This is a genomic window from Streptomyces sp. NPDC045956 (genome assembly GCF_056430705.1).
Genome location: NZ_JBWKKZ010000005.1, coordinates 297,033 through 353,387 on the forward strand (window position 1 = coordinate 297,033; position 56,355 = coordinate 353,387).

Genomic DNA, 56,355 nt, shown 5'->3' on the forward strand with positions numbered 1-56,355 from the left:
GTGTCACATATCGCCCACAACCACTAATCCCCCGTGCACATCTCGGGTAGGTGCCCACTGTGGCTGGCCGGCTACGGGGGCCCCCCCCCCCCCCCCCCCCCCCCCCCCCGCGACGGGCGGGACGTGTGCAGGCCGTCTCCCGCGGCTCACGCCTCTTCGCGCAGCCCCCAGGGGGACCCGTACTCGGTGAGCAGGTCCAGGAACGGGCGGGCCGGCAGGGCCTCGGGACCGAGGACGCCCCGGCCGGACCAGACGCCGGTGGCGAGCAGTTCGAGGGCTACCACCGGGTTGATCGCCGTCTGCCAGACCACGGCCTGCGCACCGTACTCGCGCATCGACCACTGGTTGTCGACCACGTGGTACAGGTACACCTCACGCCGCCGGCCGTCCTTGGACCCGGTCACCCAGGTGCCGGCGCAGGTCTTGCCGGTCATCCGGTCGCCGAGGGTCGCCGGGTCCGGAAGGCACGCGGCCACCACGTCGCGCGGGGAGACCCGCACCGGCCCGTCCTCCCCCGGCACGGTGACCTTGGCGGTCGAGTCCAGGCCCAGCTCGTGGAGCGTCTTGAGCCGGGCGATGAAGTCGTCGCCCAGGCCGTACTTGAACGTGACGCGCCGGGCGTCCACCCAGCGCGGGATCAGCAGCACCTCCTCGTGCTCCACGTTGACGCACTCGACCGGCCCGATCCCCTCGGGGAAGTCGAACACCTCCGGCTCGCTGAACGGCGCGGTGGTGAACCAGCCCCGCTCCTTCTCGTAGACCACGGGCGGGTTCAGGCACTCCTCGATCGTGGTCCAGATGCTGAAGGAGGGGGCGAACTCGTAGCCCTCGACCGTGAGGTCGGCGCCGTCCCGGACGCCGATCTCGTCGATCTCGTCGAAGAGCTCGTCGGCGGCGTAGCGGGCGAAGACGTCGGACAGGCCCGGTTCCACGCCCATGCCCACCAGGGCCAGGCGTCCCGACGCGGCCCAGCGCTCGCCCAGTTCGAACTGCGCGTCGCCGAGCTTCACCCCGCACTCCTCGTACGGCCGCGAGGTGTGCGGAGCGGACAGCGACATCGCCATGTCGACATAGTCCGCTCCCGCGGCCAGGGCGGCCCGGAACAGCGGCATCACGAACCGCGGGTCGGTCGCGTTCAGCAGGACGTCGCACCGGTGCTCGGTGAGGGCCCGGCGGACCGCCTCCTCGTCGGAGGCGTCCAGCCGCAGCGTGCTGAACCGACCCTCCTGCCCCGGCAGTGCCTCGAGAGCCGCCTGAGCGCGGGAGAGGTCGTAGTCGGCCACGACCATGTGCGTCAGGAATTCCCTGCGGGCGACGATCCGGGTGACGGCGCCGCCGACACCGCCCGCGCCGACGAGAAGCACTCGCATGACTGACACCTTTCGTACGGGAGGCGGGCGCCTCCACAGTGGTGTCGATGCAACAGCGGCGCCTGCTTTAAGGTCAACCTTGTTGGCATAAGGCTCGCGGTGGTTCGCCGCGATGGCGGAAGGGGAGCGGCCGATGCCCAAGAAGGTGGTGCCGGAGGAGGCGCGGCGCAGGCGCAGGCCGACGCGGCAGGGCGCGGTGCTCTCCGAGGCGCTCATCGTGGAGACCGCGCTGCGGGTGCTGCGCGAACACGGCACCGGCGGGCTCACCGCCCGGCGCCTGGGCGCGGCGCTCGGGGCCGACCCGAGCGCCGTCTACCGGTACTTCGGCGGCATGGACGACCTGGCGCGGGCGATCGGCAACGAGCTGATGGGACGGGCGCTGGACGGATGGGCCGCGGCCGGCGACTGGCGCGGTGACCTGCGCTCCCTGGGCCTGGCCCTGCACTCCTCCTACCTCGCCCATCCCCAGGCCGCCGTGCTCACCGCGAGCCGGGTCAGCGGGCGGCCCCGTGAGATCGCCGTGGACGAGGCGATTCTGGGCCTGCTGCGGGGCGCCGGGCTCACGGACCGGGCCGCCGTCCGCTTCTACCACGCCTTCATCGACCTGGCCCTGGCCTTCGCCGCGCTGGACGCCGGCTCACTGGCGCTGCCCGAGGAGGCCCGCCGGGCCGACGAGGACATGTGGGGTTCCCTCTACGCCCGGCTGCCCGCCGCCACCCACCCGAACATCGCCGCGACGGCCGGCCGGCTCGCGGCCCGGATGCCGCACAGCGCGTACCCGGTGGTCCTGGACACGTTGCTGGACGCCGTCGCCGCCGAACTGGCGGTGGCGTCCGCGGCCGGTTGAGCCCCCGCCGTCGCCGCGCGCCCGCGCGGCCACCTCGCCGGACCAGTCGCCGACCGGTCGCCCTCGACGCGTCCGACGAGGGGGCGTCCGTCAGGTCACCGGGCCCCTTGTCGGCGGCGCGGGGTCGTAGGCGGCCCGCAGGGTGAGGTCCCGCAGACGCAGTGCGGCGGTGAGCAGGTCGCGGTGGCTGTTGTAGAGGGCGTTGACGCCGAAGCGCAGCAGGTCGGGTGCGCGCATGTCGGCGATCACGCCGTGTTCGGCGAGGGCGACGACCACTGCACTGGCGTGGGGGTGGCGAAGGCTGACCTGGCTGCCGCGACGGCCCGCCTCGGCCGGAGTGACGGAGGTGAAGCCCAGCGGGAGGAGGAGTTCGTCGGCGCAACGCAGGAAGTAGTCCGTCAGGGAGAGGCTCTTGGCGCGGACCTGCGTCAGGTCGACGCCGTCGAAGGCGGTGAGGGCCGCTTCGAGGGCGAGCAGGGAAAGGATCGGCGGGGTGCCGATGCGGGCGCGGGCGACGCCCGAGGCGGGCGCGTACTCGTCGGCCAGGCCGAACGGATCGGCATGACCGGTCCAGCCGGGCAACGGAGTCCGCAGCGAGGCGTGGTGGCGGTGCGCCACGTAGAGGAAGGCCGGTGCGCCGGGGCCCCCGGAGAGGAACTTGTAGCCGCAGCCGACGGCCAGGTCGATCTCGAGGGCGTCGACGTCGAGGGGCAGGGCGCCGGCCGCGTGGCACAGGTCCCACAGCGCGAGGGCGCCGACGTCGTGGACGGCCCCGGTCAGCGTCCGCATGTCGTGCAGCTCGCCGGTGCGGAAGTCGACGGGCGAGTAGCTGACGACGGCGACCCGGTGACCCTCGGCGGCGAGGAAGCGCGGAAGAGCGGCCGGTGGGACCCGGCGCACCTCCAGGCCCCGGCGGCGGGCGACCGCGTCGGCCAGGTAGCGGTCGGTGGGGAAGTGCCGTGGGTCGGTGACCAGCAGCGGGCGGCCCGGGCGGAGCTCGGCTGCGGCGTCGAGCGCGGTGAACAGCTGCACGCTGGTGGAATCGCCCACCACGGTCTGCCCCGGCGCGGCCCCGATGAGCGCGCCGACGGTGTCGCCCACCCGCAGGGGTGCTTCCCACCAGCCGTCGGCGTTCCAGGAGCCGATGAGGCCGGTGCCCCACTGGCGCCTGACCACGTCGTCGAGGGCGGCCGGGACGGCGGCGGGCAGCGGGCCCAGGGAGTTCCCGTCCAGGTAGACGACGTCCGGCGGGATGAGGAAGCGGGCGCGGAGGGGGGCCAGGGGGTCGTCGGCGTCGAGTCGCGCGGCCCGCTCGTACAGGGCGGCGTCCACGGAGGGTGCGGTGGTCATCGGCATGCGGCCTCCTCGCCCGGCCGGCTGGGGTGTCCCGGGTCGAAAGCGGCCGCCATCTCCCGGAGGGTGTCGGCGACCGCGCGGGCGCCGGGTGCTCCCGGCTCGATGAGGGTGTAGTGGCCGGTGCCGGGCAGGACGACCGTCCGCAGGTCCCGGTGGACGGCGGCGTAGTCGCTGAACTGGCTGAGCGGCACCTCCTCGTCGGCCGCGCCGTGCAGCAGCACGGTGGGTACACCGGTGGTGCCGGCGTCGCGCAGCAGGGTGAGGGGGTCGACCTCGGGCAGCCACTTCTCGAAGTGCTCCTCGCCACCGAGGAGTTGGAGGGCGGCGTCGTCGCTGAGACGGTCGCGGCGGGTGGCGGTGAGGTCGGTGAGCGGTGCGAGGGCGAGCACGCTCGTCGGCAGGGTGCGTGTGTACCAGCGGGAACCGGGCGGCAGCAGCCCCCGGGCGGCGCACCACAGCGCCAGGTGGCCGCCGGAACAGTGGCCCGCCAGGACATGGGGCCGTCCTTTGGGCAGGGTGTCCACGATGCGGGCGACGTCGTCGAAGGTCTCGGGGCAGCCGCCGGCACCGCCGGACCGCCGGAAGCCGGGGAGCAGCACGTCGAAGCCCTGCTGGGACAGGTATGCCGCGAACGGGGTCAGGTGCATCCGGTCGTAGCGCCAGTAGCCGCCGTGCAGCAGGATCACGAGCGGAGCGTCGGGGTCGTCGGACGGCCAGGCGTCGTAGGACTGGTGGGGGTGGTCACCGTAGCGGCCGTGCGCCGGGGCCAGCACCGGCTTGAGGCTCAGGACCCGCTGTTCCTCCTCGGCCGCGAAGGCGGAGATGGCCCTAGACGTCACCGCGCACCTCCCACAGTTCGGGGAAGACCGGGCGGGCCGCGCGCTGCTCCAGCCAGGCGAGCCCGGCGGAACCGGCGCTGCCCGGTCTGGCGCCCATGGCGCGGCGGACGACCAGGACGTGCTCGAAGCGCCAACGGGTGACGAGTTCGGCGATGTCGGTGAGCAGTTCGCCGAGCGTGAGGTGGGGATGGTGCCCGGGCCCGGCGTAGACGCGCCGCCACACCTCCACGACCCCCGGGTCGCTCGAGTACGGGCTGGTCACATCGCGCTCGCGGACGTGGCGCGGGACGGGCAGGTCCTGTCGGTGGAGGTAGGCCAGCACCTCGTCGTACAGAGACGGTTCCCGGTAGGTCTCGGCGAGCGCCTCGTGGACGGCCGGGTCTCCCCGGTGGGCGCGCAGCAGCCCGGGCGACTTGTCGCCGAGGAGAAACTCCATGTGCCGGTACATCGCCGACTGAAAGCCCGACGCCTTGCCGAACGCGGCCCGGAAGCCGTTGAACTGGGCGGGGGTCAGCGCGGCGATGGGCGCCCAGGCACCGCCCAGGGCGGTCAGCGCGCGGCGGCTGCGCGTCAGGGCGTCCAGGGCGGCGGGCAGGTCGTCCTTGGCGAAGGCCACCCGTGCCGTGCGCCACTCGTGCACGATCAGGGTGAACCACAGTTCCATCACCTGGGTGGTGACGAGGAAGCCCATCTCGTCCGGGGCCTCGGTGAGCGGCTGCTGGAGGGAGTTGAGGACGGAGGCGTGCACGTAGCCGTCGTAGGGACTCGCCCCCGGGAACGGCCGGGTCAGGGCGTCGTCCGTCGCCGGTGCGCCGAGTGTGGTCGTGCTGTCGTTCATCGCTTCTCCTAGGGGGCGCGTGCGGTCACACACCGAGGTGCGCGCCGCCGGAGGCGTCGATCCACTGGCCGGTGACCCAGCGGGCGTCGTCGCCGGCGACGAAGGAGACGACGTCGGCGATGTCCACCGGATCGCCGAGCCGGCCGAACGTGGAGGCCTCGGAGTACCTGCGGCGGATCTCCGGGACGGCGAGAGTGGGGTTGATCTCCGTCTCGGTGTAGCCGGGGGCGACGGCGTTGACCGTGATGCCCCGGGGGCCCAGCTCCTGGGCCAGGGCGAGGGTGAGGTAGTCGAGGGCGGCCTTGGTCATGGTGTACGAGACGATCGGCGGGAAGGCGACGCGGGTCGCGACGGAGGAGATGTTCACGATCCTGCCGCCGTCGCGCAGGCGGTCCAGTCCGCGTTGGATGATGAAGAACGGCGCCTTGGTGTTGACGGCGAAGACCCGGTCGTAGTCGGCTTCGGTGACGTCGGCGATGCGGCGCGGGACGGTGATGCCCGCGTTGTTGACGAGGATGTCCACTCCCGCCGGCGCGTCCTGCTCGGCCAGGGCCCGGTCGAAGGCGGACCACAGGGTGTCGGCGTCGTCGGGGACGCCGAGTTCGGCGTGCACGGGGAAGGCGCGGCCTCCCTCGGCCTCGATCTCCTTGACGGTCCGCTCGGCTGCCGTCAGATCGTGGCCGTAGTGGACCGCCACCAGGGCGCCCTCGCGGGCCAGGCGGCGGCTGATGGCTCTGCCGATCCCGCGGCTGCCCCCGGTGACCAGAGCGGTCTTTCCGTCGTGGCGGGCGGCGGTGGTCATCGTGGGGCTCCTTCGGTGAGTGGCCATGGAGGTGGGGGGTGAGGCGGGTGGAGTGGTGATCAGGCGTCGAAGTCGAGGGTGACCTCGGGGGTACGGGGGCGGGCCCGGCAGATGAGCGTGTACCCGGCGGCACGGTCGTGGTCGTCCAGGGCGTACTGGCGGTCCGCCGTCACCTCACCGGCGACGACTCGGGCGCGGCAGGTTCCGCACACGCCTTCGCGGCACGCGTAGGGCACATCGGGGTCGGCACGCAGCAGCGCATCGAGGAGGACCCTGTCGCCCGGCAGGACGGTGGCGTCGCGGCGGCGCCCGCCGAGCAGCGCGGTGGCCCGGGCCGTTCCCGCTTCCGGCGCCCGTCCGGGTGCCCGCGGGGACCGGGGTGCGCGTACCGCTCCCCCGGCTTCCTCCGTGGGGCGCGGCGCCGGGCCGGCCGTGGTGAAGAGCTCTCGACGGACGAGTGAGGGGTCGGCGCCCCGGTCTGCCAGGACCCCCCTCACGGTGTCGACGAGGCCGGGCGGTCCGCACAGGGCGTAGGTGGTGTCGGGGCCGGGTCGGGCGTCCAGGGCCGTCAGCAGGCGGCCCAGCCCGGCCGCGTCGAGCCGCCGCGCGAGCGGGCCGTCGCTCCCCCTCCCCCGGTCCTCACGGGTCAGCACGTGGAGGACGGTGAACCGGTCGACGAACTCGTCTTTGAGCGCGGCCAGTTCGTCGGCCAGCAAGGCGTCGGCGGAGGTGGGCACCGAGTGGAGGAGGGTGATGCGGCAGGCCGGGTCGTGGCGCAGCGCGTGGGCGGCCATGGGGGCCAGCGGCGTGATGCCGGAGCCCCCCGCGATCAGGACGTGGTGGGCACCGGACAGGTCCGGCAGGGCGAAGGTCCCGGTGGGCGGGGAGAGTTCGAGGTGGTCGCCGGGAGCGAGCCGGGTGGCGGCATGGACGCCGAAGCCGTCCGGGCGGCCGCGCCTGATCACCAGCCGGAGCAGGTCGGAGGCGTGCGGGGGCGGGCAGATCGAGTAGCTGCGGCGCGGTTCGGTGCCAGCCTCGGGACGCCGGACGGTGACGTGCTGACCGGGGCGGTGGGTGAAGACGGGACGCAGGGCGTCGGGGACGTCGAGGGTGACGGCCACGGTGTCGGCAGTGAGGTGACGGACCTCGGTGACGCGCAGCCGGTGTCGGCGGACGCGGTGGGAGGGGTCGGCCGGCGGGACGGGCGACGTGATGGTGGCGGTGTTCACGGTGTGCCTCACAACGCGGTCATGTGCGGGAAGGGCTCACGGCACGCCGTGCACCACAGCACCGACTGGCAGCGGGAGGGGCCGAAGGGGCTGTGCGGCCGGGTGGCTCGGGAGCCGCACCGCGGGCAGGGCACACAGCCCAGTTCGACGGGGACCGCATCGTCGGGAGCCGGGGACAAGGGCGGTGCGATGCCGTGCGCGGCGAGCTTGCGCCGGCCCTCGCGGGTGATGCGGTCCGTCGTCCAGGGCGGGGCCAGGACCTGCCGTACGCGACCCTCGGGGTGACCGCAGGCGATCAGGACCTCCCGTACCGCGGCCGTGATCTCGGGCAGCGCGGGGCAGCCCAGGTAGGTGGGCGTGATCTCCACCTCCAGCACACCGTCGGCGCCCGGGGCGACGGCGCCCACCACACCGAGGTCGCCGAGACCGATCACCGGCAGTTCCGGGTCCGGGAGCGCCCGCACCCTCTCGTACACCTCACGGGCGGAGAGCCGGGCCTCAGCCGGCGCGGGCCCGCTCACCAGGTGCCTCCGGGGAACTGTCGCCGCACCGACTGGAGTTCGGCGACCAACGGACCGAACTCCTCCGTGTGCAGGCCGGCACGGCCGCCCCTGGCCGACCAGGTGGGAGTGGGCACGGTGAGTCCCGCCTCCGTGACGACGGCGGTGACCTGCCGCAGCCACGTCTCGTACAGAGGTGCCGGGGAGGGCGCCGTACCGGAGGCGGCCAGGCGGCGCAGCACCGCGTCCTCCTCGAAGAGTTCGCCGGTGTACGGCCACACCCGCTCCAGGCCGTGCCGCATCCGGCGGGCGCTCTCCTCGGTGCCGCGCCCCAGCGTCACCGTCCAGCGGTCCGCGTGCATCCGGTGGAAGGCGACCTCCTTGGCGGCGCGCGACCCGAACGCGGCGACTTCTGTGTCGGCACTGTGGGCGAGCGCCTCATAGCAGAGGACGGCGTAGTGGGTGTAGGCGAGCTGCCGGGCCACGGTCATCGCGAAGTCCCCGTTGGGGAGTTCGGTGAGCAGGGCGTTGGTGAACTCGCGCTCCGAGCGGGCGTAGGCGAAGTCGTCCTCGGCGCGGCCGGTCCCGTCGAGCCCTCCGGCACGGGTGAACAGGGCGCGGGCGTGGCCGATCAGGTCGAGAGCGATGTTGGACAGGGCCAGGTCCTCATCGACGGTGGGCGCGCGGGTGATCCACTGGCACAGGCGCTGTCCGAGGACGAGGGCGTCGTCGCCGAGACGCAGCAGGTGCAGGGACAGGTCGGCGTCGGAGCGGGGTGGCCGGCCCGGTGGGAGGCCCGGGCGCACTTCCCTGACGTCACTGGTGGTGCTCACCTTCGGGGCCTTCCTCGGTCAGCGGTGCGAAGTGTTCGGGGTAGCGGTACGGCTTGTGGCGGGCGCTCGCGAAGTACGGGTCGTGTTCGTCGGGGGAGGCCGCGTGCACGGCGTCGGAACGGACCACCCACAGGGAGAGCGGCTCGCCCCGGCGCGTGTACAGGTCGCGGGCCGCGGCCAACGCCGCGTCCGGGCCGGCCGCGCGCACCGATCCCACGTGCTGGTGGGCCAGGCCCCGGCGTCCCCTCAGGAACACCTCCCAGGACGCCGGAGCGCCCTCCCGTGTTCCGCTCATCCGGCCTCCCCTTCCGTCTCACCCGTCCGGGCGGCGTACGCGGCGGCGGCCTCGCGGACCCAGGCGCCGTCCTCGTGGGCGGCCCGGCGGTGCGCGATGCGCTGCCGCGACCAGTGGGTGTCGTCGCCCAGTGCCTCGCGGTAGGTGTCCCAGTCGACGGGCGTGAAGTCGTAGTGGCCGCGCTCCTCGTTCCAGCGGAGAGCCGGGTCGGGCAGGGTGAGGCCGAGACGTTCGGCCTGCGGGACGCACGTGTCGACGAAGCGCTGTCGCAATTCGTCGTTGGTGTGGCGTTTGATGCCCCAGGCCCGCGCGCGGCGGGAGACGGCGGCGCCCAGCGCGGCGGTCCGCGCGTCGGCGCCGTCCGCCTCGGTGTCGGGCGGACCGAACATCAGGGCCACGGCCGGCAGCCACCACCGGTTCACCGCGTCCTGCGCCATCTCCTTCTGTTCGGGGGTCCCCTCGCAGAGGGCGCGCATCAGGTCGTAGCCCTGCCGTACGTGGAAGGCCTCCTCCTGGCAGACGCGGCGCATGGCCCGGGCGTAGGGACCGTACGAGGTGCGGCACAGGGGCGCCTGGTTGATGACGGCGGCACCGTCCGTCAGCCAGGCGATGGCGCCGGTGTCGGCCCAGGTGAGCGCGGGGTGGTTGAAAGTGGCGGAGGCACGCTGCCGGCCGCGGTGCAGGGCGTCCAGCAGGTCGGCGCGGTCCACGCCGAGGGTCTCGGCGGCGGAGTACAGGTAGAGGCCGTGGCCGGCCTCGTCCTGGACCTTCGCGATGAGCACCGACTTGCGCCGCAGGGACGGGGCGCGGGTGAGCCAGGCGCCCTCCGGTTGCATGCCGATGATCTCGGAATGGGCGTGCTGGGCGATCTGGCGGACGAGCATGCGGCGGTACCCGTCGGGCATCCAGTCACGCGGTTCGACCGTCCCGCCGTCGGCGACGAGCGCCTCGAAGCGCGCGAGGGCCTCCCGGTCGTCCGCGGTACCGGTGAGGGTCGGCGCGGTCATCGGGCGCCGCCCGAGTGTCCGGCGTGGGCGGCCGTGGTGGCCCGGCGTGTCCGGCCCCGCCCCGGGGTCCGGCCCCGTACCGGCTGCCTGGGCACTCGCATCACTCCTTCGCCTCGTGACCGCCCGCGTCGGGCCGGAGAGGGCCGGGCGGAACGGGTCGTTTCGTTGCGGTAAGAGGCCGGGCGGGCGGCCCGGCTATCCCCGTGGCGCGAGGTTCGGGCGCGTGACAAAGCTCACGGGCCGGCTTGGGGAGTGGAACGGTGTCGTGGCCGCCTCTTGAGGGGGTGTCATTCGAGAACCGCGCGGCGGCCGGCACGCCGAGGCGAAAGGGGAAACCATGAGCACCATCAGGGAGTTGCTGGTCGAACTCACCGGCACGACCGAGTACGCCGACCAGATCGGGGACGATGTCGACCTGGCCGCCAGCGGCATCGATTCCGGGGACCTCGTGCGCCTCGTGCTGCTGGTCGAGCAGCGGCTCGGCGTGGAGATCACCGCCGAGGACATGGAGGGGCTGCACACGATCGCCGACTACGAGCGCTTCGTGGCCGAGCACGCGGCCGCCGGGACCTGTGACGCGGCAGGTGTCGGCAGTGCCGCCGGTGCGAGCGACGGTGTGTGATGTGGCTGACACAGCTGTTGGAGCGCAACCGGCAGTGCCGGCCCGGCCGGACCGCGCTGGTCGACGAGGAGCGCAGCGTCACCTGGGCCGAGTTCCACGACCGCACCCTGGAACTGGCGCGCGGGCTGGCCGAACTGGGCATCGAGCGGGGCGACCGGGTCGCCGTCCTCTCCAAGGACCGGATCGAGGTCCTGGAGAGTTACTTCGCGCTCGCTCGCCTCGGGGCACTGTTCGTGCCGCTCAACCACAGTCTGGCCGAGCCCGAGGTCGCCGGGATCGTCGAGCGCGTCGGGGCGGTGGCCGTCATCGGTGAGTCGGACCTGCTGGACCGGCATCCCGAACTGCCGTCGTCGGTGCGGATCAGGCTGGCCCTCGACAAGCCCTCCTTCACGGCGCTGGGCACCCTGGCCGCCGACCGGGACCTGCCGGAGGTCGCCGACACCGACCCGATCGCCGTGCTGCACACCTCGGCGACCACCGGGCAGGCCAAGGGCGTCACCGTCGACAGCGGGTCGTTCCGGGCGATCGCCCTCGGCTGGCTCGTGATGGCCCGGCCGACCGACGACATCGTCATGGTCAACTGCTGCCCGCTGTACCACGGCAGCATGGTCGTGTCCCTGACCTACCTGGCGGCCGGCGCGACGGTCGTGCTGATGCCCGGCTTCACCCCGCAGCGGGCGCTGACCGCGGTGGAGCGGCACGGCGCCACCCACCTGTGGCTGGTGCCGCAGATGCTGCGCTTCATGCTCCAGGCCAAGGCCTCCCGGCGCGCCGGCCTGTCCAGCCTGCGGGAGGTCCTGTACGGCGCCGCGCCGATGCCGCCCGACGTGTACGCCGAGGCGGTGGAACGGCTGGGCTGCGGCTTCCGACAGGTGTACGGCATGACCGAGGTGGGCGGCCCGTTCGTCACCCTCGGCCCCGACGAACACCCCGCCCCCGGGGACGTCGCCGTCCGCATCCCGTGCGGACGCGTCGTGCCCGGTATGTCGGCCCGCGCGGTGGACGGGGGCGGCCGGGAACTTCCGCCCGGTGAGATCGGCGAGATCGTGGTGCGCGGACCGGGCGTCATGCAGGGCTACTGGAACGACTCGCAGGCCACTCGGGAGATCACGGCCGACGGCTGGATCAGGACGGGCGACCTCGGCTTCATGGACGACGAGGGGCGCATCAGCCTGGTGGACCGTACGAAGGACGTCATCATCCGCGCGGGCCAGAACGTCTACCCCTCGGAGATCGAGCGCGCCCTGATGTCCCACCCCGCGGTCCGGGACGCGGCGGTCGTCGGCATGCCCGACGAGGACTACGGCGAGGTGCCGCTGGCCTACGTCGTCCAGGAACCGGACGCGGACCTGGGAACGGCGGCGCTCCTCGCGCACGTAGCGGGTCTCCTCGCGCCCTACAAGCGTCCGCGGCGGGTGGAGTTCATCGAGCAGGTGCCGCGCAACCCCGCCGGCAAGATCATCAAGAAGCTGCTGCGGGTGTGAGCGGCGGCGGTCACCCGGCAGCGGACAGTGAGCTGAGCGGGATGCGTCCGCTGCTGGCCGCCGCCGGGCTCGGTCTGGGTGTCGCGGCCGTCTCGGAGCCCTGTCCGGAGCCGGCGGGGCCTGCCGAGGCGGCCGCGGCGGCGTCGATGCCGGCACGCCGCCGACTGGAGTTCCTGGCGGGCCGTCGGGCCGCCCGGCGGGCGCTGCGCGCGGTGGGTCTGGACTGCGGCGAGATACCCCGCTCGGGGCGGTTGCCGGTGTTCCCGCCCGGCCGGGCGGCGTCGATCTCGCACAGCGCAGGCGTCGCCGTCGCCGTGGCCCGCGCGCCCGGGGCCGCCCTGCCGCTCGGCTGCGACCTGGAACTGCGGCCCCTCCCCCGCGCGGCGGCACGATTGGTGCTGAGGGCCGACGAGGAGGTGCTCCTCGGCCAGGAGGAGCAGGAGGAGGAACTGCCGGGCTTCCCCGCCCGGCCGGCGGGCACGGCGGCCTGGTCGGTCACCGCGCTGTTCTCCGCGAAGGAGGCAGCGTGGAAGGCCTTGGCCGTGCCCGGAGACGGGCGCCAGGTCGAATCCGTGCACGGGCACCGGGCGGGGCCGGTCGACGATCAACAGACCTGGCTTCTGAACGGCCGCCGGGCCGAGCCGGCCGACGGGCATCGGGCCCGGCGTCCGCTCGAGCGCCAGGCAGGGCCCGGCCGTGAGCACCCGGCCGCCGCACCGGACAACGGCCGGCACCGGGACGGGCCCGGGGGCCGGCGTCGAACGGTCCCCGGGGGACAGCCTCCGCCCTGGTCGGCGGGGAGCCTGCGGGATCTGCGCCTGTGCCCGTCGGGAGACGCCCTGCTCGTGTGCCTGCGCGCCGACCCCGCCCACGCCGTGCGGGTCCGGGTGGTCCGCGTCGGAGGCGGGGTGTTCAGCTACGTCCTCGGCCGAGCGGGCGCCCACGACTGAGCACGGGCTGCCGCCCCGGCGCATCGCACCGGGGCGGCAGCCCGCCGTTCCTGGTCAGCGGCCCGCAGGGCCGCCGTCACGGTAGGAGCGCCGCGCGGCGTCGGCGGCCTTGTCGGTCTGGGCGTCGTACTTGCCCCCCGTGCGCTGGTCGACCGTTCGCTCGGCCCCCGCGACGCCCTTGTCGGCCTGGTCGGGGTGGCCCTTGGCCATCTGCTTGGCCTTGGTCATCATCTCGCCGAGCTTGCCCATGGGGTACCTCCCGGGATCGTGCGTGTGGTCGTTCCCGGCCGCAGGTACCCCTCAGGCGGTGGGCGAATCACCCCGCCCGGCGCGCCCCTGCAGCGGACCTCACAGCCGGTCCCCGACGCGCGCCGCCATGTTGCCGGCCGGATGCCGGTTGTCGTGGATGAGCTGGTGCGCGAGGCCGATCTCGTCGAAGTCGAAGGTCCGGGACAGGCAGGGATCGATGATGCCCTGGTCGATGAGCCGGGTGACCTCGCGTGCCTCCCGGGCGGTGGCGACGTGCGATCCTTGCAGGCGCTTCTGCCGCATCCACAGGAAGCGCAGGTCGACGTCGCCGTTGTAGCCGGTGGTGCCGCCGCACAGGACGACCATGCCGCCGTTGTCGCACAGGTACAGCGAGGTCGGGACGGTGTCGGCGCCGGAGTGCTCCAGCACGATGCGCGGGCCGCGGCGCTCGCCGAGCACGTCCCACAGGCGCCGGCCGAAGGCGCGGGCGCCCGAGAGCCAGCGGCCCATCGCCTCCTCGTCCGAGGTGTCCGGCAGCCGCCCCCAGTGATCGAAGTCCCGCCGGTCGATCCAGCCCTCGGCGCCCAGTTTGAGGCAGAACTCGCCGCGTTCCTCGTTGGAGACGACCGCGACGGGGATGCCGCCGACGTGTCGGACGAGCTGGATGGCGATGCAGCCCAGGCCGCCGGCGCCGCCCCAGATCAGCACCGGGTCGCCGGGGCGCACCGTGTGCGGGGGCCAGCCGAAGAGCTGACGGTAGGCGGTGGCGGCGGTCGCCATGTAGCAGGCCGCCTCCGCCCAGGAGAGCCGGGTGGGCTTCGGGTGGCACATGTAGTCGTCGACTACCGCGAACTGGGCGAAGGAGCCGTAGTTCTCCTCGTAGCCCCACACCCGCTGGCCTGCGGACCAGGTGGGGTCCGCTCCGAGGCGGACGTCCTCGGCCCTCTCGTCCCAGCGGTTGGCGAGGACCACGACCTCGTCGCCGAGCCGCACCCCGCGCACGTCCTCGCCGACCGCCCACACGATCCCGGAGAGGTCGGAGCCGCCGATGTGGAAGTCCTCGGTGGCGCCCGCCTTCTGCCGGGCGGCGATCACGTCGAGCGGCGAACCGAGGGCCGCCCAGACGTTGTTGTAGTTGATCCCGGCAGCCATCACCTTCACCAGGACCTGTCCGCGGCCCACGGGCGGCACGTCGACCACCTCGGTCCGGAACGCGTCGACGGGCTGTCCGTAACGCTCGCGACGGATGAGCGAGGCGTACATCTTCCGCGGGGCGGTGCCCATGTCGGGCGCGTCGCCGAGTTCGTAGAGGTCTTGGGTCGCTCTCACGCTGGCTCTCCTCAACGCGGGTTCACTGGGCAGGGGCTACGGGGCGGGGGTTACGGCGGCTCCGTCGCCGAGGCCGCGCAGGGCCTTGGCCACCGCCTCGCCGATGCGGGCGATCGGCTCGGGCTCGGTCATGTCGTAGTGGCCGCACGGCACGTGGTGGTCGTGGAGGGTGCCGTCCACGTAGGGCCGCCAGCTGTCGGCCTTGCCGGGCAGCACCGCGAGGTCGGCCGGACGGCCGGTGGGTTCCTCCTCGACCGCGCTGAAGAACAGCACGTCGCCGCGGAAGACTCCGGGGGCGAACTGCGGGGCGATGCGCAGGTTGTTGCGCATGACGGCGGCTATGGCGGCGGCCTCCGCGCGGGTGACGGGCGCACTCGACGGGTCGGTGGTGACCCGGGCGTCGATCCGGTCCAGGACGGTGTCCACGGGCACGGGTTTCGCGTCGAAGGGGAGACCGGCCACTCTCGACAGCAGCGCCGCCACCTGGCGTTCGGCCGCGTCGGGGTCGTGGGCGGTGCCGTGCGGCTGGGGGGCGTCGAGCATGGCGAGGAGTTCGACGCGCTCGCCGTCGCGTTGGAGGGCACAGGCCATGGCGTGGGCGACGAATCCGCCGTAGGACCAGCCCAGCAGCCGGTACGGTCCGTGCGGTTGCAGCCGGCGCACCAGGTCGAGGTAGTGGGCGACCATGGCGGCGGCGTCGGGCGCGGGCGGGCGGGTGCCGTCGAGCCCGGCCGCCTGGATGCCGTGGACGGGCTGGTCTCCGCCGAGGTGCGGCAGCAGACCGGTGTAGCGCCAGGAGACGCCCGCGCCGGGGTGGACGCAGAACAGCGGTGTCGCGGTGCCCTCCGCGCGCAGCGGCAGCAGTGGTCCGAGCGCGGTGGGGGCGGCGCGCGGGGTTCCCTCGTCCCGCTCGTCGGCGGCGGCCAGGACGCCGGCCACGGTGGGCGCGGCCAGCAGTGTCGCCGCCGGGACGTCGAGGACGCCGCTCCGGCGCAGTCGGCCGGCGAGGAGCACGGCGCGCATGGAGTCGCCGCCGAGGTCGAAGAAGTTGTCGTGCAGGCCGATGCCGCCGATGCCGAGGGTCTCCTCCCAGAGCCGGGTCACCTCCCGTTCCCGTTCGGTGCGGGGCGGTGCGTGCTCCGTGGTCAGCCGGGGTCGGGGGGCGAGGCCGGGGCCCGCCTCCCGCGTGGTCCCGGTGTCAGCGGGGTCCGTGCGGGCGCCGGGGGCGTCGATCCAGTGGCGCCGGCGGTCGAACGCGTACGGCGGCAGCGGGGCCCGCCGCGGTGTGCCCGGCACCGGGGGCAGGGCGTGGTCGACGCCTGCGCTCCACAGCCGTCCCAGTGCCTCGGCGAGGACGAAGTCGTCGCACGCCTCGGCCTTGGCGTGCCGCATGGTGGTCACCGTCACCGGCGCCTCGTCGGCGAGCCGGGCGGCTGCCAGCTTGGTGAGGGTGTCGCCCGGCCCGATCTCCACGAGGACGGGACGGAGCCGGTCCCACAGGGCGGTGATGCCGTCGGCGAACCGCACGGTGTTCCGGGTGTGGTCGATCCAGTGCCGTACGGAGGTGGCCTGGGCGTCGGTGACCCAGGTGCCGGTGACGTTGGTGACGTAGGGGATGCGCGGCGGGCGCAGGGTGACACCGCTGAGATGGGCCTCGTAGGCGGGCAGGACCGGGTCCAGGACATGGGAGTGGGCGGCCACGGGGATGCGCAGGCGGCGGAAGGGGACGCCGAGTCGGGTCAGTTCGGCCTCCAGGCGGGCGACGGCGTCGACGTGCCCGGCGACGGTGCAGGCGCCGGGACCGTTCACGGCGGCCAGGGACAGGTCGTCGTCGAGCAGCGCCCCGATCTCCTCGGCCGGGGCCGCCACGCCGACCGTGGCGCCGCCGGCCGAGCTGATGAGCCGGATGCGTTCGGTGACCAGCGGCAGCATGTCGGCGAGGTCGATGACTCCGGCCAGGCAGGCGGCCGTGTACTCGCCGAGGGAGTGGCCGAGCAGCGCGTCGGGGCGGACGCCCGCCTCGACAAGCGTGCGCGCCAGGGCGTACTCGGTGACGACGAGCCCGAGGAACGCGGCGGTGTCGTCGGGCCGGCGCTCCTCGAAGAGGGCCGTGCGCAGGTCGGTGCCGAGGTCGGGCCGCAGAATGCGGGCGCACTCGTCGACGGTGTCGCGGTAGACGGTGTGGTCGCGGTACAGCTGCGTGCCCATGCCGGGGTACTGGGTGCCGCCGCCGGGCAGCAGGAACGCCACGCGGGCGGGGTCGTCGGGGACCGGCGGGGTGGCGGGTGCGGCGGAGCGCAGCGCGTCGATGGCCTCGTCACGTGTGGCCGCCGTGACGGTGAGGCGGTGGCGGAGCGCGGACCGGTCGGTGCGCAGCGCGTGGGCGACGTCGTCCAGGCGAAGGCCTGGGCGGCGTTCGAGGTGCCGGGCGAGGGCGTCGGCCTGGCCGCGCAGGGCGCCGGCGGTGCGCGCGGACAGCGGCAGCACCAGACGGCGGACGTCCTCGGGCGGGCGGGGTGCGGCGGGTGCGGTGAGCGGGGCCTCCTCCAGGACGACGTGGGCGTTGGTGCCGCCGATGCCGAAGGCGCTGACGCCGGCCCGGCGGGGGTGCCCGCCTTCGGGCCAGTCCTCCAGGGCGGTGGGGACGCGGAAGGGGCTCGCGTCGAAGTCGATGAGCGGGTTGGGCCGGTCGAAGTGCAGGCTCGGCGGGATCCGGCGGCGTTCGAGGGCGAGGACGGCCTTGATGAGACCGGCGATGCCGGCGGCTGCCCCGAGGTGGCCGATGTTGGTCTTGACCGAGCCGAGGGTGCAGAAACCGGTCCGCGGTGTGCTGTGCCGGAACGCCTCGGTGAGCGCGGACACCTCGATGGGGTCCCCGAGTCGGGTGGCGGTGCCGTGCGCCTCGATCAGGCCGATGGTTCCGGCGTCGACCTCCGCCGCGGCCTGCGCCGCCAGGATCACCTCGGTCTGTCCGGCGGCGCTGGGCGCGCTGAAGCCGACCTTGCGGCGGCCGTCGTTGTTGACGGCGCTGCCGCGGATGACGGCACGGATGCGGTCGCCGTCGGCGAGGGCGTCGTCCAGTCGCTTGAGTACCACGGCTCCCACGCCGTCGCCCGAGGAGGTACCAGCGGCGTCCGCGGCGAAGGCTCGGCAGTGTCCGTCGGGTGAGAACGGCCCGTCGGGCACGTGCCGGTAGCCCAGTGAGGCGGAGGGGTTGAGGGAGACGGCGGCGGCCAGCGCGGTGTCGCAGCGGTGGTCCAGCAGGTCCTGGCAAGCGGTGTGCACGGCCACCAGAGCGGTGGAGCAGGCCGTCTGGAGGGACACGCTGGGGCCGGTGAGTCCGAGTTCGTAGGAGATCCGGGTGGCGAGGGTGCCGAGCGAGTTGGCGGTGGCCGCGTGGACGAGCTCGACGGAGCCGGGCTGCCCGGCGAAGCGCGGGTGCAGGTGCGCCGGGTAGTAGCGGCTGTCGCCGCCGCCCGCGTAGACGCCGAACGCCTCGCGGGTACGGTCCTCGGCGAGGCAGCCGGCGTCCTCCAGGGCGTGGTACGCCGTCTCCAGGAGCAACCGTTGCTGCGGGTCGACGACGGCGGCCTCCGCGGGGCTGTAGCCGAAGAAGCCGGAGTCGAAACGGTCGATGCCCTCGACGGTCGACGCCATCCGGACCAGTGCGGGGTCGTCCAGGTCGCGCCGGTCACCGCCCGCGGCGAGGAACTCCTCGTCGGTGACGGGCCGCACGGACTCGCGGCCGGCCGCGAGGTTGTCCCAGAAGGCGTCGAGGTCGTCGGCGCCGGGGAAGCGGCCCGCCATGCCGATGACGGCGACGGCGGGGATGTCCTCACCGTGGGGTGCGGTGGTGTCGTGCACGGCCTGTGCCTCGTCCTCTCGGGGTTCGGTGGGGTTCTGCGTCACCTGCGGCGCGGGGGTGTCAGGCACGTCCGCGGTCCTTCCCGTGCCGTGCGGTACGGCGGGTGCGGGCGGCGCGCTGCCGCTGTGCCTGCTCCCTGGCGCGGTCGAGGCCGTCGACCGCGCGCCGGGGCGGCTGGTCGGCCGCCTCCGTGGGAGCGGCGCCGGCGGCCGACAGATGGCGGGCCAAGGCGCGCACGGTGGGGTGCGCGAAGAGGTCGACGACCGACAGGTCGGTGCCGAAGGCGCGGTTGACGGCGGTCTGGGCGGTGACGAGGAGCAGGGAGTTGCCGCCGAGGTCGAAGAAGTTGTCGTCCCGGCCCACCCGGTCGTGGCCCAGTACGCCGCGCCACACCTGCGCGAGCCGGTTCTCCAGTTTCCGCAGGTCCTCCCCCGCTTCCGCCTGGTCCGTGGCACAGGTGGCGCCCGCGGAACGCAGCGTCCAGGCGTCGGACAGTCCGGCCGTGAGGGCGGTGTCGGCGGCGGCGCGGTACAGGGCCCCCAGGTCCGTGCCTTCCTCCAGGCCGACGCGCGCGGCCAGGCGGCGCACCTGGCGGGCGGGGGCGTCGACGTGGCTGCGGACCCAGGGGGCGGTGCGGTCGGCGCCGATCAGCAGGTGGGGTTCGTCCAGGGTGCGGGCCAGGTCGAAGGAGCGCAGCGCGGCGGGGGTGTCGAGCAGCCGGTAGCCGCGGGCCTCGGTGAGCGCGGTGAGCCGGTAGCCGCGGCTCATGCCGCGCTCGCGCCACATGCTCCAGGCCAGGGACTGGGCCGGAAGGCCGAGTGCCCGGCGGTGCAGGGCGAGGGCGTCGAGGGAGGCGTTGGCGGCGGCGTAGGCGGCGTTCAGGGCGCCGCCGAAGAAGCCGTTCACCGAGGAGAAGGTGACGAAGGAGTCGACGGGGTGGTCGGCGGTGAGGCGGTGCAGCGTCCACGCGCCGCGCACCTTCGCCTCCAGCGCCCGGCGCCAGGTCGCGGCGTCCAGCTCGCTGACGGGGCGTTCCACGAGCGTCCCGGCCAGGTGCAGCACCGAGGACAGGGGCACGCCCCACGTCTCGGCAGCTGCCTCCACGGCGGCCCGCACCTGGCGCTCGTCGGTGACGTCGGCAGGGGCGTAGCGCACCTCGCCGACTTCGCGCAGTCGCGGGAGGGCGTCGCCCTCGGGGTCCGGGGTGCGGCCGACGATGAGCAGGCGGGTGCCGGGGGTGCGCAGCAGATGCGCGGCCACCTCGGCGCCGACCCCTCCCAGTCCCCCGGTGAGGAGGATGAAGCCGTCGTGTGACGGCGGCTCGGTGCGGGCCGGCGTGGCGGGCAGGGGGGCGAGGCGGCGGACATGGCGGTGTCCGCCGCGGTACGCCACCTCCGCGCCGTCCGTGGTGACGGTCGCCTCGGCCAGTACGACGGGCAGCGGGTCCTCACCGGCGTCCGGAGCGAGGTCGAGGTGGGTGCCGCGCAGTCGGCCGAACTCCTCGCCCAGCGACTTCAGCAACGCGCCCGCCGCGGCGTGGCCGGGCGAGGGGCGTTCACCGGGGCGCACGGCCTGCGCGCCCGCCGTCACGTACAGCAGGTCGACGGGGTGCGGTCGGCCCGGGCGGGCGGCGAGGGCGCGGGCGAACGCGAGCAGGTCCTGCGCACCGGCCGTGTCGTGCGGCTCGGTCTGGGGGGCGTCGGCGCGCTGCAGGCCGCCGAGGTGCAGGACGGCATCGACGGGCGGCCGGTCGCGCTCCACCTGCCCGAGCAGCGCGGTGTAGTCGCTCACCTCGCCGGGCCGCACCCGGTAGTGGGCGGCGTCGAGTCGTGCGAACTCCGTGCCCGCCCCGACCACCGTGCACAGGCCGCCGCCCTCGCGCAGGGCATCCGCGAGCCGCTGCACCGGGAGTGCCTGGGGCTCCGGGAGGTCGCCGTGCGCCAGGACGAGGGTGTGCCGGCCGGGGAGGGGCGGGCGGGCGTCGGGGCGTTCCGCCCGCTGCCACACCGGCCGCAGGAACCAGTCGGGGACGGTGCTCTCGGTGCCCAGCAGCAGTTGGCTCCGGCGGACCTCCTCGTCGAAGTCGCCCGCCTCGAAAGCCTTGCGCAGCTTGGTGCGCTGGATCTTGCCTATCTCGGTCTTCGGTACGGCGTCCGGGGCGACCGGGATCAGGTGGGCCGGGCTGACGCCGATCTCCCGGGTCACCTTCCCGGTGATCTCGCGCAGGGCGCCGGCGGTGACGTCCGCCACGGGATGGAAGAAGAGGGCCAGTTCGTCGGTGGGCGAGGAAGGGTCGGTGCGCACCGCGACCGCCGCGGTGAAGCTGTTCTCCACCCACGGCAGTTCCTCGGCGCACGCCTCGATCTCGTGGCTGTAGTGGTTGACGCCGTTGACGATGATGACGTCCTTGGCGCGGCCGGTGATGTACAGCTCGCCGTCTCTCAAGTACGCCAGGTCGCCGGTGTCGAACCAGCCGTCCTCGGTGAAGGCCTCCGCGTTGGCGGCCGGGTTGTCGTGGTAACCGGCGGTCACGGACGTGCCACGGACCTGGAAGCGGCCCGCCACGCCCTCGTCGAGGACCGTGCCCTGTTCGTCGACGATCCGCATGGCGAATCCCGGGTAGGGCAGACCGCAGCTCACGAAGGTGCCCTCGCCGTCGCGGGGTTCGGCGGGCAGGACGGCGTCGGTGACCACGGAGCAGGTCTCGGACATGCCCCAGCCGGGGTGCATCACGTCCTGCGGCAGGCCGAACGGCTCGAGCGCCCGCAGGAAGCGGCGGGCGGCCGAGGCCACGACGACCTCGCCGGCGTTCATCACCAGCCGCATCGGCGAAAGGTCCCAGCCGCGGTCCGCGAAACGGTCGGACTGCTCGGCCAGGAGACCGAAGGCGAAGTTGGGCGCCCAGGTGACGGTGACCCGGTACCGGTCGGCGAGGTCCATCCAGCGCGGCGGGTCCTGCAGGATCCAGGACGTGGGGGCGTGGATCTGACGGCAGCCGAGGTACACGTCCCGCAGGTGGAACATCACCACGCCGGTGACGTGGTCGAGCGGGATCCAATTGAGGGAGACGTCGTCCGCGCCGAGGCGGTTCGTCTGCTCGGTGGCGGCCGAGCGGGTCAGCACGTTCCGGTGGGTGAGCCGCACCGCCTTGGGCAGCCCCGTGCTGCCCGACGTCATCAGCATCAGGAGGAGGTCGTCCGGTCGGGCGGGGTGCCAGTCGTGGTCCTCGGGCGCCTCGCGCAGGGCGTCGGCGGTGGTGAGCCGCAGTCCGGGCCGGTCCTGCCGGGTCGCGAGGGCACGCAGCCCGGCCTCGCGGTCCGCGGAGCACACGATCCAGGGCCGGCCGAGCATCCGCCAGATGCCCTCCAGCTTGGTCAGCGCCGCCGAGGGGGTGTCGTAGGAGGCGGGGACGGTCAGCGGGACGGCGACGAAGCCGCCGAGGACGCAGCCCCACAGGACGGCCAGGAAGTCCTCGGTGGCGTCGCACTGGAGGATGACCTGGTCCCCGGGGCGCAGGCCCGCCCGGCGCAGCCCGGCGAGGACGCGGGAGGCCTCGGGGATCAGGGCCGCGTAGCTGCGCCGGTGTTCGTTGCCGTCGGCGTGGATGTGGACGATGTCGCCCCGGTCCTGTTCGGCGGCGCGGCGCAGGGCTTCGGCCCAGCTCGGCACGGAGGGTTCGTGGAGGGCGGGGCCCTCGCTGAGCGCCGGGACGTCCGACGCGCCGCCGGTGCGGCCGACGGCGGGGGCAGGTGCCGTGGTGCGGACGGGCAGGCCGGTGTGGCGGCGGTCCAGTTCCTCGGGCGTGGTCTCCACCGTCACCTCGGCGGTGGTGACGCCGGGGAGGGCGGCCAGCCGGTCCCGCCAGGCCCGGGCGGCGGTGCGGTCGACGGCGGGCAGGGCGCCGAGGGCCGTGGTGTCGACGGTGCCCTCCCCGGTGCGGGGCAGCGTGGTGACGGCGGTCACGCGCACGGTGTCGTGGCCCGCGCGGTCCAGGGCATCCTCGACACGTTCTGCGGCGTCCGCCCGGCCGGGCACCACGTAGAGCCGCGGTGGGGCGCCGTCGCTGCCCGGCACGGCGTGGGCGTCGCGGACACCGGACACGCGCAGGGCGGCGGCCTCCAGTTCCGCGGGGTCGGCCGCTGCCGGGGCGGGGGTGCGCCCGGGGAGCGCGGGAAGGTGTCCGACGCGTACGCCGGGGTCGGTGCTCACCGTGCGCAGCACCTCGCGCAGGGAGCGCGCGAACGCCTCGGCGGTGCCGGCGTCGTACAGGGCGGTGGCGTACTCGACGTGCAGGGTCAGGCCGTCGGGGGCGCCGTCGGCGGTGTGGCGTTCCAGGACGTCCACGAACAGGTCGAACTTGGCGGTGCCGCTGGCGGTGGGCCGCAGCTCGGCTCGGTCGCCGTCCATTTCGAGGACGGCCGGTTCGTTGTTCTGGAGGGCCAGCATCACCTGGAACAGGGGGTGCCGGCCGGGCGCGCGGGTCGGGTTGAGCGCGTCGACCAGACGGTCGAAGGGCAGGTCCTGGTGGTCCAGGGCGGCCAGGTCGGCCGTGCGGACGCGGGTCAGCAGGTCCCGGAAGGCGGGGTCGCCGGAGGTGTCGGCCCGTAGGACCAGGGTGTTGGTGACCAGGCCGATCAGGGGGTCGAGGCCGGGTTCGGTGCGGCCTGCGACGGGGGTGCCTAGGACGATGTCCTCGCCGGCGCCGCAGCGGGTGAGGAGGGCGCTGACCGCGGCGTGCAGCACCATGAAGAGGCTGGTGCCCGCGCGGTCGGCGAGGCGCACCAGGGCGCGGTGCAGGTCGGCGTCGACCGCGGTCTCGACGTGGGCGCCACCGCCGGAGGCGGCGGGGCGGGGCCGGTCGCCCGGCAGGGTGCACTCCTCGGGGAGGCCGTCCAGGGCCGCGCGCCAGTGCGCGGTGAGCCGTTCCAGCCGTCCGGGGCCTTCCGGTTCGGGGGTCAGCAGGGCGCGCTGCCACAGCGCGTAGTCGGCGTACTGGGCCGGCAGCGGTGTCCAGTCGGGTGCCCGGCCGGCGCGGCGGGCGGCGTAGGCGGTGCTCAGGTCGTCGGCGAAGGGGCGCAGCGACCAGCCGTCGGCGGCGCTGTGATGCAGGACGAACAACAGGGTGGAGCCCAGGAGCCAGACGGCGAGAGGGCTTTCTGCGGTCAGGTCGAAGCGGTGCCTCGTCGCGGCGCTGATGTGGGCGGCGGTCTCCGTGGCGGGGCAGTCGACCCGGTGCAGCAGCGGGCGCAGCTCGCCTGGGGCCAGGATGCGCTGGTGGGGGACGCCGTCGTGCTCGGCGATCACCGTCCGCAGGATCTCGTGCCGGTCGGCCAGGTCGCCGAGGGCCGCCTGGAGGGCCCCGGGGTCGGGAGCGGTGTCCAGGGTGACGAAGAGGGGGATGTTGTACGTGGCGGCTCGAGCGTCGAGCCGGTGGAGAAACCACATGCCTTCCTGGGCGAAGGACAGCGGCACCCGCTGCGGGCGTACGGCGTCGCCGAGGCCGGGCCGGGGCAGGGCGCCGCCGGTGTGGGCGGTGAGCCGCCGGGCGAGGGCGGCCGGGGTGGGCGTCTCGAACAGGGCGGTGATGGGGATCTCGGCGCCCGTGTCGTGCCGCAGGCGGGCCAGCAGACGGGTGGCGAGGAGGGAGTCGCCGCCGAGGTCGAAGAAGTTCACGTCGGTGCCGACGGTCTCCCGGGGCAGTTTCAGTACGTCCTCGAACAGGGCGCAGAGCACGGCCTCTTCGGGCGTTCCAGGGCGGTTCCCGGAGGCGGCGGCGGTGAAGTCGGGGGCCGGCAGGGCCTGGACGTCGAGTTTGCCGTTCGGGGTCAGCGGCAGCGCGTCCACCGGGACGCAGACGGCCGGGACCATGTGCTCGGGCAGGTGGGCGGCGGTGTGGGCGCGCAGTTCGGCGGGGCTCACGCGCGCGTCGCCGGAGAGGACGGTGTAGGCGACGAGGTGCTGGACGCCGTTGTCGGCGCGGCGGACCACTACGGCGGCACGTGTCACGCCGGGGTGGGAGGCGAGGACGGCCTCGATCTCGCCGGGTTCGACCCGGAACCCGCGCAGCTGTATCTGGGCGTCGGCACGGCCGAGGTAGTCGAGGGTGCCGTCGGGACGGCGCCGGGCCAGGTCGCCCGAGCGGTACATACGGGTGCCGGGCGGGCCGTAGGGGTCGGCGAGAAAGCGGTCGGCGGTCAGGTCGGACCGGTTGAGGTACCCGGCGGCGACCCCGGCGCCGGAGACGTACATCTCGCCGGTCGCCCCGGGCGGCACCGGGCGGCCGGCGTCGTCCAGCAGATGGACCCGGAGGTCGGCGAGGGGGGTTCCGATGACGCTGCCGCGGCGCGGGTCGTCCAGGTCGGCGCGGGTGAGGCGGTGGTGGGTGACGTGCACGGTGGTTTCCGTGATGCCGTACATGTTCACCAGCGCCGGGCGGTCCAGGCCGTGCCGTTCGGCCCAGGGGCGCAGACGTGCCGGGCGCAGGGCCTCTCCGCCGAGGACGACGTAGCGCAACGCCCCGGCGCTCCCGCCCCGTTCGACGTCGGCGTCGACGAGTTGCTCGAACGCGGACGGCGTCTGGCTGAGGACGGTCACGTCCTCGCGGTGCAGCAGCTCCAGGAACTCGCGCGGCGAGCGGCTGACGGCGTACGGGACGACGACGACCCTGCCGCCGTGCAGCAGGGCGCCCCAGATCTCCCAGACGGAGAAGTCGAAGGCGTAGGAGTGGAACAGCGTCCACACGTCGTCGGCGCCGAAGGCGAAGTGTTCGGCGGCCGAGGCGAAGAGGCGGACGACGTTGGCGTGCGGGACGGGCACGCCCTTGGGGCGGCCGGTGGAACCGGAGGTGTGGATGATGTACGCGATGTCGGACGGGCGCACCGTTCCCCCCCGGTCGTCGTCGGTGAGGTCGGCGGCGGAACGCCGGGCGAGGTCCGCCGCGACCTCCTCGTCGTCCAGGCGGACCACGGGGAGCGCGTCTCCGGCGAGGTGGGCGTGGGCGCGCTCGGTGACGAGGAGGACGGGGGCGGCGTCCTCCACGACCAGCCGCAGCCGCTCGGCGGGGTGGCCGGGGTCCAGCGGGAGGTAGGCAGCGCCGGTCTTGAGGACGGCCAGCAATGCGGGCAGCAGCCGTGTCCCCCGCTCCAGGGCCAGCGCCACCACCCGGCCGGGACCCGCACCGCGTTCGGCCAGCAACCGGGCGAGCCGGTTGGCCTCGGCGTTGAGTGCCGCGTACGTGAGCCGTTCGTCGCCGCAGGTGACGGCAGAACGCTGGGGTCCGGCCGCCGCCCGCTCCTCGAACAGCTCGGTGAGAGTCCGCTCGACGACGTGTGTGTGCACGGGGGTGTCGCGGGGGTGCTCGCCCGGCAGCAGGACGTCCAGGTCGCCCAGCGGGTCTGTCGGATCGGCTTCGGTCAGGCGGCGCAGCACGGTGAGGAACCGGTCCCGGTGCAGGGCCAGCTCGTCCTCCTGGTAAAGGGCGGGGTTGGCGTCGAAGGCCAGCCACAGTCCCCCGGTCCGGCCGCCGGGACGTACCGAGATCTGCAGGTCGTCGACGGCTCCGCCGGACAGATGGTGCCAGGTGGTGGGATGCCCGCCGAAGACCGGCGACTCGTCGAACGGGACGATGTTCAGCACCGGCCCGTACAGTCGGCGCCCGGTGCCCGTCAGACCCAGGTCGCGGCGGAGGCACTCGCCCCGGTAGCGCTGGTGGCGGCGCAGGGCCGTCAGTCCTTCGGCGACCGCCCGGGCCAGTTCCGCGAGGGAGGTGCCGGGGGCGGTGGCCACACGCAGCGGGAGGACGTCGGAGGCGGTGCCGGGGGTGCGCAGGGCGGCGCTGCCCGGACGGCTCATGGTGGCCAGGCCGAGGACGAGGTCGTGCGCGCCGGTCATCCGGTGCAGATAGGCGACGGTGGCCGCGGTGAGCAGTTCGGTGCGCCGGACGCCGAGGCGGGCCGCGGCGGCGTCGAGGGCGTCGGCCTCGGTGGGCGTCAGCGTGGCGGCGCGGCGCAGGAAGGGCGCGGTGGGGGCGGCCGTACGGGAGGTGAGACGGGCGGGTTCCGGCAGGCCGGCCAGGTGGCGCGTCCAGTGGTCACGATCGCGGGTGTACGCCTCGGAGGCACGGTAGGCCGCCTCCTGTTCCTGGAGCCTGCTCACCGGAGCGAACCCGCTGGGGTCCGGTTCGCGGCCCTCGGCCAGCGCGTTGTACGTCTCGGCCAGGCGCCGCCCGAGCAGCTTGTAGCTGTAGCCGTCGAGCAGGAGGTGATGGGCCCTCAGCAGCCACAGGAACCGGTCGGGGGCCAGGGTCAGCAGGGTGTGCGCGAACAGCGGGCCCTTCTCGATGTCCACGGGCGCCGCGAGGTCGGCGCGGACGTGGGCCCAGGCGGCGGCCTCGGGGTCCTGTGCGCCGCTGACGTCGACCCGGTGCAGGGGCCAGGCGTCCGCGTCCGGAGCGGTTCGGCAACGCGGGCCTTCGTCGGTGTCGCCGAACCGCAGGGCGAAGGTGTCCGCCTCGCCGACGGTGCGTCGCAGTGCGGTCTCGAACAGACCGGTGTCGAGGGAACCGTGGATCTCCACCGCCTCCGCGGTGTTGTACGCGGCGCTGTCCGGCACGAGCCGTCCGGCGTACCAGAGTCCCTCCTGGGCTCCGGACAGCGGTCGACGTTCGTCCTCCTGCAGTGACATAGCACAACCCTCACGTGGCAAGCCGTAACTGTCCCGGACGGCGAAGGCCCGGCCGGATCGGACGTGTGCGGCCACCGCTCCCCGCCGCGCTCACGCTCGTGCACGGGTCGGGCCGGCCCAGTGGGCGGGACGGGAGGCCGCACGCCGAGGGCGGGGGGATCGCGTCACCCGGCCCCGGTTCACGGCACATCACGGTGCGGCAGCGGGACGGGGCGGGTCAAGCGGGACCGGGCCCGTGCGGCGCAGCTTCAGGGGTTTCCCTGAAGAACGCGGTGCCGGGGAGTGCGGGCGCCGGTGCAACTTCTAGGGAAAACACGCGACTTCACTCCCGACGTCGTTCCCGGCTGGATTCGGCCGCGATCCGCCGTGCACTCTCGAAGGGCCCACCCCGGCGGACCGCCGCCGGCGGCAGGCCGACTCCGGGCCGTGGAACCCCCGACATGAACGACGAAAGAAGGCTGACGGCATGCACCGTGCGCTGTGTCCGGTCGAGACGCTCTATGTGGGGCAGAGAAGCAGGGCCGTCCTGTCCTGCAGTCTGCGCGGACCCGTGGACGCCGCGGCGCTGTCGGCCGCCTTCGACGCCCTGACGAGCGCCAACCCGACGCTGCGGGCCCGCATCGAGCAGGCCGGCACGGGCCACGTGCTGCGCCTCCTGGCGGAGGACGAGCGGCCCCGCCTGGCCGTCCGCACCGGCGACGAGGAGGAGGCCTACGCGGCGGAGCTGAACCGGCCCCTGCCGGTCGGCGGTCCGCTGAGCCGCGCCGTCCTGGTCAGCGCGCCCGACGGTGAGAACCACCTGTTCGTGCTGGTGGTGGACCACACCGTCACGGACGGGCACAGCAGCATCGCCCTGCACAACGCGCTGTGGGACCGTTACCGCGCACTGGTCGACGGCGAGCACACCGACGGGACGGCCGAGGCCGGTCTCCCGTCCTGGCCCGAGCCCGTCAGCCGGCTCCTGCCCCCGGCCGACGAGGCCGACACGGCGAAGTACCTCGACGGTCGCCTGGAGGAGACGCGCCGGCACCCGGTCGCGCTGGTGCCGTACGACACCGCTGCCGACGGGGCCGACACGGGACACATCGAGGTCCGCCGGCTGACCCTGGACGTGGACCTCACCTCGCGCCTGCGCGCGACGGCACGCGCCTCCGGAGTGTCCGTGCACGCGCTGGTCGCCGCGTCGCTGCTGGCCGCGGCCCGGCGGCGACTGGACGGTCCCGGCCCCCGCGAACTCGGCTGCCTCTCCCCCGTCGACCTGCGCTCCCGCCTGTCCCCGCCGCTGCCGGCCTCCGCGATGGTGCCCGCGGTCACCACGCACCTTCAGACCCTGGCGGTCTCCGAGACCTCTGAGCCGCTGGAGCTGGCCCGTGCCGTGCACGCCCGGCTGAGCGACTTCCTCACTCGGGGCGACCACTTCCACGAGGTGCGCATCACACCGGAGATCCCTCGCAACCCGACCCTGCAGATGGCGACCGTGATCGCCACCAACATGGGTGTCGTCCCCGGTCCGCGGCTGCCGCGCGGTCTGCGGGCGGTCGCCGTGCGGCTGGTACCGGCCCGTGAGCACTACTTCCCCCAGGCGGGACGCAGCCCCGTGATGGCGTGCGTGGTCTCCTTCGAAGGGCGGCTGTCCATCGAGTTCCCGCACTCCACCGCCTGTTTCAGCCCGTCGTTCATGCGGGCGTTCCGCGATGACGTGCGCGCCGGCCTGCTCCGCTTCACGACCGCGCCCGCGTCCGCGCCCGCCACGGAGCCAGAGCCCGAGCCGACCCGCGCAGTCACCGGCTGAGTACTCCCCTCCCCCGTTCACGCAGCCCCGTCCGCCCGACTGCCGTAAGGAGTCTCTGTCCGACATGTCCACCGTCAGCGAACTCCCCTCTCCCCTGGTACTGCTCCCCCGAGCCCAGGCGGGCGACGAGCAGGCGATGAACCGCTTGCTGACCGGCATCACGCCTTACGTCGCTCGGATCTGCCGCTCCATCACCCATGACGACGGGGCCGACGCCACGCAGGAGGCGCTGCTCGCCATCTACCGCGGCCTGGGGTCCCTGCGCGAACCGGCCGCGTTCTACGGCTGGGTGCGCTCGGTGACGGTCCGCGAGGCCGTCCGTACCGCCAAGCGCTACGGCGAGGAGCGGAGCTGCTCCGAGCTGGAGTCGCGGCAGGAGGCGAATCCCCTGGACGCGGTGCATATCAGTGATGTGCTGGAGCGGTTGTCCCAGGCGCACCGGCAGGTCCTCACCCTGCGCGCCTACGGACTGAGCGAAGAGGAGATGGCCGAGGTGCTCGCCCTGCCCGTGGGCACGGTTCGCTCCCGTCTCTTCCGTGCCCGCCGGCGGTTCCAGGAGGCGTGGCTGCCCTCGGCGGCGTGACACGGCGGCCGGCGTCACGGCCGGTCTCCCGTACGCGCAATGGCCGTGGCGGTGTGACACCGCCACGGCCACGTTGCCGGGACCTTCGGAGAACCGCGGACCGTGCTACCGCACGCGTTCCGGCAGAACGCGCGGGGGCCACTGGCCGGCGGCGAACATCCCGAGCGCGTGCGCACGCGCCACCAGGGCGGGGCGGTTGGGCGCCTCGAACCTCCGCAGCATCTGCCCGACGCGGTACTCGATTCCCTGACGGCTCAGATAGAGACGGGAGGCCAACTGCGCGGTGGACTCTCCGTGCGCGACGCCTTCGAGAACCTGCGCGTCGAGCGCGCTGAGCACGGGCCCGCCGGCGGCCTCCGCCAGGGTGCCCTTCTGTGGTCCGCGCCCGTCCCCCGCCCGGCGCATGTCCGTCGCACGGTGTGCCGCTCCCGCCCTGCGCAGCAGAATGACGACGCCGAAGACATCGCCCGAGGGTTTCCTGACGGCGACCCCCGTGAGTTCCGCCAGGAAATCCCGTCCGGTGCCGTCCCGGTAGGTCACCGTTTCCGTGAATCGCCGGCAGCGTCCTGAGGAGAGGAAGGTGAACTGCTCCCGCAGCCTTGCCGGAACGGGAGAACGGAGGAGGTCGAGAAGTCGGCACCCGCGTATCTCGTCGGCACGCAAGCCGAATTGGCGGGCGAATTCCGGTTCCGCGGCCGTGACGACCGGGTCCCCCGGGGAGACGTGGGCCGTCCAGGCGTCCGCCGAGGAGGCGCCGCGGCGCACACCGCCTCCTGTCGGGGCGCGGTGGGCGGGGGCAGCCGGAGCGGCGGCGGCATTCCTCTTCTTGCCGGGTGAGGCGTCGGGGAAACTCGTGGTCGCCACGAACGTACCGTCCTTCTTCCTGCGCGTGGGGGCTGGGAAGGGGTTGCGAGCGCGGAGCGGACCCGCGGCGCCGTGCCTGGGTGTCGGCGGGCGCCTGAGGGCGGCACGAACCACCTCGTCGGTGGCCGTGCCCGGGTGTTCCGCGCCGCTCGGGCGGGCCGGCGGCGGGCGTCGGCCTCCCGGGAGTTGTCAAGGTGAGCGGAGCGGACGGCGCCGAGGCGGACGGCGTCCGAATACGGAGGATAACGTTGTCATGGCCACTGATTCTCGTTTCCCGATCCCGACGCCGGAAAGCCGCCGGGTGGACCGGCCGACCGTACGGCAGGCCTGCGGGAGAAAGCCCGGTCGGGAACCGTGCAGCACGAGGAACCTCCACGAGACGAAGTGGGGATCGCATCAGGAGCGTTTTAGAGACTAGGGGTCGATAACTCCTGTGACAAGGGTTTGCCAGGTGACCTCGGCCATCCGCCAACTCCTTTGAATGCGGGCAGCTTTCGGGCAGTCTGAACCCCCGATACGAACCCTTCGGCGAAGACGGACGCGGCTGCGGAAATCGGCGGTCGGCACACCTTCGGCAGCGTGCCCGTGCCATCCGCCGTCCGTGGCGTGTCACCCACTCCCGTGCCCGACCGGGCAGGCCCACCCGGGGAATGCCGTCCCCGCGGCGGCGGTGCCGGTGAACGGGGCCCGTACCGCGTGAACCTGCCGTACTCGACGCGGCCTAGATTGTGCGCATGACCCAGTTCAAGGACTTCAACTTCAAGCTCGTCGTCGTCGAGCAGCTCATGTACATCGATGAGAAGCTCACTCCTCGGTTCCGGCTCGCCGACCTGTTGCGGGAGCGCGGCCTCGGCGGCGACCCCTGGGAGTACGCTCACCGGCGCGGCCTGGACCACAAGGTGGTGCCCGAGGCGCGCGCCTTCTTCGAATCGCTGGAGATCAGCGATGAACTCCTGGCGGAAGTCGAGGAGTTGTGCATGGACGGCGGGAACGAGGTCTATCAGGAGTGTGCTCCCGTTTGGGACGGCGAGGACGACCTGTTCGACATCTCCTCGCTCGACGACCTGACCCTCCTTCCGAAGCTCCGGCGAGTACTCGGTTCCGAGTTCCTGGGCCCGGAACTTCAGGACGAGTTGCGCGGCCGCGGCATAGCAGCCGACTGAAACCTCGGGGCGACTGCCGGAAGGACAGGTCGCGCCCTCGCCCCTCGCCCGGGAATCGGGGATGAGCCGCCGTGCGGCCCGAGCGCGCATCGGCGTCCGAGGCCGTTCAGCCCTTGGCGACCAGGGTGTCCTGGGAGATCTGCCACAGCAGGGCGGCCGCCTCGGGGTCCAGGGCGTGGTCCGCGACGCCGGTACGCGCACCCAACAGGCCGCGGACGGCTTCGTTGCAGTCCTCGAAGTAGCGGCCGCTCACCCCCTCGACCAACGGTGAGGCGGCGAGCAGGACGGAGGTCGCCGCGCCTTGCTCCGGCGTCTTCCACTTCAGCTCCGCGCCACCCGGCGCCTGGGCGCGCAACCGGGCGAGCTCCGCGTCGGAGACGTGGCGCTGGAGGTTGGTCCGGATTCCGCCGGGCATCAGCGCGTTGACGGTGATGCCGTCCGCCGCCCAGCGTTTGGCCGCTTCGACCGCGAACAGTACGTTGGCGGTCTTCGACTGGCCGTACGCCGACCAGGGCTCATAGGCGCGCCGCCGGAAGTGGATGTCCTCGAAGACGACCCCGGAACGGTGGTGGGCGCTGGAGCTGACGGCCACGACGCGGGCGCCGCCCTCCCGGGCCAGGGCCGGGTGCAGACCGATGGTCAGCGCGAAGTGCCCGAGGTGGTTGGTGGCGAACTGGAGTTCCCAGCCTTCCGGCGTGCGCAGTTCCGGTGAGGCCATCACACCGGCGTTGTTGACCAGGATGTGCAGGGGCCCGTCCCAAGCGGAGACGAACGCGGCGACCGAGTCCTGATCGGCCAGATCCAGGTGCGCGACCCGCACGCCCTGATTGCCGGTCGTCGCGGCGATGTCCTCACACGTGCGCGCACCGGCGTCGACGTCCCTGACGGCGAGGGTCACGTGCGCGCCGGCCGAGGCGAGGGTGCGGGCGGTCTCGACGCCGATGCCGGAGGCGCCACCGGTGACGACGGCACGGCGGCCGGTCAGGTCGACACCCGAGACGACCTCGGCGGCGGTGGACTCCGCGCCGAAGGGGGTGGTGAAGCGTGAGGTGGAAGTGCTGGCGTTCATGGTCGTTCCCGTCTGGCCAGAGGCATGAGCTTGGGCTGCGGCTGCGGCTGCGGCTGCGGCTGCGGCTGCGGCTGCGGCTGCGGCTGCGGCGGATAGAGTAGAAACCGGAGGAGGCTCCGCATAATTCGAGATTAAACGGAGGAGGCTCCGTTTGCAACAGGAGGAGAACCAGGTGACCGCCCCCGCCCCCCGGCCGCTGCGCGCCGACGCGCGCCGCAACCGCGACCGACTGATCGAGGTGGCCGCGCGCGCCTTCGCCCAGGACGGGCCGGACGTGACCCTCGACGCGATCGCCAAGGAAGCGGGAGTGGGCATCGGCACGCTCTACCGCCACTTCGCCACTCGCGAGGAGCTCGTCGAGGCGGCCTACCGCAGCGAACTCGCCAAACTCTGCGACTCCGCCTCGGAGCTTCTGGAGGCCGGACCACCGGACGCCGCCCTGCGCGCCTGGATGGACGGCTTCGTCCGCTACATGACCACCAAGCGAGGGATGTCCGACACGCTACGCGCCCTCATCGCGGCCGGGGGCGATCCCTTCTCCCGCAGCCGCACCATGCTCACCGGCGCGATCACCGACCTGCTCCGGGCCGGCACGGCGGCGGGCCTGCTGCGCGCGGACATCGAACCGGAAGACGTGCTGTTCAGTCTCAGCGGCCTGTCCCTCGCCGCCACCACCCCCGAACACCACGCCCGGATGACACGCCTCCTCGACCTCCTGATGGACGGTCTCCGCTATCAGGCGACCTCCGGCGGTCGCGCGCCCGAAGCGGACACACCGGCCGTCTGACATCCGGCACGGGCGGAGGTGCACGCTGAGAACCTCGGAAGCGAGGTCGCTCTGGGGGCGTGGCGCGGTCGGTCGGGCGGCGTTCGCCGGGCCGGGGGTCCGTCGGGTTCCTATGCTCGAAGGAGAGCGGTCATCGGCACCGTACCGACGAGGGAGGCGGATTCCATGACCGGAACCGCGGACGCGCGTGAGGCCGACCGCGCGCTCAAGGCGAAGCACCGCACGATGTGGGCGCTGGGTGACTATCCGGCGGTCGCGACGCGCGTCGTGTCGGCTCTCGGTCCCGCCCTGGTGGAGGCCTGCGCGATCAGGAGCGGGGACCGGGTGCTGGACATCGCCGCCGGATCGGGTAACGCCTCGATCCCCGCCGCCCTCGCCGGCGGCGACGTGGTGGCCTCCGACCTCACCCCCGAGCTGCTGGCCGTGGGCCGCGCCGAGGCGGAGGCGCGTGGCGCGGTACTGCGCTGGCAGGAGGCGGACGCCGAGGCGCTGCCGTTCGAGGACGGCGCCTTCGACACCGTGATGTCCTGCGTCGGGGTGATGTTCGCCCCGCACCACCAGGCCGCCGCCGACGAACTGGTGCGGGTCTGCCGGCCCGGCGGCACGATCGGGCTGCTGAGCTGGACGCCCGAGGGATTCATCGGGCAGATGTTCGCCGTCATGAAGCCGTACGCGCCGCCGCCTCCTCCGGGGGCCCAGCCGCCGCCGCTGTGGGGGCGGGAGGAGCACGTACGGGCCCTGCTCGGTGACCGGGTCACCGGCGTCGCAGCGCACCGACGGAAGATCCGCGTGGACGCGTTCGGCGAGCCGGAGGAGTTCCGCGAGTTCTTCAAGACCGCTTACGGACCGACGATCGCCGTCTACCGGAACCTCGCCGACGACCCCGAGCGGACCGCCGCCCTGGACACAGCCCTCGCCGACCTGGCGGGAGGCGCGCTGCGGGACGGTGTCATCGAATGGGAGTACCTGCTGCTCACCGCCCGCCGGAGCGGCTAGGCGGACCCACGACCTTGTGGCCGCGGTATCAGAGCCGACATCACGTCGCGTGGCAGCGAGGGATTGGCCGCTGCCGCCTCCACCACCTGTGGGTCGGTGTCGGTGAGGAGCTTCTCGGCGGCCGACGGGGGCAGGGCCGCGTGCCGGGCCGCCACGGGCCTGGCCCGCGCGTCGGCCAGGCAGGCCAGCAGCGCCGGCACCGACGCGTTCGGGTGTGCCGCGATGGCCCGGAGCGCCTTCCGTACCGGGGGTTTCTGCCGGGCCAGCGTCTCCAGCAGTGCCGAAGTCGCATCCGGGTTGGCGGCCACCTGGGCGGCGACCTGGGCTCCGTGCCGTCCGAGCATGGCGCGCAGCATGCCCTCCGGGAGACCCGGGTGCGGGGCGACGGACTTGGCCACCTTCGCGTCGGAGTCGGCGGCCAGCGCCTCCCGTACGACGGACGGCAGGTCACGCCGCTGGGCCACGAGCAGCCGGGCGGCCGGGTCCGGTGACGCGGCCAGCGCCTCGACCTCGTCGGGGGACGCGGAAGCGATCCGCGGCAGCAGCGTGGCACCGATCCTGGTGGTCCGGGCCAGGTCGATCAGTACGTCGAGCGGTACGAGGGGGTGGTGGGCGAGCCGCCGCCGCACCTCGTGCTCCCGGTCGCCGGCCAGTACGTGGGTCACGGCGTCGTCGATCGCGGGGTTCTCGGCGAGGTCGGCGCGCACCCCGGGGTTGGGATCGGAGGCGAGCCGGGCGCAGACCTCCGGCGGCAGATCTCGGCGCCCGGCGAGCGCCCAGCGCAGCAGCACCGAAGGGTGCTCCGCGAAGTCCGGGACGGCTTCGGTGGGGGTGGCCGGATTCAGCAGGGCCATCCGCTGTGTCTCGTGCGTGCTGGACTCGTGGGAGCCGTCGCAGGAGGCTCCCGACGGCAGGTCGCAGTCGAGGCGCGGGCAGTGCGGATCGTGCGTGAACGGGATCTGCTCGCGTTCGCAGACCGCACACCGCTGCGCGGGAGGCAGCCCCTCGCCGGTGAGCAGCGCCGCCAGGACGGCCGGGGGCGTCGCTTCGTTGGCCGCCACGGCCCGGCGGACCTCGGCGTGTGGATGCCCGGCGAGTCCGACGGCCGTCTCCGGTGAGGTCCACGACGCCAGCTCCGCGACGACCCCGACGTCCGGGTCGGCGGCCAGGATCTCGACCACGTCGGGCGGCAGGCCGGGACAGGAGGCAAGCTTCTCCCGGCGCTCGACGACCGGGTCCTCCGCGAAGGCACGCGTCCACTCCACCCGTCCGGCGCGTTCGGCCAGCAGGGCGAGCGCGGCGTCCGGTCGCGTCGCGGGATCGACGTCGTCGGCGGTCAGCAGGCCCGCGTACGCGAGCGGCACCGCGCTTTCCTCGACGCGCGAGGCGAGGGCCACCGCCTGCGCGCGGCTGAGGTCCGCCCGCTGTGCCAGGTCCACGGCGATGTCGGCGTCCGCGACCGCGATCAGCCGGTCGAGCAGCTCGGACGGCAGACTCCTGTTGGCGGCCAGACCGCACAGCACGTGATGCACGACAGCATCCTGCCGCAAGCAGGGCCTGATACCGCGCGGATTTTCGACGGACCACCATTACGGTGCCGCCGCCTCACGCGTCCGCTGTCGGCTCGCGTCCGCCGTGCTCGCGCAGGCCACCGTACGTGGGGGGGGTCAGGCCAGGGGCTTGTGCGCGAACACCCACCGGTTCCCCTCCAGCGCGTCGTTCGGCTCGGGGAGGGGGCCGCGGCCGTGTCGGTGGGTGAAGTCGAAGGGGGTGTGTACCGAGGTGGACCACCCCTTGGCTTTCAGGTCGCCCGCGGAGTCGGGGCGCGGCCCCTTGTCGAAGAGGTGGAGCAGGTCGATGCCGATCCGCTCCCGCGTCGCCGTGTAGATCGCGCTGTCGCGGTAGGCCAGCAGGTCCTTCTCCAGCTTGGCCTCGAAGGCCAGTGCGCTGCCACTGGTGGTCAGTCGTTCCACCGTGTCGATGAGATACGTCTCGGCGCGGCTCGGCAGGTAGAAGAGCAGCCCCTCGGCGAGCCAGACGCTCGGCGCGGTCGGGTCGAACCCCGCGGCGGTCAGCGAGGGGACCCAGTCGGCTCGCAGGTCGACCGGTACGGCGAGGCGCCGTACCTTCGGGACGGCCGACAGACCGGTGAGTACCCGGTGCTTGAACGCCAGCACGCCCGCTCTGTCGATCTCGAAGAGCACGCAGCCGGGCGGCCACTCCAGCCGGAAGGCGCGGGTGTCCAGCCCTGCGCCCAGCAGGACGACCTGCCGGGCGTCGCCGCGGACCGACCGGAGGAGGAAGTCGTCGAGGACCCTGGTCCGCAGACCGAAGTAGCGGGCGAACCGCCCCCACAGCGGATCGGCGTCTCCGTCCGGGACCCGGTCCGGTCGCACCGGCCAGTCCGCGCACACCGGGGCGGCGCGTATGAAGTGCTCCGCGTAGACGTCCTGCGCCAGGCTGTCGTGGCGATGGGTCTCGATCGTCCGGGCCGCGGCGACCAGGAGGGCGGTCAGTCCCACTCCCCCGTCCACCTCTCCGTTGTCCATGTGCCGCGGCGCCGTGCCGGCGCTGCCTTCTTCGTCGGCCGGAGCGGGGACCGAACGGTGCCCGCCTGTCCGACCCGGTGAGTCCGCGGTGCCGCATGTCTCTGTCATCGGCTTCCTTTCTCCGGGAGCAGGACGGGCTTCACCACACGGCCCGCTTCGCAGTCGCTTTCGGCCTCGTTGATGTCGGCCAGCGGGTAGGTGCGGATCAGTTGGTCGAAGGGAAAGAGACCGGCCTGCCACATACCGGTCAAGCGGGGGATCAGCACTCCGGGTACGGCGTCGCCTTCGCAGATGTGGCGGATGCCGCGGCCGCGGTCCAGCGTTCCCGGTTCGAGCGGCAGCGCGGTGTGGAGACGTGCCACCAGGCCGAGGACGCCCGTGGGGCGAAGAGCGCGCAGCGCGTCGTTGACGAGCAGGGGCGAGGCCGTGGTGTCCAGCGCGTACTGCGCTCCCCCGTCGGTCAACCGCCGGATCCGGTCGGGCAGTCCGGTCGTCGCGGCAGGCAGCGGGATCGCGCCGAACTTTTCGGCCAGGGCAAGCCGTTCGGGGTGCCTGTCGACGGCGACGGTCAGCGTGCCGGTGGCAGCGGCCGCCATCACCGCGGCCAGGCCCACTGCTCCCGCGCCGAAGACCGCGAGGGTGTCGCCGGGGCCGGCGCCGAAGCTGTTGAGGACGGCTCCGGCGCCCGTGAGGAACCCGCAGCCGAGCGGGCCGAGCAGTTCGAGGGGCAGCGCGGGGTCGACGCGGACGGCGTTGCGGGCCGGGACCAGTGCGTAGGCGGCGAACGAGGACTGGCCGAACCATCGGGGGGCCATGGCCACTCCGGCCGCGTCGGTGAGGCGCGGCGGGTCCTCGCCGCGCCCGCCGAAGAGGTTGAGGGAGGCGAAGAAGTCGCAGTAGGCGGGGGCTGCACTGCGGCAGTTGCGGCAGTCGCCGCAGGAGTCGAAACTCAGCACGACGTGGTCGCCGACGCCGATCCCGGCGTCGGGGCCGCCGCCCGTGCGCACCACCACCCCGGAGCCCTCATGGCCGAGCACCGCCGGCAGCGGGCTGCGGCCGCCCGACCGCCGGACCGCGAGATCGGTCCGGCACATCCCGCAGCCGGCGATCTCGACCAGCACCTCGCCGACGGCTGGTTCCGTGGGCAGGACCATCTCCTCGACGGTGAAAGGGGCCTCGTACGAGCGCAGTACGGCCGCCTGGAACCTCATCCCTGTTCCTCCTGCGGGCGGTGGACGACGAACGGCCGGAGGTTGCCGTACAGCCCCCACGGACCGCCCGCTACGCCGACACCGCTGTGTCGGGTGCCCGCGAAGGGCTGCGCGAGGGACAGTTCGGCGTGGTGGTTGACCCAGGCCGTGCCGCATTCGAGTCGGTCGGCCACCGCCTCGGCCCGGTCCGGGTCGGTGCCCCAGACCGATCCGCCGAGTCCGTATCCGGTGCCGTTGGCGGCGTCGACGGCTTCGTCGAGGCTCCGGTACGGCAGCACCGGCAGGACCGGTCCGAACTGTTCCTCGGTCACCACCGCGCTGCCGGTCGGTACGTCGGTCAGGATCGTGGGAGCGAAGAAGTAACCCGGGCCGTCCAGGCGGTGGCCGCCGGCCGCCGCCCGGGCACCGGCCGCCAGCGCCTGCTCCGTGACCCGTGCGACCCTGGCCAGCTGAGGAGCGTTGCTGACCGGGCCCAGCCGGGTCTCCGGGTCGAGGCCGGCCCCCACGGTGACCGTCTTCGCGCGATGGGCGAGGGCTTCGACGAGCTCGGTGTGGAGCCGGGCCGGGACGTAGACGCGTTTGACGGCCATGCAGACCTGCCCGCAGTTGCGGAACGCGGCCCAGAACAGCCGGTCCGCGATCCGGTCCACCTCGACGTCGTCCAGCAGCACGGCGGCGTCGTTGCCGCCCAGTTCCAGGGTGACCCGCGCGAGCGAGGCCGCCGCCGCCCGGGCGACGGCACGTCCGGTGGGCACCGAGCCGGTGAAGGTGACGTGCCGGATGCGCGGGTGCGAGGCGAGGCGGGCGCCGAGGGGCTCGCGGCCGGTGACGACCGTCAGGACGTCCTCGGGCAGGACAGCGGCGAGGACGGAGCCGAGCAGCCGGGTGGCCACCGGGGTGAACGGGGAGGGCTTGAGGACCATGGTGTTACCCGCAGCGAGCGCGGGCGCGAACTTCGCCGCCGCGAGCTGGACGGGGAAGTTCCACGGCACGATCGCCGCGACGGGCCCGAGCGAGCGCCAGCGGATCTCACTGTGCACGGGCCGTCCGTCGGTGATGCGCCGCCTCCTGGGAGCCAGGTCCGCGAAGTAGCGCAGGCGGGCGGCCGTGCGGGCGATCTCCGCTCGGGACTCGGTCAGAGGTTTGCCCTGCTCGCGGGTGATCAGCCGGGCCAGTTCGTCACCGGCAGTCTCCACGGCGTCGGCGGCCTTGCGCAACGCGGCGGTGCGGGCGGTGGGATCGGCGCGCCAGCCTTGCCAGGCCCGGTGTGCCCGGTCGACCACCGCGTCCAATTCGTCCGGCTGCTGGTCGGGGACCTCGTCGAAGGTTTCTCCCGTGGCCGGGTCGACGACGGCGATCCGCGCTGTCGGGCTTTCGGGAAACAGGTCTGTGACAGTGGTCGGCATGCGGTGCTCAGTCCGCGGCGGGAACGCCGGCAGCGTGCTTCCGGGACTGCTGGTCCATCTCCGCCCGGAAGGCGGCCACCAGATGCGGCTGGATTCTTCCGGCGTTGCGGTCCCCGCCCTCGCAGACCGCCCCGCGCACGCCCACGATGTCCGTACCGATGCGTGTCAGCGGACCCAGGTCTCTCCGCCCGACACTGCCCGCGAGGGCGGCGAGCAGACCGGATGCGTGGGACAGCCGCACGAACTCGGCACAGACGTCCGGGGGGACATGGTCGAACAGGCGTGTCCCGTCCTTGACCGCGGTGTCCAGCATGGCCGCGTCAGCACCGGAACGCGCGGCGATGTCGGGCAGGGCCAGTGGGTTGACGCAGCCGATCCGGTGGGCGTCGGCGTATCCGGAGGCGACGACGAGCGCTTCGGGACGGTGGTCCTTCACCGCACGGACGACCGCCCGCATGACCTCGATGCCCTGCTCGGGCGTCGTGCACCCGAAGAGGCCGACCTTGATGTACGTGGCGCCGGAGACGACCGCGCCGAGCGCCGCCTGAGCCACCGTGCCCGGCTTGTACGGGACGTCTCCCACCGTGGCGGACACGGGCTTGTCGGCCGGCACCGCGTCGCGGATCTCCCGGATGACCCAGGGGAAGTTGGCGCCGAGCGAGCCTTCGTCGGGCTTCTTGACATCGACGATGTCGAGGTGTTCCGCCGCCTTCGCACAGTCGAGGGCCTCCTCGACACCGTCCGGGGAGATGAGAAGCAACATCATGAGCTCCTTCCACCGCATGTCCGTCTGGCCGAGGCACAGGGGTGCGGATCACCTGGTTCATGTGCGGTGTGCTCATCATTTCCGCCGCCCTCGACCGCTGGTAGAGCGTGCGGAAAGGGAACGGGGCACGGCCGGCCCGTCCAGTGCGCCGTGCGCGCCGGTCCGCATCGGTTCTCGTCCGAGCGCGCGTTTCATGCCGCAAGCGAGCCATGTTCATTCGTTCTGCTGAAGTGAACGCCTTTCCCGGGGCCCTCGAATCCGCAGCCCGCATAGTGACAGCGCGACGGCGTTACGAGGGGTCGGGCGGGCACGGCTGCCGCCCAGGCACGCGTGCCGGCCTCATCCGCCGCAGGCGCGGCCGGGCCGTCGCGCACATATACGGAGCGGCTGTCATGCACGGCCGTCCCGCCCCGGGTCGACGAAAGGCAAGAGTCCATGCGCGAGGAAGCCATCAACCGGGTCAAGCTCGTGTTCACCCTGTTCGACGCCGACGGGAACGGTGTCCTGGAATCCGACGATTTCGAGCTGATGAGCAGCCGGGTCGCCGCAGCCGTACCCGATGCCGACGAGTCCCGGAAGCAGGCCATGCGCGCCGGGTTCACGCGCTACTGGCACACCCTGGTCAGCGAACTCGACGCGAACCAAGACGGTCGGATCACCTACGACGAGTACCAGGCGTGCGTTCTGTCGCCGGAGCGCTTCAGCGGAGCGATCGACGCGTTCGCGTCCGGCTTCGCGCACTTCGGTGACGTGGACGGGAGCGGGATGGTCAGCCGACCGGTGTTCACCGGCATGCTGCGAGGGGTCGGCTTCGATCTGCCGAACATCCATGCGCTCTTCGAAGCCTTCGAGCCCGATGCGGAGGACCGGGTCCGGGTGGACCTCTGGGAGACCGAGATCAGGAACTTCTACGCCCCTGACATGGGCGGTATCCCCGCCGACCTGCTGGCACCTGCTTCTGCGGCCTGATCCGGGGACCCGCACCGGCGGCACGTCCGGGTCCGGCAGCGGCGCGGCGCATGCGGGTGAGGCGCTCCCCTCCCCGGCGCCTTCCCCTCTCCGGCGCCCTCCGGAACCGCACGGCCCCGTGAAGCGGGCGGTGGCCCCGGGGCCGAAGCCGGGACCACCGCCGTACGGTCAGCCCCGTACGATGTTCTGCGCCTGCGGGCCCTTCTGGCCCTGTCCGATCTCGAAGGTGACGTGCTCGCCCTCGGTCAGCTCGCGGTAGCCGCTGCCCGCGATCTCGGAGTAGTGGGCGAAGACGTCCGGGCCTCCACCATCCTGCTCGATGAAGCCGAAGCCCTTCTCGGAGTTGAACCACTTGACGGTGCCGCTGGCCATGCTGTCGATCCTTCGTTCTACCCGGGAACAGCCCTGTGTGCGTGTTCCAGCTCCTGGCAGCAGGAGCCAGCAACTGTTGTACCCCGCATCGCCCCGCATACCCCGCCGACGACACCCCGAGGGCGACGTGCGCACGTCCGGCTCCGTGCGGCGAGCCCGTGTGCAGGGCCGGCCGGTCCGCTGTGCGCCCGCCGGGGCCGGAGGGCTCAGGGCAGCTGGGCCGGGGACGTGTCCGAGTCCTCGGACCGGGGCTCCTTGTGGACGGCCGTGGAACCGCGGCCGCGCGTGTCGGCGGCGGGCGCCAGGAAGGCGGCCACGACGACGAAGGCCAGCACCAGCGTCATCGCCGGGCGCAGCCCGTAGTGGTCCCCGAGGAACCCGAGGCCGGGCGGCCCCACCAGGAAGGCCGTGTACCCGATGGTGGCCACCAGGCTGACCCGGGCGGTCGGGTCGGGGCCCGAGTCACCCGCCGCCGACATCGCCACGGGGAAGCCCAGGGACGCGCCCAGCCCCCAGAACAGGACGGCGGCCGACGCCACGACGACGTTGTCGGAGAAGATGACCAGGACCAGGCCCAGGGCGCCCGAGACGGCGCTGGCGCGCATCACGGCGCCGCGGCCGAACCGTTCCAGGAAGAACTCTCCGCTGAAGCGCCCCACGGTCATCGCCGCGGCGAAGCCCACGTAGACGAGCGAGCCGACCGTGGCGTCCAGTCCGTGGCCGTCGACCATGAGCAGCGGCAGCCAGTCGTTGGCGGCGCCCTCGGCGAGCGCCATGGCCAGGATGATGGCCCCGATCAGCAGGAGTCCGCGGTCCCGCCACAGTGAGGGTGCCGAGCCGCGCTCCGCGTCGGGGGTCTGCCGCGCGGCGCGCCGGCCGACCCCGGAGGGGACACCGGCCAACGCGTAGGGCAGGACGGCGGTCGCGACCAGTGCGGCGGCGACCAGGTGCCAGTGGACGGGGAAGGCCACGGCGGTGGCGGCCATGCCCAGCAGGCCTCCGACGACCGTGCCGAGACTGAAGCCGCCGTGCAGCAAGGGCAGGACCGCCTTGCCGGCCGTGCGCTCCACGTCGGCGCCGTCCACGTTCAGCGCCACCTCCCCCGCGCCCATGCCGATGCCGAAGACGCAGAGTCCCACGGCGACCAGGGGCGGGGACGGCAGAGTGGCACCGGCGCCGATGACCAGCATGCTCACGGGTATCAGCAGGGCGCCGAACCCGATGACCGGTCTGGTGCCGAACCTCGACACGAGGCGGCCGGAGCACAGCAGCCCGCTCATGGAGCCGACGGAGAGACCGAAGAGGACCAGCCCCATCTGCGCGGTGGACACCTCCAACTGGTCGCGGATGTCCGGAGTGCGCGTGATCCAGGAGGACATCGCGATGCCGGGCAGGAAGAAGAACAGGAACAGGGCCGTACGGCGTCGGTCCACAGTGCGCTCTGTCAAGAGAAGGCTCCGCTGGGTCATGGAGGAGCGAGACATGGGCACGGGCCTCGGTCCAGGTATGTACAAACGTACACACTACGATGGTGCCGGTGGAAGACGGAAGAGAAGGGCGGGCCAGGGACATGGCAGGCAGCTCCCGCGGACCCAACGACCCCCGGCGGCGCGAGCGGATCCTGGACGCCGCGCTCGACGTCATCGCCGAGCACGGCGCGATCAAGGTGACCTATCGCAGGATCGCCGAGACCGCGGGAGTGCCGCTGGGCTCGCTGACCTACTACTTCGACGACATGCAGTCCCTGCTCACCTCAGCTTTCACCCGCCTCGCGGAGTCCGTCTCCTCGCGCTACGGGGCGCTGCTGGACGCGGCCCGGACACCCGAGGAGGCGCGGGAGGCGGTGGTGGAGATCATCAGCGGCAAGGTCTGGGGAACCGACCGCAATCTGCTGCTGAGTTACGAGCTCTACGCCTTCGCCGCGCGCCATCCCGAGGTGCGTGAGGTCATGCGGTCCTGGATGCGGGCCAGCAGGGAGTCCCTGGCCCGGCACTTCGACCCCCTGACGGCGCGCGCCCTGGACGCGCTGGTCGAGGGCTTCTCGATCCACAACTCCGTCGACCCCCGGCCCACCGACCGCGCGGGGGTGGCGGCCATCGTCGACGCCATCGCGGACCGCCCCCCGACCGTGCGCGACGATGCCGCGCTCTGAGCGTCGGCACACCCGGGGTCGCTTCGGCCGGCGCGGCCGTCACCTGCGGTAGCCGAGCACCGTCATCATGCCGCTCTCCGAGTGGTAGAGGTTGTGGCAGTGCAGCATCCACAGCCCGGGGTTGTCGGCATCCAGGTCGACCACCAGCTTCCGGTGCGGCAGCACGACCGCGGTGTCCTTGCGGGCGCCCGCTCCGTCCAGACCGGCGAGGGCGAAGGTGTGGCCGTGCAGGTGCATGGGATGCCACATGTCGGTGGCGTTGATCAGGGTGAGGCGGACCCGTTCGCCGGCCCGCACGGGGTGGCGCCGCTCCGGCGCGTACGCCTGGTGGTCGAAACCCCAGTCGTACTCGTCCATGCCGCCGGTGATGCGGATGCGCAGTTCGCGGTCGGGCTCGCGGTCCTCCAGGGCCACCGAGTCGTCCGGCACCAGACGGCGGGCGGGCACGGTCCGTCCGTCGAGCTGGTCCGGGCGGGCATCGGCCGGCGGGAGGTTCCTGGTCCCCTTGCCGGTGCGCAGCACGGCGAGGCCCTGCCCCTTCTTCCCCTCGGCCAGCGCGACCAGGGGAAACACGCCGTCCCGGGCGGTGACGAGGACGTCGTACCGCTCCGCCATGCCGACGAGGAGGGCGTCGGTCTCCTTGTGCCGCACCGGATAGCCGTCGGTGTGCGTCACCGTCATGGTGTGGTCGCCCAGCGCGACGCGGAAGGCGGTCTCGGCACCCGCGTTGATGATGCGCAGCCGGACGCGGTCGCCGGGGCGGCAGCGAAACACCGACGGACGGTCGGGCAGACGTCCGTTGACCAGGTGGTGGGGGTGGTCGACATGGCCGGCCACCCCGTGCAGCATCCGGCTGCGGGACCCGTGCAGCACCCGGGAGGGTCCTGCGGCTCTCCGGGCGGGCGACGGGGACGTCGAGGCCGGTGCGCCGGAGCCCGGGCGGTCCGGGCCCATGGCCGCGTGGCCGGAGGTCATCGCGCCGGCGGGTCTGAGCCGGTCCAGGACCTCGTCGGGGGTGGAACCCTCCACGCCGTCGAGCCAGTCGTCCAGCACCACGATCCACTCCGCGTCGTAGGCGAGGGGTTCCCGCGGGTCGTCGACGATCAGCGGCGCGTACAGGGCCCGGTCCGCCTGCATCCCGACGTGGGAGTGCATCAGGTACGTCCCCGGGTGGTCGACGGCGAAGCGGTAGCGGAAGTCGGTGCCGGGCCGGACGGGTGGCTGGGTGAGGCCGGGGACACCGTCCATGTCGCAGCGCAGCCGGATGCCGTGGGAGTGCAGCGTCGTGGTGGCGGGCAGCCGGTTGGCGAGGGTCACGTCGAGCACCTCCCCGGCGCTCGCGCGGACCAACGGCCCCGGCAGCGCCTCGTCGTACGCCCAGCTCCGGACGGTACGCCCGCCCAGGTCCAGCCGCGCCTCGGCGGCGGTGAGGCGGTATGTGCGCACCGGCCCGTGACCGCGGGCGCGCTCGGCCGCGAGGACCTCCGGGTCGGACGGGTTGACGTACCCCCGTGGGCCGTCCGGGACGAACGTCCGCGGGCTTCCGTATCCCTGGAGATCGGAACGCGGTACGGGACCGGACCGGGTGCAGGCGGGCAGCAGGCCGGCGCCGGGCACGGCGAGCGAGGCGCGGAGCAGGGTCCGCCGGGAAGGATTGGGCATGCCTCCATGAGACAGCCGACATGATCATGCAGCCCGGCGATGCCGCCGAATGCCCGCGGTACCGGGCCGGATTCCACCGGGCGGGCGGACACCCCCTCCGGGGCGGGACGGGATACGGGCCCCTGCGGCGCCCGGGGGGGACCGGGCGGGTGCCTCGGCGCACCGAAGTGACTCGAAGGGCGCGATGGGGGAACCGTAGTAGCAGCCCTGACGCACGGAGGAGGCCGGCAGCCCGGTCGTCCGGCCCCGCAGACACCGGAAGGCGGATCACGATGGCGCATGCCGACGACGCACGGCAGGTCGTGCCGAACACAGCGGGGACGCGCACCGACGGTGTCACGCGCCGGCGTCCGCTGCGGGAGCGGCATGTCGAGGAGACGGTCCGGATCGCGGTGCCGGTGCGGACGGCCTACGACCAGTGGACGCAGTTCAAGACCTTCCCGCGCTTCTCCGACGTGGTGCGGGGCGTCGAGCAGATCAGGCCCACCGTGACCGCCTGGACGATCGGCTACGGACCCCTGCGCCACCGCTTCGCGATCGAGATCGTGGAGCAGGACCCCGATGCCTACCTGGCCTGGCGCGGTCTGGAGCAGCACCCCTCCCACCAGGGCGAGGTCGAGTTCAGGCCGACGGGTTCCGGCGGCACCGCGCTCACCGTCCGCTTGCTGCTGGAGCCCCGGGGAGCCGCGGGCGTCCTCACCCGTTCCTCCGCGGCCACCAGCCTGACCGCCCGGCTGGTACGCGGCGAACTCGGGAGGTTCAAGCAGTTCATCGAAGGGCTGGGGCAGGCGGGAGGGGCCTGGCGCGGGACCATCCGCAACGGCCGCGTACAGCACGATCAAGCGGAACCGCCCAGGAGCCGCGTGGCCCAGTGGCCCGTCGGCTGACCGGCGTGGCGGACACGGCGCGAGAGCGGACACGGCAAGAGAAAGGCGAACCGATGCAGAACCCGCCCGGCGAGGAGCCGGAGAAGACCCTCTCCGTGACACCGCCGAAGAAGTGGGCGGCCGGAGTCCCCGCGGTCGTGCACGCGCTGGAGTACTCCCTGGAGCAGACCTCCCCGCGCAGGACGGGGGTGGACCTGCTGACCATGAACCAGGTGGGCGGGATCGACTGCCCCGGCTGCGCCTGGGCGGACCCGGCCCCGGGGCGGCGCCATCGCAACGAGTACTGCGAGAACGGCGCCAAGCACATCAACGACGAGGCCACCACGCACCGGGTCACCGCCGACTTCTTCCGTGAGCACAGCGTCTCCGACCTCGCCGGCCGCTCCGACATGTGGCTCAACCGGCAGGGGCGGCTCACCGAGCCGATGATCAAACGGCCCGGTTCCGAGCACTACGAGCCCATCGGCTGGGACGACGCCCTGGGCGTCCTCGCCCGCGAACTGCGGGCGCTGTCCTCCCCCGACGAGGCCGTCTTCTACACCTCCGGCCGCGCCAGCAACGAGGCCGCGTTCGTCCTTCAGCTCTTCGCCCGCGCCTTCGGCACCAACAACCTGCCCGATTGCAGCAACATGTGCCACGAGTCCAGCGGCTTCGCCCTGAGCGAGACCCTGGGCACCGGCAAGGGGACCGTCACCCTCGACGACCTCCACCACGCCGACCTGATCTTCCTGGTCGGGCAGAACCCGGGGACCAACCACCCGCGCCAGCTCAGCGCCCTGGAGGAGGCCAAGCGGGGCGGAGCCCGGATCGTGGCGGTGAACCCGTTGCCGGAAGCCGGTCTGCGACGCTTCAAGAACCCGCAGAAGCCGAGCGGGGTCCTCGGGCGCGGCACCCAGATCGCCGACCGCTTCCTGCACATCAAGCCCGGCGGTGACCTCGCCCTCTTCCAGGCCCTGAACCGCCTGCTGCTGGAGGCCGAGGACGCCCGGCCCGGCACCGTCCTGGACCACGACTTCATCGCCGCGCACACCTCCGGCTTCGAGGAGTTCGCCCGGCACGCCCGCACCGTCGACTGGGACGACGTGCGCACGGCGACCGGGCTGACCCGCGAGGAGATCGAGAAGGTCCGCGACGAGGTCCTGCGCAGCGAACGGGTCGTGGTCTGCTGGGCGATGGGCATCACCCAGCACAAGCACGGCGTGCCCACCATCCGGGAGATCGTCAACTTCCTGATGCTGCGCGGCAACCTGGGACGGGCCGGGACCGGCGCCTGCCCGGTGCGCGGCCACAGCAACGTCCAGGGCGACCGCACCATGGGCATCTGGGAGCAGATGCCGGACACCTTCCTCGACGCCCTGCGGGACGAGTTCGGCTTCGACCCGCCGCGCCCGCACGGCCTGGACTCGGTGGACTCGATCAAGGCGATGCGCGAGGGCCGCGTCAAGGTCTTCCTCGCCCTGGCGGGCAACTTCGTCCGGGCCGCTCCCGACAGCGAGGTCACCGAGGAGGCGATGCGCTCGTGCCGGCTGACCGCCCACATCTCCACCAAGCTCAACCGCTCGCACACCGTCTGCGGAGACACCGCGCTGATCCTGCCGACCCTGGGACGCACCGAGCGTGACGTCCAGGCCGACGGCGAGCAGTTCGTCACCGTGGAGAACTCGATGAGCGAGGTGCACACCTCGCAGGGGCGTCTCGAACCGGCCTCCCGGATGCTGCTCAGCGAGGTCGCCATCCTGTGCCGGCTCGCCGGGCGGACCCTGGACGGCAAGGCGGACCTGCCCTGGGGCGAGTTCGAGGGCGACTACGGCACGATCCGCGACCGCATCTCCCGCGTGGTGCCGGGCTTCCACGACTTCAACGCGCGGGTGACGCGCCCCGGGGGCTTCCAACTGCCCAACCCGGTCAACGAGGGCGTCTTCAACAACGGGGTCGGCAAGGCCCTGTTCACGTGCAACGAGCGGGTGGTCCCCCGGGCGCCCGAGGGCCACCTGCTGCTCCAGACGCTGCGCTCGCACGACCAGTGGAACACCGTCCCGTACTCCGACAACGACCGCTACCGCGGCATTCACGGCAGTCGCCGCGTCGTGCTCGTCAATCCGGCCGACCTGTCCGCGCTCGGGCTCTCCCCGGGCGACCGCGTGGACCTCGTGAGCGTCTGGACGGACGGCGTCGAGCGCCGGGCCGAGAACTTCCAGGTCGTGCCCTACCCGGCCGCCAAGGGCTCGGCCGCCGCCTACTACCCCGAGACGAACGTCCTGGTGCCGCTGGACAGCGTCGCCGACGTCAGCAACCAGCCCACGTCGAAGGGCATCGTCGTACGCCTCGAACCCGTCCTCGACCCGACGCGGACGACCCCCGTCTGACCGAAGGGACGGTGCCGGCGGGGCCCGCGAGGGGGCGGGCCCCCTGACGGTGGCCGCGGGCTCCGGGCCGGCCGCGATCAGCGACCGGCGGCCAGCACCGCCGCGAGACCTTCCTGCAGATCCCTGACGAAATACCCGGGGACCTCCAGCGACGGGAAGTGACCCCCGGCGTCCGGCGACCGCCATCGGACGATCCGCCGGTACCGCTCCCGGGCCCAGGGCCGCGGGCACTTCTCGATGTCGCGGGGGTACATCGTGATCGCCGAGGGGACGTCGACCCGGAGGTCCGGGTCGAGCGCCCGGTGGCTCTCGTAGTAGATCCGGGCCGACGACGCTCCGGTCCGCGTCAGCCAGTACAGGGTCACGTCGTCGAGGATCCTGTCCCTGGGGATCGTCTCGAACGGGCTGTCCTCGGTGTCCGTCCACTCGGCGAACTTGTCGAGGATCCAGGCGAGCAGTCCGACCGGTGAGTCGACGAGCGAGTAGCCGATGGTCTGCGGCCGGGTGGCCTGCTGTTTCGCGTACGCCGCCCGGTGGAGCCAGAAGGCGCGGGTCTCCTCGGCCCAGGCGCGTTCCGCCGCGCTCAGCCCGTCCGTCGTCAGCCCGGGCGGCGCCTGCGCGAGTGTGGTGTGGATGCCGAGGACCCGCGCCGGGAACCTGCCGCCGAGGACCGTGGTGATCACACCTCCCCAGTCACCGCCGTGGGCCGCGAACCTGCGATAGCCGAGCCTGTCCATTAGTTCCACCCAGGCGGCCGCGATCTTCTCGATCCCCCACCCGGTGGTGGCCGGCTTGTCGCTGTAGCCGAAGCCCGGCAGCGACGGGACCACCACGTGGAACGCCGGCGCGGCCGCGTCCGCCGGATCGGCCAGTTCGTCCACCACATCGGTGAACTCGGCGACGCTGCCCGGCCAGCCGTGCGTCAGGATCAGAGGAGTGGCGTCCGCGCGTGCGGATCGGCGGTGCAGGAAATGGATGCCGAGACCGTCGACGGTCGTCCGGAACTGGCCGATCCGGTGGAGGCGGGCCTCGAACGGCCGCCAGTCGTAGCCGGTGCGCCAGTAGTCCACCACAGCGGCGAGGTCGGCGAGCGGAACACCCTGGTCCCACCGGCGAGGGCCGGGCTCGGAGCGACGGACCGTCTCCGCTTCCGGCAGCCGCGCCGCGGCCAGTCGCGTGCGCAGATCGTCGAGTTCGGCGTCGGTCGCGTGGGTTTCGCATGCTTGCACGTCGCGGGACACGGGGCCTCCAGGTCGTCGCGGAACCGGACTTGATCCCTTCGTGAACCGGCTCAGGCGGTTCGTGAACCGGCTACGACGGTTCTAACATCCGGGACGGCCGGGTACAACCGGCTAAGGTGGTTCCATGCACGCCCGGTATCCCGACTTCCGCCTCGGCAAGGTGCTGGCGACCAGCTTCACGGCGACCCTGACGGAGCGGTGCGGGGACCCGGTGGAGCGCATCCCCACCCCGCAGCGACTCGTCGACTGGCTGGCGGTGAGCGGCCTCACCGTGCGGTCCTGCACCGCCGCTCAACTGGAACTCGCCCGGGAGCTACGGGAGGCGGTGCACGCGGCCCTCACGGCGGCCGCCCTCGGGGACCCCCTCCCCGCGCCCGCCGTCCAGGTCATCAACGACCGCAGCAGTCAGGGCCGGGCCGCGGCCGTCCTCACGCCCGAGAAAAGACGACAGTGGCGACTCGGTTCCGCTTCCTGCGTGGAGGATGCCCTGAGCGTCGTCGCCGCCGACGCGATCGACGTCATCGCCGGCGAACGCGACGGGAAGCTGGCCCTGTGCGCGTCGCCGACGTGCAGAGCCGCGTTCTTCGACACCAGCCAGAGCCGCACCCGCAGATGGTGCGACATGAACACGTGCGGAAACCGTCAGAAAAAGGCACGCTTCCACGCCCACCGGAAGCAGGGCTCCGGATCAGGGGCGTAGTCGTCCCGAGGGGCGCCGGGCCCGGAACCCACGGCGCCCGCCGCTACACCTGGTACTGCGTCAGGTCGATACCGTGGATCCGCACTTCGTGGCCGTGGACCGGGTGCGGTGCGGAGCCCTCGGGCCGCATGCCGAGCTTGTCGGCCACGGCCGTGGACGCGCTGTCCTCCGTCCTCAGTACGGCGACCACCCGGTCGAGTCCGCGGTCCTGCAGGGCGAACTCCAAGGCTGCGTGCGCCGCTTCGGAGGCGTAGCCCTGTCCCCAGAAGACCCGCCCCAGCCGCCAGGTGATCGCGACCTGGCCGGCCGCCTCGGCGGGCGCGTCGGCCACGGACAGGCCGACGGCACCCGCCAGTTCACCGGAGCCCAGGAGTTCGACCGCGAAGACCCCGAAGCCCTCCTCGTCCCACTCCTCCTCCCAGCCCTCGATGTCCTCGGCGGTCTGGTCCACGGAGCGCGGCCTGCCGTCGTCGAGGTGCCGCATCACCACCGGGTCGGCGTGGATCTCGGACAACGGGACGAGGTCGTCGTCCACCCAGCGGCGGAGGAGGAGGCGAGGGGTGCGGATCTCGGTCATGCCCCTATCCTGCCGACGCGACGATCAGAGCGCGAACCGGGCGGGGGGAAGCGTGGCCGCGCCGGGCCGTGCTCAGTGCTCGCAGAGGGAGAACTCCCGCTCGTAGAGCTGCTCGTTGTGTTCGTCGACGAAGAACTTGCGTTCCTGCATCAGTTGCTCGCGGTACTCCCTGGCCTGGTCGAGCGTCATGGTCGAGGTGTCGGCCCACGGCTGCTGCGGCGGCACGTCGGACGTCGAGAAGATCGTCTCCGACGGGTCGACCAGGAAGAACGCGAGGATCTTGCGATGTCCCGGGCGGGTGGGGTCCGCGAGGCCGAACGGAGCGACGCGGTGTTGCAGGACGTTCGGGAAGGCCAGGCAGCGGCCGGCCGGGGTCGGCACCGATCCCAGCACCTGGTTCAGCGCGTCCTCGTTCTCCAGGCCGTAGACCTCGCGCAGGCCGTTGTCGTCGTTCTGTTCGTAGTTCGGATCGTCCAGTGCGGAACGGAATCCGAGCCGGCTCTCGGTGATGTTCTCGCTGTCCCAGTAGTAGATGCCGGTCGAGACGATCCGCTCGTTCAGCATGCCCTCGACGTGCCAGGAGCCGCCTGCGTACTCGGGCTTGTCCGGGGTGAGGTGGACGGTGGCGAGTTTGACGATGACCTGGAGACGGCGACCGCGCAGGGAGACCCGGGCGTCCTCGTCGGGCGACTCGGGCGCGGTGAAGGCCGGAGCGTCCGGAACGACCGGGCGGCGGTTCTCCCACCAGTCGTCCTGGTCCACTTCCCATTCGCGCAGGGCTTCGGCGTAGGCCTCGGCGTCGCTGTAGGCGGCCCGGTCGGGGTGCTCCGGCTCGGAGTCGTACCACCCGTAGGGATCCGCCTCGATCCGCAGCGGGCGCGGATGACGCAGGTCGGTGAGCACGTTCTCCAGCAGCGGAAGCATGCGTGCGAACAGGTCCGGCAGGACGGAGGACAGGGCGCCATGCGTCTCGGGGTGGACGTTGTTGACGTAGGAACGGAAGACCACGTCACCGTCGTCACTGACGTCGACGTCCGTGGGCAGCCACTGGAACCTTTCCGAGAACTCGTACTTCGAGTAGCGGTTCGTCGGGTTCCGCCAGGCCTTCTCGGGCTCGCCACTCACCCCTCTCACCAGGCAGAACAGCGAAGGGTGCACCAGGTCGAGCACCTGGCCGCCGGACCCGGGATGCCAGTCCCGTTCGGCTTCGGGGACCTCCTCCAGGACGCGGACCGCCTCACGCAGCCGGCCCCTCAGCTCTTCGTCGACCAGGGTGTCCGACTGCCACACCCCGTCGACGGCGGACACCTCGGCACCGGTTCGCCCGTCCCGCAGCGAGGCGTAGTGGGAGAGTTCGTCGAGCACGAAACGCACCTGGGCTTCGGTGAGGCCCTGGGCGATCGCCTCTCGCGACCACCTGCCGACGATGTCGGCATCGCGCATCTTCTCGAACCACCGCGGCTTTTCCCTGATGAGGGAGCTGCAACGCATCATCTGGAGTTCCCGCAGTGTGCGGGGAGCGGCGAACGCTATGGAGCGGGAGGCGTGGAACGGCAGCGGGAAAGCAGACAGGCCAGTCAATGCCCTTGATCCTCTGACTCGGTGTGCGGTGGCCGGAAGGATACTTCAGCCGGTGCGGCCGGCCAGGGGCAGTCGGCCGTCCATGATCGCGCCTGCCGGAGCACCGGCGCACGGAGCGCGGAACCGGCGCACGGTGCTACCGAGTCTCCGGGGAGTGCGCGCGAGCGCTGTTAGGCAGCCGGCGCGCCTGGACAGCCTCTCCTCACTTCCGGCAACGAGGAGGGCTCGTATGGCCAGTGAGTTCCAGCGCGTCAAGCTCCGCGCGATGTTCGACGCCTTCGACGCGAACGGCGACGGGTACCTCCAGGAGGAGGACTTCCACGCCCTGGCAGCCCGCTGGGGCCGCCTGCCCCGCGTCACGGCGGAGGCCGAGCTGGCCGACCGGGTGCGGAGTGTGATGCTGGGCTGGTGGCAGCAGCTGGCGGCGGCCGTCGACACGGACCGGGACGGCCGGATCGACATGGACGACCTCCTGGCCATGGTCGACCGGCTCGGTGGCATACGCGAAGCCGTCACCGCCACGGCCGACACCGTCTTCGACGCGGTGGACGAGGACGGCGACGGCCGCATCTCACGCGGTGAGCACCGACGCCTGATCGACGTGTGGCACGGCCGCGAGGTCGCGGTGGGGACGACCTTCGAGGTTCTCGACCGGGATGCCGACGGGTTCCTCACCCGCCCCGAGTTCGCCGAGCTGTGGATGCAGTTCTGGATCAGCGACGACCCGACCGAACCGGGCAACTACATGTGCGGCCCGTTGACCGGTATCCCGATCGGCTGACGGGCGGACCGGATCTCCTGCGTGGCCCGGAAGGCCGGCAGGCGGGCGACCGCCGGTCCCGTCAGTCGACCGTCAGGACGATCTTGCCGGTGGTGCGGCCCTGCTCACCGATCTCGTGCGCCTTCGCGGCCTGGGCCAGCGGCAGGACCGTCTCGACGACCGGCTTCAGACTGCCCCGCTCCACCAACGCGGCGATCTCCCGCAGACCGTGGTGGTCCGGCTCGACCAGCATCCACATCGCCCGTACCCCCTGCGGGGCGGCGGGGACGTCGTCGGGTCCCGGCAACGTGATCAGCCGGCCCCCCTCGCGCAACACCCGCACGGACCGCTCGGCCGTACGGCCACCCAGGCCGTCCAGCACGACGTCCACGTCGGAGACCACGTCCTCGAACCGTACCGAGCGGTAGTCGATCATCTCGTCGGCCCCGAGTTCCCGCACCAGGGCGTGCTTGGCCGCGCCGGCCGTCCCGATGACGTGGGCACCGCGCGTCTTGGCGATCTGCACCGCGAGGTGCCCCACGCCTCCGGCCGCGGCGTGCACCAGCACGCGCTCCCCCGGCCGGACGTCGGCGGTGTCCACGAGGGCCTGCCAGGCGGTCAGCGCGGCGAGCGGCAGCGCCGCCGCCTCCACATGGGTCAGTCCGGCCGGCTTGCGCGCCAGGTGCCGGGCCGGCGCCACCACGTACTCGGCGTATCCGCCGGCCTGACGCGGGAACAGCGGCATTCCGAACACCTCTTCCCCGGGACGGAAGACGCCCACTCCCGGGCCGACGGCCTCGACCGTGCCGGACACGTCCCAGCCGACCGCCGGCCGGGTGCCCCACTCGATGAGGGAGCCCGTGGCCCGGGTCTTCCAGTCCACCGGGTTCACCCCGGCCGCGCGCACCCGCACCAGGACCTCACCCAGCCCGGGCTCCGGGCGTTCGATCTCGCGCTCGACGAGCTCCCGCGGTCCGCCCCACTGTTCCACGACCACTGCACGCATGTTCCCGGCCTCGTCCTTCGTCTCCATCGGTACGTGCCGCCGGAGACCCGGCGACGCCCACCACGATCGGCCTTCCCGGCGGCCCGCGGTGTTGGCCCTCCGGCCACTATGTGACAGGATCTGGCCATGAGTACTGCGCGGCGGGTTCCGGCGGGGACGGACCGGAGCCGGGCGGACCGGAGCGGTCGGCGGCACCGGATCGCGGTGCTCGCCCTGCCCGGCGTACCGCCCTTCGAGCTGGGCATCCCCTCCCGCGTCTTCGGCAGTGCGCTGGACTCCGAGGGCCGTCCGCTGTACGAGGTGGTCGTCTGCACCGCCGACGCGGCCCCCGTCCTCAGCGACGCGGGTTTCATGGTGCAGCCCGCGGCCGGACCGGAGGCGCTGGCCGAGGCGGACACCGTCATCGTCCCGCCCACCCACGCCATGCCCGAGCTGGGCCGTGGCGGCCCGCTGCCGCCCGAGGTCACCGAGGCCATCGCCGGCATCCGGCCCGGCACCCGGCTGGTGTCCATCTGCTCCGGTTCGTACGTCCTCGCCGCGGCCGGGCTGCTCGACGGCCGTCCCGCCACCACGCACTGGAACCTGACTCCCGAGTTCCGCCGGGCGTATCCCAAGGTCAAGGTCGACGAGGAGGTCCTCTTCGTCGACGACGGCGACGTGCTGACCTCCGCGGGGGTGGCCGCGGGCGTCGACCTCTGCCTGCACCTGATCCGCCGCGACCACGGAGCGGCCACCGCCAACCGGGCCGCGCGCATGTGCGTCGTACCGCCCTGGCGGGACGGCGGGCAGGCGCAGTACGTCGACCGGCCCATCCCCGACCCCACCGTCGCCGGCACCACGGCCACCCGGGCCTGGGCCCTGGAACATCTCGGCGAGCCGCTGTCGCTGGCCCAGCTCGCCGAGCACGCCCGGATGAGCCTGCGCTCCTTCACCCGCCGGTTCCGTGACGAGGTCGGCATGACCCCCGTGCAGTGGCTCACCGCTCAACGCCTGGAACTGGCCAAGCAACTGCTGGAGACCACGGACCTGTCCATCGACCTGGTCGCCCACCGGGCCGGTTTCGGCTCCGCCAACTCCCTGCGGGCGCACATGAGGGCCGGCCTCGGCGTCTCCCCCGCCGTCTACCGTCGCGCCTTCGGCGCACGGCTCTGACCCTGACGGGGGGGCTCGACCGTCCCGCCCTGCCTGATCCGCCCAGTAAGGTTGCTCCAGCAACCGACGGGGAGGAACCCAGCGTGGCCGGCGACACTGGACAGGCAGCCGCGGCGAGTGCCGTCGTCCGCAACACACCTGCCCGGATCGGTCTCTGGGCCGCCGGTGCGGGCGTCAGCTTGATCCTGGCCCTCGTGATGACCCCCATGTTCTGGCTGATGTGGGGCGGCTTCTACACGGCCTCCATGTTCCTGTGCGGAGCCGTCGCCGTCCCGGCCGGACACCTGGGGCGCCGTCGCGGCAAGCGACTCGGGGGCCACGACCGGGGTGCGGCCCTGTTCGCCATCGTGACCGGCTGGCTGCTGATCCTGTGCAGCCTGACGCTGCTGGTCGCCTGGGCCGGGCTGATGGCCGGACTCGGGTTCCTGGTCGGCTCGGCGAACTGAGCGGAAGGGGCCGGGACGAGAAGGAGGTCGTCGCCGAGACGTGGGCCGCCCTCGGCCCACGGGCGCGTGCTCAATCTCCCCGGGTCTCCACGGCGGGAGGGAGGGGCCGTTCGTGCCGTGCGAGGTCGTACGTGTCGAGGCGACCGCACATGCCGTGCCTGCCGAACTCCGACGGTGCGGGCAGGTGGCGCACCGCGGCGG

46 protein-coding genes (1 of these 46 cut by a window edge) are annotated in these 56,355 nt (G+C 73.0%); 17 read left to right on the forward strand and 29 right to left on the reverse strand.

The features are described 5' to 3' along the window. Window positions 1-146: 146 nt before the first annotated feature. Entirely contained in the window at window positions 147-1,370 is a 1,224-nt protein-coding gene (locus AC07FV_RS15965) for a saccharopine dehydrogenase family protein (RefSeq protein WP_479087701.1), read from the reverse strand. A gap of 133 nt (window positions 1,371-1,503) precedes the next feature. Here AC07FV_RS15965 and AC07FV_RS15970 point away from each other — a divergent pair, with 133 nt between their 5' ends. Beyond that, window positions 1,504-2,217 (forward strand): TetR/AcrR family transcriptional regulator, encoded by a 714-nt coding sequence (locus tag AC07FV_RS15970; protein ID WP_479087703.1) that lies wholly within the window; start codon window positions 1,504-1,506, stop codon window positions 2,215-2,217. Between the two features lie 90 nt (window positions 2,218-2,307). Here the strand turns inward: AC07FV_RS15970 and AC07FV_RS15975 are convergent, their stop codons facing one another. Genes AC07FV_RS15975 through paaA form a run of 9 tightly spaced genes read right to left on the reverse strand, consistent with a single transcriptional unit; the run spans window position 2,308 to window position 9,916 of the window. Beyond that, on the reverse strand, window positions 2,308-3,567 hold the full coding sequence (locus AC07FV_RS15975; RefSeq protein WP_479087705.1) for a kynureninase: 1,260 nt from the start codon (window positions 3,565-3,567) through the stop codon (window positions 2,308-2,310). Continuing rightward, entirely contained in the window at window positions 3,564-4,412 is an 849-nt protein-coding gene (locus AC07FV_RS15980) for an alpha/beta hydrolase (RefSeq protein WP_479087706.1), read from the reverse strand. The genes AC07FV_RS15975 and AC07FV_RS15980 overlap by 4 nt, the downstream gene beginning before the upstream one ends. Continuing rightward, on the reverse strand, window positions 4,402-5,250 hold the full coding sequence (locus AC07FV_RS15985) for a tryptophan 2,3-dioxygenase (protein ID WP_479087708.1): 849 nt from the start codon (window positions 5,248-5,250) through the stop codon (window positions 4,402-4,404). Before AC07FV_RS15985 ends, AC07FV_RS15980 begins: the two co-directional genes overlap by 11 nt. Before the next feature lie 25 nt (window positions 5,251-5,275). After that, window positions 5,276-6,052, reverse strand: coding sequence for an SDR family oxidoreductase (locus AC07FV_RS15990; RefSeq protein WP_479087709.1), 777 nt, complete (start codon window positions 6,050-6,052; stop codon window positions 5,276-5,278). 59 nt (window positions 6,053-6,111) lie between these two features. Continuing rightward, window positions 6,112-7,281, reverse strand: a complete 1,170-nt coding sequence (locus AC07FV_RS15995) for a 2Fe-2S iron-sulfur cluster-binding protein (protein WP_479087710.1) — start codon at window positions 7,279-7,281, stop codon at window positions 6,112-6,114. A gap of 8 nt (window positions 7,282-7,289) precedes the next feature. Beyond that, entirely contained in the window at window positions 7,290-7,802 is a 513-nt protein-coding gene (gene paaD / locus AC07FV_RS16000) for a 1,2-phenylacetyl-CoA epoxidase subunit PaaD (protein ID WP_479087711.1), read from the reverse strand. Then, on the reverse strand, window positions 7,799-8,539 hold the full coding sequence (paaC, locus tag AC07FV_RS16005; RefSeq protein WP_479088036.1) for a 1,2-phenylacetyl-CoA epoxidase subunit PaaC: 741 nt from the start codon (window positions 8,537-8,539) through the stop codon (window positions 7,799-7,801). Before paaC ends, paaD begins: the two co-directional genes overlap by 4 nt. 58 nt (window positions 8,540-8,597) lie before the next feature. Next, entirely contained in the window at window positions 8,598-8,909 is a 312-nt protein-coding gene (paaB, locus tag AC07FV_RS16010) for a 1,2-phenylacetyl-CoA epoxidase subunit PaaB (protein ID WP_479087713.1), read from the reverse strand. Beyond that, window positions 8,906-9,916 (reverse strand): 1,2-phenylacetyl-CoA epoxidase subunit PaaA, encoded by a 1,011-nt coding sequence (gene paaA / locus AC07FV_RS16015; RefSeq protein ID WP_479087714.1) that lies wholly within the window; start codon window positions 9,914-9,916, stop codon window positions 8,906-8,908. Before paaA ends, paaB begins: the two co-directional genes overlap by 4 nt. Before the next feature lie 337 nt (window positions 9,917-10,253). On the opposite strand from paaA, the gene AC07FV_RS16020 reads away from it, so the two are divergent. The 3 genes from AC07FV_RS16020 to AC07FV_RS16030 are packed head-to-tail and all read left to right on the forward strand — an operon-like array spanning window position 10,254 to window position 12,972. Next, on the forward strand, window positions 10,254-10,538 hold the full coding sequence (locus AC07FV_RS16020; protein WP_479087716.1) for an acyl carrier protein: 285 nt from the start codon (window positions 10,254-10,256) through the stop codon (window positions 10,536-10,538). Further along, window positions 10,538-12,022 carry a class I adenylate-forming enzyme family protein gene (locus AC07FV_RS16025; RefSeq protein ID WP_479087717.1) on the forward strand — a complete coding sequence of 495 codons (1,485 nt, stop codon included), beginning with the start codon at window positions 10,538-10,540 and terminating at the stop codon, window positions 12,020-12,022. The genes AC07FV_RS16020 and AC07FV_RS16025 overlap by 1 nt, the downstream gene beginning before the upstream one ends. Continuing rightward, the gene (locus AC07FV_RS16030) at window positions 12,019-12,972 is read left to right on the forward strand and encodes a 4'-phosphopantetheinyl transferase (RefSeq protein WP_479087719.1); all 954 of its coding nucleotides are present in this window, start codon (window positions 12,019-12,021) and stop codon (window positions 12,970-12,972) included. Before AC07FV_RS16025 ends, AC07FV_RS16030 begins: the two co-directional genes overlap by 4 nt. A 54-nt stretch (window positions 12,973-13,026) precedes the next feature. Here AC07FV_RS16030 and AC07FV_RS16035 read toward each other — a convergent pair whose 3' ends face one another. From AC07FV_RS16035 to AC07FV_RS16050, 4 genes are all read right to left on the reverse strand, one after another. Continuing rightward, a complete protein-coding gene (locus AC07FV_RS16035; RefSeq protein WP_053126211.1) occupies window positions 13,027-13,221 on the reverse strand; it encodes an antitoxin in 195 nt (64 codons plus the stop codon). A gap of 99 nt (window positions 13,222-13,320) precedes the next feature. After that, window positions 13,321-14,550 carry a crotonyl-CoA carboxylase/reductase gene (gene ccrA / locus AC07FV_RS16040; protein ID WP_479087721.1) on the reverse strand — a complete coding sequence of 410 codons (1,230 nt, stop codon included), beginning with the start codon at window positions 14,548-14,550 and terminating at the stop codon, window positions 13,321-13,323. Between the two features lie 36 nt (window positions 14,551-14,586). After that, window positions 14,587-18,483, reverse strand: a complete 3,897-nt coding sequence (locus AC07FV_RS16045) for a type I polyketide synthase (RefSeq protein ID WP_479087723.1) — start codon at window positions 18,481-18,483, stop codon at window positions 14,587-14,589. Then, entirely contained in the window at window positions 18,476-27,097 is an 8,622-nt protein-coding gene (locus AC07FV_RS16050) for an amino acid adenylation domain-containing protein (protein WP_479087725.1), read from the reverse strand. The genes AC07FV_RS16045 and AC07FV_RS16050 overlap by 8 nt, the downstream gene beginning before the upstream one ends. Before the next feature lie 466 nt (window positions 27,098-27,563). Here AC07FV_RS16050 and AC07FV_RS16055 point away from each other — a divergent pair, with 466 nt between their 5' ends. Together AC07FV_RS16055 and AC07FV_RS16060 are read left to right on the forward strand one after the other, a co-directional pair. Beyond that, a complete protein-coding gene (locus AC07FV_RS16055; RefSeq protein ID WP_479087727.1) occupies window positions 27,564-28,889 on the forward strand; it encodes a phthiocerol/phthiodiolone dimycocerosyl transferase family protein in 1,326 nt (441 codons plus the stop codon). A 64-nt stretch (window positions 28,890-28,953) separates the two neighbouring features. Further along, entirely contained in the window at window positions 28,954-29,472 is a 519-nt protein-coding gene (locus AC07FV_RS16060) for an RNA polymerase sigma factor (protein WP_479087729.1), read from the forward strand. A gap of 105 nt (window positions 29,473-29,577) precedes the next feature. Here AC07FV_RS16060 and AC07FV_RS16065 read toward each other — a convergent pair whose 3' ends face one another. Beyond that, complete coding sequence (locus AC07FV_RS16065) at window positions 29,578-30,237, reverse strand: helix-turn-helix transcriptional regulator (RefSeq protein WP_479087731.1); 660 nt, start codon at window positions 30,235-30,237, stop codon at window positions 29,578-29,580. Window positions 30,238-31,070: 833 nt separating this feature from the next. Here AC07FV_RS16065 and AC07FV_RS16070 point away from each other — a divergent pair. Next, window positions 31,071-31,499, forward strand: coding sequence for a DUF6892 domain-containing protein (locus AC07FV_RS16070; RefSeq protein ID WP_479087732.1), 429 nt, complete (start codon window positions 31,071-31,073; stop codon window positions 31,497-31,499). A gap of 106 nt (window positions 31,500-31,605) precedes the next feature. Here AC07FV_RS16070 and AC07FV_RS16075 read toward each other — a convergent pair whose 3' ends face one another. Next, window positions 31,606-32,568, reverse strand: a complete 963-nt coding sequence (locus AC07FV_RS16075; RefSeq protein WP_479087734.1) for an SDR family NAD(P)-dependent oxidoreductase — start codon at window positions 32,566-32,568, stop codon at window positions 31,606-31,608. A gap of 151 nt (window positions 32,569-32,719) precedes the next feature. On the opposite strand from AC07FV_RS16075, the gene AC07FV_RS16080 reads away from it, so the two are divergent. Both AC07FV_RS16080 and AC07FV_RS16085 read left to right on the forward strand, forming a co-directional pair. Further along, window positions 32,720-33,355, forward strand: a complete 636-nt coding sequence (locus AC07FV_RS16080) for a TetR/AcrR family transcriptional regulator (protein WP_479087736.1) — start codon at window positions 32,720-32,722, stop codon at window positions 33,353-33,355. 165 nt (window positions 33,356-33,520) lie between these two features. Continuing rightward, window positions 33,521-34,351 carry a class I SAM-dependent methyltransferase gene (locus AC07FV_RS16085; protein WP_479087738.1) on the forward strand — a complete coding sequence of 277 codons (831 nt, stop codon included), beginning with the start codon at window positions 33,521-33,523 and terminating at the stop codon, window positions 34,349-34,351. On the opposite strand, the gene AC07FV_RS16090 is transcribed toward AC07FV_RS16085, so the two are convergent. The 5 genes from AC07FV_RS16090 to AC07FV_RS16110 all read right to left on the reverse strand — a co-directional run bounded on the left by AC07FV_RS16090 (window position 34,348) and on the right by AC07FV_RS16110 (window position 40,280). Continuing rightward, a complete protein-coding gene (locus tag AC07FV_RS16090) occupies window positions 34,348-35,883 on the reverse strand; it encodes a hypothetical protein (RefSeq protein ID WP_479087740.1) in 1,536 nt (511 codons plus the stop codon). The genes AC07FV_RS16085 and AC07FV_RS16090 overlap by 4 nt on opposite strands. Window positions 35,884-36,018: 135 nt before the next feature. Beyond that, window positions 36,019-36,900, reverse strand: coding sequence for a class I SAM-dependent methyltransferase (locus AC07FV_RS16095; RefSeq protein ID WP_479087741.1), 882 nt, complete (start codon window positions 36,898-36,900; stop codon window positions 36,019-36,021). 104 nt (window positions 36,901-37,004) lie between these two features. Next, window positions 37,005-38,111, reverse strand: a complete 1,107-nt coding sequence (locus tag AC07FV_RS16100) for an NAD(P)-dependent alcohol dehydrogenase (protein WP_479087742.1) — start codon at window positions 38,109-38,111, stop codon at window positions 37,005-37,007. Continuing rightward, window positions 38,108-39,517 carry an aldehyde dehydrogenase family protein gene (locus AC07FV_RS16105; protein WP_479087744.1) on the reverse strand — a complete coding sequence of 470 codons (1,410 nt, stop codon included), beginning with the start codon at window positions 39,515-39,517 and terminating at the stop codon, window positions 38,108-38,110. Before AC07FV_RS16105 ends, AC07FV_RS16100 begins: the two co-directional genes overlap by 4 nt. Before the next feature lie 7 nt (window positions 39,518-39,524). After that, window positions 39,525-40,280 (reverse strand): (5-formylfuran-3-yl)methyl phosphate synthase, encoded by a 756-nt coding sequence (locus AC07FV_RS16110; RefSeq protein WP_391969109.1) that lies wholly within the window; start codon window positions 40,278-40,280, stop codon window positions 39,525-39,527. A gap of 438 nt (window positions 40,281-40,718) precedes the next feature. Between AC07FV_RS16110 and AC07FV_RS16115 the strand changes: the two genes are divergently transcribed. Further along, a complete protein-coding gene (locus tag AC07FV_RS16115) occupies window positions 40,719-41,252 on the forward strand; it encodes an EF-hand domain-containing protein (protein ID WP_479087745.1) in 534 nt (177 codons plus the stop codon). 168 nt (window positions 41,253-41,420) lie between these two features. Here AC07FV_RS16115 and AC07FV_RS16120 read toward each other — a convergent pair whose 3' ends face one another. Both AC07FV_RS16120 and AC07FV_RS16125 read right to left on the reverse strand, forming a co-directional pair. Beyond that, entirely contained in the window at window positions 41,421-41,624 is a 204-nt protein-coding gene (locus tag AC07FV_RS16120) for a cold-shock protein (RefSeq protein WP_053126239.1), read from the reverse strand. 206 nt (window positions 41,625-41,830) lie between these two features. Continuing rightward, window positions 41,831-43,093 carry an MFS transporter gene (locus AC07FV_RS16125; protein WP_479088037.1) on the reverse strand — a complete coding sequence of 421 codons (1,263 nt, stop codon included), beginning with the start codon at window positions 43,091-43,093 and terminating at the stop codon, window positions 41,831-41,833. Window positions 43,094-43,194: 101 nt separating this feature from the next. Here AC07FV_RS16125 and AC07FV_RS16130 point away from each other — a divergent pair, with 101 nt between their 5' ends. Next, window positions 43,195-43,776: a TetR/AcrR family transcriptional regulator gene (locus AC07FV_RS16130; RefSeq protein WP_479087747.1), complete on the forward strand. Its 582-nt coding sequence runs from the start codon at window positions 43,195-43,197 to the stop codon at window positions 43,774-43,776. 39 nt (window positions 43,777-43,815) lie between these two features. Here the strand turns inward: AC07FV_RS16130 and AC07FV_RS16135 are convergent, their stop codons facing one another. After that, window positions 43,816-45,438, reverse strand: coding sequence for a multicopper oxidase family protein (locus AC07FV_RS16135; protein WP_479087748.1), 1,623 nt, complete (start codon window positions 45,436-45,438; stop codon window positions 43,816-43,818). 272 nt (window positions 45,439-45,710) lie between these two features. Between AC07FV_RS16135 and AC07FV_RS16140 the strand changes: the two genes are divergently transcribed. Both AC07FV_RS16140 and AC07FV_RS16145 read left to right on the forward strand, forming a co-directional pair. Beyond that, on the forward strand, window positions 45,711-46,325 hold the full coding sequence (locus tag AC07FV_RS16140) for an SRPBCC family protein (RefSeq protein WP_479087749.1): 615 nt from the start codon (window positions 45,711-45,713) through the stop codon (window positions 46,323-46,325). 53 nt (window positions 46,326-46,378) lie between these two features. Next, complete coding sequence (locus tag AC07FV_RS16145) at window positions 46,379-48,691, forward strand: FdhF/YdeP family oxidoreductase (RefSeq protein WP_479087750.1); 2,313 nt, start codon at window positions 46,379-46,381, stop codon at window positions 48,689-48,691. 77 nt (window positions 48,692-48,768) lie between these two features. Here AC07FV_RS16145 and AC07FV_RS16150 read toward each other — a convergent pair whose 3' ends face one another. After that, window positions 48,769-49,932 carry an epoxide hydrolase family protein gene (locus tag AC07FV_RS16150; protein ID WP_479087752.1) on the reverse strand — a complete coding sequence of 388 codons (1,164 nt, stop codon included), beginning with the start codon at window positions 49,930-49,932 and terminating at the stop codon, window positions 48,769-48,771. Window positions 49,933-50,056: 124 nt separating this feature from the next. Between AC07FV_RS16150 and AC07FV_RS16155 the strand changes: the two genes are divergently transcribed. Continuing rightward, entirely contained in the window at window positions 50,057-50,632 is a 576-nt protein-coding gene (locus AC07FV_RS16155) for a CGNR zinc finger domain-containing protein (protein WP_479087753.1), read from the forward strand. 43 nt (window positions 50,633-50,675) lie between these two features. On the opposite strand, the gene AC07FV_RS16160 is transcribed toward AC07FV_RS16155, so the two are convergent. Both AC07FV_RS16160 and AC07FV_RS16165 read right to left on the reverse strand, forming a co-directional pair. Next, window positions 50,676-51,209, reverse strand: coding sequence for a GNAT family N-acetyltransferase (locus AC07FV_RS16160; protein ID WP_479087754.1), 534 nt, complete (start codon window positions 51,207-51,209; stop codon window positions 50,676-50,678). 72 nt (window positions 51,210-51,281) lie between these two features. After that, window positions 51,282-52,790, reverse strand: a complete 1,509-nt coding sequence (locus AC07FV_RS16165; RefSeq protein ID WP_479087756.1) for a DUF4246 domain-containing protein — start codon at window positions 52,788-52,790, stop codon at window positions 51,282-51,284. A 229-nt stretch (window positions 52,791-53,019) separates the two neighbouring features. On the opposite strand from AC07FV_RS16165, the gene AC07FV_RS16170 reads away from it, so the two are divergent. Beyond that, the gene (locus tag AC07FV_RS16170; RefSeq protein WP_479087758.1) at window positions 53,020-53,571 is read left to right on the forward strand and encodes an EF-hand domain-containing protein; all 552 of its coding nucleotides are present in this window, start codon (window positions 53,020-53,022) and stop codon (window positions 53,569-53,571) included. A 61-nt stretch (window positions 53,572-53,632) separates the two neighbouring features. On the opposite strand, the gene AC07FV_RS16175 is transcribed toward AC07FV_RS16170, so the two are convergent. Continuing rightward, window positions 53,633-54,556: an NADP-dependent oxidoreductase gene (locus tag AC07FV_RS16175; RefSeq protein WP_479087759.1), complete on the reverse strand. Its 924-nt coding sequence runs from the start codon at window positions 54,554-54,556 to the stop codon at window positions 53,633-53,635. Between the two features lie 126 nt (window positions 54,557-54,682). Between AC07FV_RS16175 and AC07FV_RS16180 the strand changes: the two genes are divergently transcribed. Both AC07FV_RS16180 and AC07FV_RS16185 read left to right on the forward strand, forming a co-directional pair. Beyond that, on the forward strand, window positions 54,683-55,708 hold the full coding sequence (locus AC07FV_RS16180) for a GlxA family transcriptional regulator (RefSeq protein ID WP_479087760.1): 1,026 nt from the start codon (window positions 54,683-54,685) through the stop codon (window positions 55,706-55,708). An 83-nt stretch (window positions 55,709-55,791) separates the two neighbouring features. Then, complete coding sequence (locus tag AC07FV_RS16185; RefSeq protein WP_479087762.1) at window positions 55,792-56,154, forward strand: hypothetical protein; 363 nt, start codon at window positions 55,792-55,794, stop codon at window positions 56,152-56,154. Window positions 56,155-56,224: 70 nt separating this feature from the next. Here AC07FV_RS16185 and AC07FV_RS16190 read toward each other — a convergent pair whose 3' ends face one another. After that, window positions 56,225-56,355: the 3' portion of a cupin domain-containing protein gene (locus AC07FV_RS16190; protein ID WP_479087764.1), read on the reverse strand. 661 nt of this gene lie beyond the right edge of the window; 131 of the gene's 792 nt are visible here — the last part of the coding sequence; the start codon falls outside the window, past its right edge; its stop codon occupies window positions 56,225-56,227.

Excerpts from the sequence above, each read along its gene's own strand:
- AC07FV_RS15965 (WP_479087701.1), bottom strand. The coding sequence starts at position 1,370 with ATGCGAGTGCTTCTCGTCGGCGCGGGCGGTGTCGGCGGCGCCGTCACC.
- AC07FV_RS15970 (WP_479087703.1), top strand. The coding sequence starts at position 1,504 with ATGCCCAAGAAGGTGGTGCCGGAGGAGGCGCGGCGCAGGCGCAGGCCG.
- AC07FV_RS15975 (WP_479087705.1), bottom strand. The coding sequence starts at position 3,567 with ATGACCACCGCACCCTCCGTGGACGCCGCCCTGTACGAGCGGGCCGCG.
- AC07FV_RS15985 (WP_479087708.1), bottom strand. The coding sequence starts at position 5,250 with ATGAACGACAGCACGACCACACTCGGCGCACCGGCGACGGACGACGCC.
- AC07FV_RS15990 (WP_479087709.1), bottom strand. The coding sequence starts at position 6,052 with ATGACCACCGCCGCCCGCCACGACGGAAAGACCGCTCTGGTCACCGGG.
- paaB (WP_479087713.1), bottom strand. The coding sequence starts at position 8,909 with ATGAGCGGAACACGGGAGGGCGCTCCGGCGTCCTGGGAGGTGTTCCTG.
- paaA (WP_479087714.1), bottom strand. The coding sequence starts at position 9,916 with ATGACCGCGCCGACCCTCACCGGTACCGCGGACGACCGGGAGGCCCTC.
- AC07FV_RS16020 (WP_479087716.1), top strand. The coding sequence starts at position 10,254 with ATGAGCACCATCAGGGAGTTGCTGGTCGAACTCACCGGCACGACCGAG.
- AC07FV_RS16025 (WP_479087717.1), top strand. The coding sequence starts at position 10,538 with ATGTGGCTGACACAGCTGTTGGAGCGCAACCGGCAGTGCCGGCCCGGC.
- AC07FV_RS16035 (WP_053126211.1), bottom strand. The coding sequence starts at position 13,221 with ATGGGCAAGCTCGGCGAGATGATGACCAAGGCCAAGCAGATGGCCAAG.
- AC07FV_RS16050 (WP_479087725.1), bottom strand. The coding sequence starts at position 27,097 with ATGTCACTGCAGGAGGACGAACGTCGACCGCTGTCCGGAGCCCAGGAG.
- AC07FV_RS16055 (WP_479087727.1), top strand. The coding sequence starts at position 27,564 with ATGCACCGTGCGCTGTGTCCGGTCGAGACGCTCTATGTGGGGCAGAGA.
- AC07FV_RS16060 (WP_479087729.1), top strand. The coding sequence starts at position 28,954 with ATGTCCACCGTCAGCGAACTCCCCTCTCCCCTGGTACTGCTCCCCCGA.
- AC07FV_RS16070 (WP_479087732.1), top strand. The coding sequence starts at position 31,071 with ATGACCCAGTTCAAGGACTTCAACTTCAAGCTCGTCGTCGTCGAGCAG.
- AC07FV_RS16075 (WP_479087734.1), bottom strand. The coding sequence starts at position 32,568 with ATGAACGCCAGCACTTCCACCTCACGCTTCACCACCCCCTTCGGCGCG.
- AC07FV_RS16085 (WP_479087738.1), top strand. The coding sequence starts at position 33,521 with ATGACCGGAACCGCGGACGCGCGTGAGGCCGACCGCGCGCTCAAGGCG.
- AC07FV_RS16095 (WP_479087741.1), bottom strand. The coding sequence starts at position 36,900 with ATGGACAACGGAGAGGTGGACGGGGGAGTGGGACTGACCGCCCTCCTG.
- AC07FV_RS16100 (WP_479087742.1), bottom strand. The coding sequence starts at position 38,111 with ATGAGGTTCCAGGCGGCCGTACTGCGCTCGTACGAGGCCCCTTTCACC.
- AC07FV_RS16105 (WP_479087744.1), bottom strand. The coding sequence starts at position 39,517 with ATGCCGACCACTGTCACAGACCTGTTTCCCGAAAGCCCGACAGCGCGG.
- AC07FV_RS16110 (WP_391969109.1), bottom strand. The coding sequence starts at position 40,280 with ATGTTGCTTCTCATCTCCCCGGACGGTGTCGAGGAGGCCCTCGACTGT.
- AC07FV_RS16115 (WP_479087745.1), top strand. The coding sequence starts at position 40,719 with ATGCGCGAGGAAGCCATCAACCGGGTCAAGCTCGTGTTCACCCTGTTC.
- AC07FV_RS16120 (WP_053126239.1), bottom strand. The coding sequence starts at position 41,624 with ATGGCCAGCGGCACCGTCAAGTGGTTCAACTCCGAGAAGGGCTTCGGC.
- AC07FV_RS16125 (WP_479088037.1), bottom strand. The coding sequence starts at position 43,093 with ATGACCCAGCGGAGCCTTCTCTTGACAGAGCGCACTGTGGACCGACGC.
- AC07FV_RS16130 (WP_479087747.1), top strand. The coding sequence starts at position 43,195 with ATGGCAGGCAGCTCCCGCGGACCCAACGACCCCCGGCGGCGCGAGCGG.
- AC07FV_RS16135 (WP_479087748.1), bottom strand. The coding sequence starts at position 45,438 with ATGCCCAATCCTTCCCGGCGGACCCTGCTCCGCGCCTCGCTCGCCGTG.
- AC07FV_RS16140 (WP_479087749.1), top strand. The coding sequence starts at position 45,711 with ATGGCGCATGCCGACGACGCACGGCAGGTCGTGCCGAACACAGCGGGG.
- AC07FV_RS16145 (WP_479087750.1), top strand. The coding sequence starts at position 46,379 with ATGCAGAACCCGCCCGGCGAGGAGCCGGAGAAGACCCTCTCCGTGACA.
- AC07FV_RS16155 (WP_479087753.1), top strand. The coding sequence starts at position 50,057 with ATGCACGCCCGGTATCCCGACTTCCGCCTCGGCAAGGTGCTGGCGACC.
- AC07FV_RS16160 (WP_479087754.1), bottom strand. The coding sequence starts at position 51,209 with ATGACCGAGATCCGCACCCCTCGCCTCCTCCTCCGCCGCTGGGTGGAC.
- AC07FV_RS16170 (WP_479087758.1), top strand. The coding sequence starts at position 53,020 with ATGGCCAGTGAGTTCCAGCGCGTCAAGCTCCGCGCGATGTTCGACGCC.
- AC07FV_RS16175 (WP_479087759.1), bottom strand. The coding sequence starts at position 54,556 with ATGCGTGCAGTGGTCGTGGAACAGTGGGGCGGACCGCGGGAGCTCGTC.
- AC07FV_RS16180 (WP_479087760.1), top strand. The coding sequence starts at position 54,683 with ATGAGTACTGCGCGGCGGGTTCCGGCGGGGACGGACCGGAGCCGGGCG.